This is a genomic window from Streptomyces sp. NPDC034111, assembly GCF_055575375.1.
The window spans coordinates 115,344-171,073 of sequence record NZ_JBVIST010000008.1; the positions used below are offsets into that span (position 1 = coordinate 115,344).

A 55,730-nucleotide genomic window follows, 5' to 3' on the forward strand; every position below is an offset into this window, starting at 1 on the left:
GTGGTTCCTCACCCTTATGAGCGGCGGCCGGATCACGCCCAACACCGGTGATCCGACCGCGTACGAGGGCGTGCAGAACTGCGGCCTTCCGCTCTACTGGCATCCGGACCAGCCGCTGCGCGATCAGGACAAGCGGCGCGGTCTGCCGCAGATACCCGGCTTTCTCGACGCCGCGATACGCCCCGTCACCAGTCCCGGGCTGCGCATTCCCTGGTACTCGACGCCCGGCAACCACGACGACCTGCCCGGCGGCTGCCTGACCCCGCACGACCCCGTACTGAGCGACTACATCGTCGGCGCACGCAAGCTGTTCTCCGTTCCGGACGCCGATGTGGCGGCCTTCGCCAAGGTGCTCAACACCGGTGACGATCCCAAGAGCACCGTGCTCAAGGAGATCCTGCGCCGCAACGCGGCCGGGGCGCGGACGGTGACCGCCGATGAACGGCGGCGGATGTTCACCCCGCACGAGTACCTACGCGCGCACCTCGACCCCGCCTTCGCCGGAGCGGGACCGGCCGGGCACGGGTACACCGAGAACCACCTGGACAGCGAGCGGATGTACTACACCTTCCCCGTCGCGGACGGTGTGCTCGGCATCAGCATCGACACCACCTACCGCAGCGGCCACTACGAGGGGTCCCTCGGCACCGAACAACTCCTGTGGCTGGAGCGCACGTTGAAGGCCCACAGCTCCCGCCACTACGACGCCGACGGCCGTCTCCTGCGCAACCCCGGCGCCGACGATGCGCACATCCTCGTCTTCAGCCACCACCACAGCCCCAGCATGACGCGGCGTCCGGACGCGGCCCGTACGGACGAGGTGCGGCACGACGGCGCCGAGGTCGTCGCGCTGCTGAGCCGGTTCCCGAACGTGGTGGCCTGGCTCAACGGACACAGCCACATCAACCGCATCACCCCGCACCCGCACCCCACCCCCGCCCGCTCCTTCTGGGAGGTCAACACCGCCTCCCATGTGGACTACCCCCAGCACGCCCGGCTCCTCGAACTGACCGACAACCACGACGGCACACTGTCCCTCTTCACCACCCTCATCGAATCCGCCGCCCCGCACCGGACGGACTTCAACGACCTGTCGGCGGTCGGCCTCGCCTCCCTCTACCGCGAGCTGTCCTACAACGCGCCCGGCCTCGCCGCCCGTATGCCGTCCGGCAGCGTTCACGAAGAAATGGCGGGCACACCGGCCGACCGCAACACCGAACTGCTCGTCCGGCGGGTGTGAGCCGGCCGGAACGGAGCTCTGCACGGCCGCCTGCGCAGGGCCTGGACGGACCGGGGTCGAGCACATACGGTTCGACTGAATGCAGGTACGCCGGTGAACGATGTTGCTCCTGGGGTGAAAGGTGGGAAAGAGACCGGGAGTGCGTGAAGTAACCGACCCCCTGCTGGATCTCGTCCGGCGGCATAGCGAGCCCGTGGTCGCGCAGACCCTGCGCTCGACGGTTGCCGCCGTGATCTCGTACGTCGTCGCCCTGATGCTGAGCAACGAGCCGGCGCCGCTGACCGCACCGCTGACCGCGCTGCTCGTCGTCCAGGTCACGCTCTATACGACCCTGACCACCAGCGTCCGCCGGGTGAACGCCGTCGTGGTGGGCGTGGTCATCGCGATCGGCTTCAGCTCCCTGGTGGGACTGACCTGGTGGAGCCTGGGGCTGATCATCCTGGCCTCGCTGGTGATCGGGCGTTTCGTCCGGGCCGGGGAGTTCGTCCCCGAGGTGGCGATCAGCGCCATGCTGGTGCTGGGGGTGACGACGACGCGGGTGGCCGCGACCGCCTGGGACCGGGTGCTGGAGACATTGATCGGGGCGGTCGTCGGGCTGCTGTTCAATGTGCTGTTCGTGCCGCCCCTTTGGGTGCAGCCCGCCAGTGAGGCCATCGAGGGGCTGGCGGGCCGGATGCACGGTCTGCTGCTCCGTCTCGGCGACGAGGTGCGCGGTCATACGCCCGTGGCGGAGGCCGCCGCCCGGTTGCACGAGGCCCGGCGGCTGGATCACGACATCGTGGAGGTGGACGCGGCGCTACAGCAGGCCGAGGACAGCCTCCGGCTCAACCCACGGGTCAAGGAAGGACTGCTCTCCCGCGTCGTACTGCGCACCGGTCTGGACACCCTGGAGATCTCCGCGGTGGTACTCCGTACGGTGTGCCGCACGCTGACCGATCTCGCCAAGGCGCGGACGGACGAGCCGTTGTTCACCGCGGACATCGCCACCGCGCTGCGGGAGCTGTTCCACCACATGGCCCGAGCGGTCGAGAGCTTTGCGGTGCTCATCACCACGCAGGTCAGCGCGAACGCGGAGGAGGCGGAGGACCGGCTGGTCAAGGAGCTGGCGGCCAGCCGCGCGAGCCGCGAGACGGTGGCGCATCTGCTGCTCAGCGGTGTGCAGGAGCATCCGCGCCAGTGGCAGCTGCACGGGGCGCTGCTGGCCGAGATCGACCGGATTCTGGACGAACTGGACGTGGAGAAACGCGCCGAGCGGCTGGTGGAGGAGCTGGACCGGCAGTCGCGCGAGCAGCGGGAGAAGTACCCGCTGGTGGACAAGCTCCGCGGCCGGCTCCGCCTCGGACGGCGGGAGGCCGCGGGAGGTTAGGGAGTGTCCCTTCTCGTCAGAGCCCGTCGGATGCCTGGTGCGTGCACGTCCCCACGCACCAGGCATCACGGATCCGGCCCGGACGGCCCCGTCAGGCCCGGCGGTTCAGCGCCCGGCGACCGCCTCGGCCAGGGCGAGGATCCGGCGGGCGTCCTCGACATGCAGGTTCTCGATCAGCCGGCCGTCGACGGTGACGACTCCGCGCCCCTCGCGGGTGGCCTCGTCGAACGCCTCGATGACCTTCCGTGAGCGGTCGATCTGCTCGGCCGACGGCGCGAACACCCGGTTGCACGGCTCGACCTGAGAGGGGTGGATGAGCGTCTTGCCGTCGAAGCCGAACTGCCGGCCCTGGACGCATTCGGCCTCGAAGCCCTCGGCGTTCTTCACATCGTTGTAGACGCCGTCCAGGATCGCCTTGCCGGCGTCACGGGCACCCAGCAGCGCCAGCGACAGCCCGGTCAGCAGCGGGGCACGGCCGGGGACGTGCTCCGCATGCAGCTCCTTCGCCAGGTCGTTGGTGCCCATCACCAGTACGGTGAGCCGTTCGCTGGCGGCGGCGACCGCCCGTGCGTCCAGCATCGCGCGCGGGGTCTCGACCATGGCCCAGATGGCCGTACGGTCGGGCGCACCGGCGGCCTCCAGCGCGCGCTCGACCTCCCGTACGGTGTCGGCGGAGTCCACCTTGGGCACGACGACCGCGTCCGGGCCGGCTTCGGCGGCGGCGCGCAGATCGTCGGCGTGCCAGGCGGTGCCCGGCCCGTTGACCCGGATCGTCACCTCGCGGTAGCCGTACTCCCCGGAGGCCGCGGCTGCCGCGACCCGCTTACGGGCGTCGGCCTTGGCGTCGGGGGCGACGGCGTCCTCCAGGTCGAGGATGAGCGCGTCGACGGGGAGGGACTTGGCCTTCTCCAGGGCGCGTTCGTTGGCGCCCGGCATGTAGAGCACGGAGCGGCGCGGCCGCAGGGTCGCGTCGGACATCGGTCTTACTCCTTCTCAGCAGCTGCGTAGGCGTCGCGAAGTTCGGGGTCGCGGGCGGCGAGCGCGTCCGCGAGCTGGGCGACCACCTGGCACTGCTTGTATGTGGCGTCGTCCTGCATCTTGCCGTCGATCATCACCGCGCCGGTGCCGTCACCCATGGCCTCGATGACCCTACGGGCCCAGGCGACGTCGGCGGGCGCGGGCGAGAAGACCTTCTTGGCGATCGCGATCTGCACCGGGTGCAGGCTCCAGGCGCCGACGCAGCCGAGCAGGAAGGCGTTGCGGAACTGGTCCTCGCAGGCGGTGGTGTCCTTGATGTCCCCGAACGGTCCGTAGTACGGCAGGATGCCGTGCGCCGCGCAGGCGTCGACCATCCGCGCGAGGGTGTAGTGCCACAGGTCCTGCTGGAAGGTGGCGCGCGGTGCGGTGCCGTCCGGGCCGTGCGGGTCCTCGCGGACCAGGTATCCGGGGTGGCCGCCGCCCACCCGGGTGGTCTTCATCCGGCGGCTGGCGGCCAGGTCGGCGGGGCCGAGCGAGATGCCCTGCATCCGGGGGCTGGCGCCGGCGATCTCCTCGACGTTGGCGACGCCGGTGGCGGTCTCCAGGATGGCGTGCACCAGGATCGGCCGCTGGACCTGCGCCTTCGCCTCCAGCTGGGCGAGCAGCCGGTCGACGTAGTGGATGTCCTCGGCGCCCTCCACCTTGGGCACCATGATCACGTCCAGCTTGTCGCCGATCTCGGTGACCAGCGTCAGCAGGTCGTCCAGCGCCCAGGGCGAGTCGAGGCTGTTGATCCGCGTCCACAGCTGCGTCTCGCCGAAGTCCGTGGTCTGGGCGATCCGCACCAGGCCCGACCGCGCGGCCTCCTTGCGGTCGGCCGCTACGGCGTCCTCCAGATTGCCGAGCAGTACGTCCACGGTGGGGGCGATGGCCGGCACCTTGGCCGCCATCTTCTCGTTGCCCGGGTCGAAGAAGTGGATCATCCGGGACGGCCGGAAAGGTACTTCACGCACGGGTGTCGGCGCACCGACGGCCAGCGGGCGGAAGAAGTCCTTCGGAGAGCGCATGCAGTCTCCCTGGTCGGATCGAGGGGTACGGGCACCGCCGGGTAGCGGGCGGCGCCATGCGGCCCTCACTTTAGGCCCGCAGGACGGTAACGCTACTGGTCAGTATGTGTGCTGTTGGTCACCGACGGCGACACCCGCCCTCGCTCGGGGGACGACACGGGAGACTCCGGCCGTGCGCTGCCGCCGCCTCCCCGCCGGAGCGGGCATGGTGGTGGGTGGTCCTCGCGGAGCCCTTCGCGGAGGAGAACCGGTCCACCGGTCAGTGAGGTGACGCGTTGTCAAGCAGTGCCGCCCCCGCCATGCCCCCCGGCCGACGGGCAGAGCCCTTGCAGCGGCTGCTGTTCGGCGGGGTGTACGGATCGGTCCTCGCCAGTACGCTGGCCTCCGCCCTGGGCCACGACGGCGAGGCGGCGGATCCCGGATATGACGCGGCGTGGGTGTTGGTGGCGTCCATGGCGTCGGCCGCGGCCCACGGATATGCGCACTCCATCGCGCACCGCACGGACGACAAGACGCACGTCACCGTGGGCGCCGTGAAGTCGATGCTGAACGAGTGGCCGCTGGTGGCCGCGGTGCTGCCGACGGCGGCCGCCCTGTTCGGCGCGTACATGCGGTGGTGGGGGGAGGACGGCGCGATCGACGTCGCGCTGATGATCAATACTGCGGCGCTGTTCGGCTGGGGTGTGTGGGCGGCCCGGGTGGCCGGGAAGAGGTGGGCGGCGGCGTGCCGGGTCGGCGCCGTGGACATGCTGCTCGGCCTGTTCATCATCCTCGCGAACGTCGTGAGCAAGTGACCGGGGACCTCGTCCGCGGTCATGGCTCGGTGAGGTGACGGGGCTCCTCAGGACCCACCCCGCGGGCGATCACCGCGCGGTGCGGCACACGTACGCTGCCGACCGGCGGTGTCATGAACAAGGACCCTATGGTTCGGAACGGCGTTCAGCAATACCGAACAAGCGGGTTGGAGCGCGAGAGCGGCAAGTACCAGTGGGGCCAGGCCTGGTGACCCTGGGCGAGCTGGAAGCGGCGCCCGTGTTCCACCGCAGCGGTGAGGGCTGAGGTCGTCCCTCCGGGCCGCTCAGCCTTCACCCGGAATTCATCAACTCTCCCTTCCCGGAGGCGCGTTCGCCCTCGGATCCGGTACCCGCGGGACCACTGTGCCGGAAGCTCTTGACGGGGCCGGGGTCGCTACGTTTTGCTTCCTGTGGCATTCGGTAATGCCGAACAGCTTTCGGTATTGCCTTGGCTAGTCGACTCGCCGCTCAACGCTGCGGGCACGGGGGACCGAAGGAGCACCTGCGATGCGCAAGCCTGCGGCAGGGACCGACAACGGCACGCGTCATGACGGCACATCAGCCGGAGCACTCCAGGCCCGCAAGGGCCGGGCGTCGTACCTGGGTCTGCGCGGCATCGGCCACCAGGACCCCGGTCCCACCTCGACCGCCGTCGCCTTCCGCGCGCTCGCCGAGCTGGCGGGCGCGGCAGCCCTCCCCTCCTCCTGACGTCGTAGCAACCCCTCGCGGAGCCCTGCATCACGGGGCGGTCCGGTGTGCCTTTCGCCCCTCCCGAACGAGAGATTGGATCCATGTGACCGCGCACTCCATCGACCATGTCGAGTTCTACGTGGGGGACGTCAACCAGGCGTCCCACTACTACTGCGGCACCTATGGCTTCCGCGTGGTGGCCGAGGCGGGCCCGCTCACCGGTCTCGCCGGTGCCCGCTCACTGGTGCTGGCGCACGGTGACGTCCGCCTGGTGCTGACCTCCGCGCTGCACGCCGACCACGCCGCCTCACACTTCGTGCGTAAGCACGGCGACGGCGTACGCGATGTGGCCCTGCGCTCGACCGATGCGGCCGGCGATTTCGCACGCGCGGTGGCCGCGGGCGCCGATCCCGTCGCGGAGCCCGAGTCGTTCGAGGACGGCGGCGGCCGGGTCGTACGGGCCACCATCGCGGCGACCAATGACCTGGTCCACAGCTTCGTACAGCGTGACGAGCCGTCAGGCCCCTTTCTGCCGGGGCGCTTTCTCACGGTCGCCGAGGACTCCGTGCCGGACGCCGGGCTGCTGCGAGCGGTCGATCATCTCGCGCTGTGCCTGCGTCCCGGGTCGCTGGACACCATGGTCGACTTCTACCGGCGGGCGCTGGGGCTGAAGCACACCTACGAGGAGTACATCCTCGTCGGCGGGCAGGCGATGGCGTCCAAGGTCGTGCAGGACGAGACCAGAGGGATCACCTTCACCATGGTGGAGCCCGACCCCGTCGGCGAACGCGGACAGCTCAACGACTTCCTCGACGGTTTCGACGGCCCCGGCGTCCAGCATGTCGCCTACGGCACCGACGACATCGTCCGGGCGGCACGCGAACTACGGTCCTCCGGCGTCCAGTTGCTCTCCACACCGTCCGGCTACTACGCCACGCTGGCCGAGCGCGGGATCGAGGTGGACATCGACCCCGCGGTGCTTCAAGAGCTGGGGCTGCTGGCCGACCGGGACGAGTGGGGTCAGCTGGTGCAGGTGTTCACCCGGTCCCCCTACGCCCGCCGGACGGTGTTCTTCGAGCTGATCCAGCGGCTCGACGCCCGCACCTTCGGCAGCGGCAACATCAAGGCGCTGTACGAGGCGGTGGAGCGGGAACGCGCCACCGGTGCGCAGAGCGCGGTACCGGTCGGCGCGGCAACGCGGGCCGCCGTATGACCGCGCCGAAGGGCCGGCCCGAGGCCCCGCCCGTCAATCGCCCGGAGCCGGAACTGCTGCTCTCACCTACGGACTACGCCGCCGCGGCCAAGTCCCAACTGGACCCGGCCGTATGGGACTTCATCGACGGTGGCAGCGGCGACGAGGTCTCGCTGCGCGGCGACCGTGCGGCGTACGACCACTACCGGCTGCGCCCCCGGGTGCTGGTCGACGTCTCCCACTGCGAGCTCGGCACCACGCTGCTCGGCCGGGACGTCTCCCTGCCCATCGGCATCGCGCCCATGGCGTACCACCGGCTGGTCGATGCGGAGGGCGAGACCGCCACCGTCCGGGCGGCCGGTGCACAGGGCGCGCTCACGATCACCAGTACGTTCGCCAGCAGGACGCTGGAGGAGACCGCCCGGGCCGCCGCCGGGCCGCTGTGGCTCCAGCTGTACGTGCTGCGCGACCGGAAGGTCACCGCGTCCCTGGTGCGGCGGGCCGAAGCGGCCGGCTACCGCGCGCTGGTGATCACGGTGGATGCCCCGCTGATGGCGCGCCGGGAGCGCGATCTGCGCAACGGCTTCCAGCTGCCGGCGCACATCCGGCCGGTCAATCTCGACGACGGCCACACAGGCGGGCTGCACACCGGCCGGGCCGGCCGCTCCACTCTGGCCGAGCACGCCGCCGCGCACCACGACGCAGCGTTCACCTGGGAGGACCTGGCCTGGCTGCGGTCGCTGACCAGCCTGCCGCTGGTCCTCAAGGGCGTACTGACCGCCGAGGACGCCCGGCAGGCGGCCGGTATGGGCGTCGAGGGCCTGATCGTTTCGACCCACGGAGGCCGTCAACTCGACGGTGCCGTCGCGGCGTTGGACGCACTGCCCGAAGTCGTCGCGGCAGTACCGGAGGAGTGTCAGGTGCTCGTCGACGGTGGCATCCGCCGCGGTACGGACGTGCTCAAGGCGCTGGCGCTGGGGGCGCGGGCGGCGCTGGTCGGCCGCCCCGTCCTGTGGGGTCTCGCCGTCGACGGTGCCGCCGGTGTCGAGCGGGTCCTCGGCACGCTGCGGGCGGAGCTGGCGGAGGCGATGGCGCTGACCGGCCGGCCCACTCTCGACGCCATCGGCCCGGACCTGCTGCACCCCTCCCCCGGCCTTGCCCACCCCACCACCACGCACGGATAAGGACACGGCATGACGACGTACGACGCCCCCCGCCCCCTGACCGCCGACGAGCAGGCCCTCTTGCCGACCGACGAGGAGGTGGAGTTCTATCAGGAGCACGGCTGGTACCTGTCGCAGAAGCTGCTGACCGACGAGGAGGTCGACCTGCTGAACTCCGCCGCCGACCGCTTCTACGGCGGCCACCGGGACCGCACCCTTCCCACCCGGCCGCCGCGCCTGGCCTACTGGGAACCCGAGCAGGGCGATGTGCACCGGCACAACGACTACATCTTCTACGAGGACGACACCATCCGCCGCATCCTGGCCAAACCGGTCATCGCGGCGGTCGCGGCCCGTATCGCGCAGACCAGCCAGATACGGCTGTGGAACAGCACGCTGATCCACAAGCCGCCGCGTGCGGACGACGCCCGGAACATCGTGCCCTGGCACTTCGACCGGCACTACTGGCAGACCTGCACCTCCGACGAGATGCTGACCGCCTTCATCCCCTTCCACGACTGCGACGAAGAGATGGGGACGATCACGATGGTCGACGGCAGCCACCGCTGGAAGGAGATCGGCACCAACGACTCCACCAGCCGGCACTTCGCCGAACGCGACCGGTCCGAGCTGGAGCAGATGCTCGCCGAGAACGCCGCCTACAACCAGGCGGAGGTGCGCAAGGTCCCGGTGAACATCCCCAAGGGACACCTCAGCTTCCACCACTGCCGCACCTACCACGGCAGCGGCTACAACGTCAGCGACCGCCCCCGCCGGGCCATCTCCCTGCATCTTCAGGACCGCACCAACCAGTGGCGGCCCTTCGGGCTGTCCTCGGGCGAGCGCGTCGTCTACAACAACGACGTCCTCGTACGCAAGGACGCACAGGGCAACCCCGACTACACCGACCCGGACTTCTGCCCCGTCCTGTGGGAGGACCCCCGGTGAGCGACGACTCCCCCACCATCGTGCTGCCGGCCACAGGGCTGCACGGTTCGCTCGGCGACCCGCTCATGGAGGTGATGAACTTCCTCAACGAGGTCACCTCCCGCTACCCGGAAGCGATCTCCTTCGGCCCTGGCCGCCCGTACGAAGGGCTCTTCGAGGTCGAGCGGATCGGCGACTACCTCGACGCCTACCAGCGGTACCTCACCGAGGAGCAGGGCCACACCCCGGACGAGGTCCGTACGCTGCTCTTCCAGTACGGGCGCACCAACGGCCAGATCCATGAGCTGGTCGCGCGTGCTCTGCACAACGACGAGGGCATCACGGCGGATCCGCAGTCGCTGGTGGTCACCGTCGGCTGCCAGGAGGGGATGTTCCTGGTCCTGCGGGCGCTGTTCGCCGACCCTTCGGACGTCCTGCTGGTCTCCTCGCCCTGCTACGTCGGCATCACGGGAGCGGCCCGGCTGCTGGACATCGAGACCGTGCACGTTCCCGAGGGCGAGCACGGCGCAGACCCGGACGCGGTGCGCCGGGCGGTCGAGCGGCTGCGCGCCGCCGGGAAGCGGCCCCGGGCCTTCTACGTGGTGCCGGACTTCTCCAACCCCACCGGCACCTGTCTGCCCACCACCGCCCGCCGCGGTCTGCTGGAGCTGGCCGAGCAGGAGGACCTGCTTCTTCTGGAGGACAACCCGTACGGGTTCTTCACCCGCGCCGGCAGCGGTCTGCCCACGCTCAAGGCGCTGGACGCCCGGGCGCGGGTGATCTACCTCGGCTCGTTCGCCAAGACCTGTTTCCCCGGTGCCCGGGTCGGCTATGTGGTCGCCGACCAGCTCGTCGAGGCGGCGGACGGCGGACGCGCCTTCCTGGCGGACGAACTGTCCAAGATCAAGGGCATGGTGACGGTGAACACCCCGGCACTGAGCCAGGCGGTCATCGGGGGCATGCTGCTCACCCACAACTTCCGGCTGCGGGAGGCCAACAAGCCGGCCGCCGACTTCTACCAGGAGAATCTGGCGGTGCTGCTCGACAGTCTGGACCGGCTGCTGCCGCCCGGCCGGCGCGCGGCGGCCGGAATCAGCTGGAATGCGCCGGCCGGCGGTTTCTTCCTCACCGTGACCCTGCCCGTTCCGGCGGACAATGCACTGCTGGAAGAGTCCGCCCGCGAGCACGGAGTGATCTGGACACCGATGAGCTACTTCTACCCCGACGGCGACGGCGGCCGTTGCCAACTACGCCTCTCCCTGAGCTATCTGACGCCCGAACAGGTTGCTGAGGGTGCCCGCCGGCTGGTGGGTCTGCTGGAGAGGAGCTGCGGATGAACGCCGTTCTGTACGTCGTGACGGTGCTGATCTGGGGCTCCACCTGGCTGGCCATCAAGGGCCAGCTGGGGGACGTGCACCCCACGGCCTCGATCGCCTACCGCTTCGCGCTGGCCGCGGTGATCCTGCTGGCGTGGGCCCGGCTGCGCGGGCTGCCGCTGCGCTATCCGCTGCGGACGCACGGCCAGTTCGTCCTCATGGGCGGGCTGATGTTCTCCACCAACTTCGTCTGCTTCTACTTCGCCGAACAGCATCTGACCACCGGTCTCGTCTCCATCATCTTCGCGATGTCCCTGCTGGTGAACATGGTCTTCGCCCGGCTCTTCTTCCGGCGCACGATCACCGCGAAGATGCTGACCGGCGGGGCGATCGGGCTGCTGGGGATCGTCACGGTGTTCTGGCCGGAGTTCCAGCACTTCGGCCTCTCCTCGGGGTCCGGCCAGGGCATCGTGCTCTCGGCCCTGGGCACCCTGGTCTTCTGCCTGGGCAATGTGGTCTCCGGCAAGACCCAGGCCGCGGGGATCCCGGTGATCCAGGGCACCGGTTACGCCATGGCCTACGGGGCGCTGCTGATGGCGCCGTTCGCCGCGGTCTTCGGTCAGGGTGCGCTGTTCCAGCCCACGCTGAAGTACACCGGCTCGCTGCTCTACCTCGCCGTCCTCGGCTCGGTCGTGGGCTTCGGCGCGTACCTCACCCTGCTCGGCCGGATCGGCGGTGAGCGCGCCGCCTATGCGATGGTGCTCTTCCCGATCGTGGCGCTGCTGCTGTCCACGGTGTTCGAGGAGTTCCGGTGGACGGCGCGGGATCTGGCGGGAGTCGTCCTGATCCTGATCGGCAACGCCGTGATGCTGACCTCTCCGGCGCTGCTACGGCGGCTGACCGGTAAGCCGGCCCCTGCGGAGCCGGAACCGGAGCCGGCGGCCCGGGCCGCGGCCGACCGGTAGCGCGCCGCCCACCCCCTGATGGCCGAGGAGCGCCACCTTGCATACCGCCGCAGTCGTCGGCACCGGTCTCATCGGTACCTCCATCGCCCTGGCCCTCACCGGCCGGGGCGTGACCACCCATCTCATCGACCAGGACCCGGACAGCGTGCGGATCGCCGCCGCGCGCGGTGCGGGCCTGCCCGGGCCACCGCCGGCACCGGTGGACATAGCGGTCCTCGCCGTCCCGCCCTCGCACACCGCCCGGGCCCTCGCGGACCATCAGAAGGCCGAACTGGCCCGGGCGTACACGGATGTGGCGAGCGTCAAGGCGCTGGTGCACGCCGAGTGCCTGGCCCTCGGATGTGACACCTCCAGTCTGGTGGGCGGGCATCCGCTGGCCGGCCGGGAACGCTCCGGGCCGCTGGCGGCCCGCGCGGATCTCTTCCAGGACCACCACTGGGTGCTCACCCCCACCCCGGAGACCGGCGAGCAGGCGCTCAACCGGGCCCTGGAACTCGTCTCACTGTGCGGCGCCGTGCCGGTGCTGCTGGATCCGCCGGACCATGACCGGGCGGTGGCACTGGTCTCCCATCTGCCGCATCTGATGGCGAGCCTCACCGCCGCCCGACTGCGGGAGGGCGCGGACCAGGAGGTACGGCTGGCCGGCCGTGGCATACGGGACGTCACCCGGGTCGCGGGCGGCGATGCCGCGCTGTGGGCGGACATCCTCGCCGCCAATGCCGCCGCCGTCGGCCCGCTGCTCGCCGAGCTCCGTACGGATCTGGAGACCGCGGCCGACGCGCTGGCCCGGCTGGCCGGGGACGATCCGGAGCCGCAGGGCGCGGCGTTGGCCGATCTGACCGCGGTGCTGCGCCGCGGTATCGAGGGCCGGGCCCGCATCGCGCCCGTACCCGGCGGGGCCTCGCCGCGTCCGCACACCCTGCTCTCGGTCGCCGTCGGTCCGGACCGGGACCGGGAACTGGAGCGGCTGCTCGGCGATATCGACGCGGCCCGCCTGGACCTGGAGGGCATGGTCCTTCCGGAGGCCACGGACTCCCCTGCGCCCTCGGACGTGCCGGCTGCCCATGGCGCGCCGGCCTCGGCGGACGGCTCGGTCGGCCTCGTGGTGGCTCCGGAGGCCGCCCGCCCGCTCGCCGCTGTACTGCGCGACCGGGGCTGGGCGGTGCGTTAGCGCCCGCCTCCCGTCGTACTCCTGCCTGTCTCGCACACCCCGCAATCCCGCAACCCCGCAAGGAGAATTCCCCATGCCGCACATCGCCGTCGACTACGACGCCACCCTGAAGGATGTCCTCGACCGCCGCCGCTTCGCCCGCGAACTGCATGCGCTGGCCGCGGAAACGGTCGAGGGCATCACCGTGGAGAGCTGCAAGACCCGTTTCCGGTGCGTCGAGGAGGCCGTCATCGCGCACGGTGAGCCCGGAGCGGCGCTGATCCATGTGGACTTCGCGATCCTGCCGGGCCGTACGACGGAGACCAAGGCCGCGCTGAGCCGGGTGGTCCTCGAACTGGTCCGCAGCCACACCGCGTCGGTGTCCGGTGCCGCGGTCCATGCCTCGGTGGACGTCCGCGACCTCGGGGCGGCGTACGCCAAGCATGTGGCGCCGGCGAGCGGCTGAGAAGGGCCCGTCAGGCGCAGCAGGTGGTCGGGGTGCTGCACGGTGCCGTCACTGACGCGAGAAAAGAGATTTCCGGCCGAAGATGAATCGCACCGCACCGCACCATCGCCTTCGGCGAAACGCGGACCAGGAGTCCACCCACCGTCCACCGCCCACATAAACTCCCCCCGTGTCCCCTTTCCGCCCTCTCGCCCTGGTCGCCGGTGCGCTGACCCTGGCGCTCACCACGTCCTGCTCCACCGCCGGTTCCCGGCAGGACGACGGCGGCCCGGTGCGGCCACCGGCCGCGAACGCGGTGTTCGACTACCAGCTCGGCGGTGCCTATCCGCCGCCCGGCGGGGTCCGGGCCGTCTCCCGCGACCGCACCGCCGAACCCGCGCCGGGCCGCTACAACATCTGTTATGTCAATGCCTTCCAGGCCCAGCCCGACGACACCGGCTTCTGGCGCGACCACCACCCCGAACTGCTTCTGCGGGACGCTCACGGCACGCCCGTCATCGACGAGGACTGGGACGAGCCCCTGCTCGATATCTCCACCGCCGCCAAACGCTCAGCGCTGATGCGCATCGTCGGGCCCTGGATCGACGGCTGCGCGTCAGCGGGTTATGACGCCGTGGAGCCCGACAACCTCGACTCCTACGAACGCTCCCACGGCAGACTCACCGCCCGGGACGCGGCCGCCTTCGCCCGGCTCCTGGCGCGCCGCGCCCATCAGCAACACCTGGCCATCGCCCAGAAGAACACCGCTGCTCTACTGCCCCAACGCAGCAGTATCGGTTTCGATTTCGCCGTCGTCGAAGAGTGCGCCCGCTACAAGGAATGCACCGATTTCGCGGACTCCTACCACAACAGAATTTTCGTCATCGAATACCGGAAGCAGGACTTCGCCGCAGCCTGCCGCAGCTGGGGCGAACGGCTGTCGATCACCTTGCGCGACCGCGAGGTGCGACCGGCCGGCACGGACGGCTACCTCGACGAGCACTGCTGAGCCGATGGCCTACGCCCGGTCGGCCCAGCGGCCGGATGCCTCACCCCCTCCGGAGACCGTTCGCGCGCGTCGCCCTGAGCGGCGGGCCTCCGCCGCGCCGCTCACACCGCGGTCGGATCACGCCGTCTCATGGGCGCCGTTGATCTTCTCGATCGCCTGCCGGGCCTGTTCCTGCGGGGAGCGGGCGGGCAACGGCGACACGGTCGTCGAGGTCACCGCGGGCTGTGCCCGTTCCTGCGCCACCGTCTTGTTATGAGGCGCGGACGGCCGGATGCGCAGCCGGTGGCTGGCCGCCTCGTCGAGGCTGACCGGGCGCTTGAACCGGGCGGCGAGCCGGGTGGCCTCCTGACCGAGCGCGGCGACGTCCTCCCATTGCAGGCGCACCACCAGCGCCAGCTCGGCATCGCCGTCCGGCATCGCCTGGATCTGCGGGGTTCCGGGTTGAGTCATGGGCCCTCCTCGCATCGTGGACGAACCCCCGGGGAGCGGGGGCGCGGCTACGAGGAGATACGGCCGGTCCCCCGCCGCCGTTCAAAGCAGAAACCTCTTCCTGTCCGAGGGAGTCACGACGCGAAACCATGCGCCCACCGAGGCTCCGGCGCGCCACTGGCTAATGCCAGGGGCGCATTCACATCGGTCCGTTCACGCCCTGCCGACCGCCGGACCCAGCCGTCACCATGGATCCAGCAGCCCACAACCGGCTTGGAGGCCGACTGATGGACGCAGGTCACCTCACCCGACTCAACGACGCCGACTATGAGCAACTCGTCCTCGACAACGCCCATCCGCCCGCCCGTGACCCGGACACCTGGGCGGCGCTCGTCGACCCCGTACTCATCGATCGCACCCGCGACGCCCTCAACACCCTCTTCCAGCGGAACTCCTCGGTGCTGCGCAAGCGACGTGAGGAGCGCGAACAGTTCCGCCTGGAGTGCTTCGCCCGGGGACAGGCCGGCAAGGAGGAGTGGTTCGCCTCGAAGCGGGAGTACGACGCCTGGCGGCACCGGGCGGCGAACTTCAGCCGGACGGTGCAGAACGCCCTGTCGGAGATCAACAAGGTGAAGAAGGAGATCAACCGCTCCATCAACCACCAGGTCGCACAGAATCACCGGGACCGGCTGCGCGACCTCGCGCTCGCGGTGCACAAGCACCAGGCGGCGCACGCCAGGAGCGGCAGCGTCGCCGAGCAGGCCGACTATGAACTGTGGCGCGCCCTGGACCGGATCACCGTCCCGATAGGGCCGACGAGTGAGCCGACGTCACTACGGACGATGCTCGACATCTACTGGACCGATGTGACACCGGTGGACGAGGCCGAGGAGCAGCGGGCCTGCTCGGAGCGGGCGATGCGCACGGCGCCGGCCGGGCAGGCCGCACGGTTCAGCGGGGTTCCCCGGGCCCGGCACCTGGACAACGGCAAGCACCTCGCCTGACCGGGTCCGGGCGCTACGCCACGGCGTGGAAGAGCGCTGCCGCTTCGCCCCGCGATCCGACGCCGAGTTTGGTGAGGATCTTGGCGACATGGAACTTCACGGTCGACTCGCTGATGTGCAGCTCCTGTGCGATCGCGCGGTTGCGGTGTCCGAGCGCGAGCCGGGCCAGCACCTCAAGCTCCCGTTCGCCGAGGGCGGTGAGCGGATCGGGGGCCGGATCCTGGGAGACCCGCAGCGGGATGGTCGCCGAGACCGTCGTGCCCCAGCCGGGTACGGCATCCACGTCCAGCCGCCCGTCGAGCACATCGAGCCGTTCCGCGACCGCGCCGGGCGCCAGGGCCTCGTGGGTGAGAGTGCCGGGCCCGTCGTCCCGTACGGTCGCGCGCAGTTCGTCGTCGGAGAGCTGCCAGCCGACGTGCACCCGGGTCACGGTCTCCTGCTCCAGCACCTTCAGCAGCACGGCCCGGACGATGACACGTGCGGTGTGCGCCACGTCCGCGGCCACCATCCGCGTCGAGGCGGGCGCGCCCAGCTCCAGTCGTACGGGGCTGTAACGCACCAGTGGCCGCAGCGAGTCGGCGAGCCGGGAGAAGGCCTGCCCGGCCGGCTCCTCGGCGATCTGCTGATCGCGCTCTGCCTCCGCGCGCAGCTCCACCAGGGCCGAGACCGCCAGTTCGGTGGCGGTGGCGCGGGCCGCCGCATCGTCCAGGGCGCGGCTGCGCAGTACACCCAGCAGCCCGGTGAGCGCCGCCGAGTAGGCCTCGCCCAGCTCCGCGATCACCCGCGCCCGGGTGCCGGCGGCGGTCCGCGAGCGCGCCAGCGCGCCGGGCAGGGCCTCCGCCGCCATCCGGTCGAAGTGGCTGGTCACCACGTCCCACAGTGCCTGCACAAGGCTGAGGACGTCCTCGTCGACGGGCGGGGCAGCCTCCCCCACACGGATCCCGGCCCCGTCCCCGGCCGCCCGCCGCTCACCCTGTCCCGTACCGCCTGGCCGTCCCTCGCGTACGAGCAGCAGAACGGCGCCGCGTGGTGTCGCATGGCTGGTCACGGCGAGTACGTCCCACTCGGCTCCGGCGAGGGTGAGCGTGCCCTGCCATGGACGGCCCGGGATGCCCGAGGCGAGCAGCGGTGCGAGGTCGGCGGTGGAGAGCCGGCCGGTGAGCTCCGGATCGCCGTGCGTCTTGAACGGTGAGTGCGCACAGTGCGTGGAGAGTTCGGCCACCGCGAGGTGCGGGACCGGCCCGGCCAGGACGGCGGAGAGCCGGGGCAGGATCTCGCCCAGCGGCTGGCGGATCACCTCGTATGCGGCGGTCAGGGCAGGTACGGCTGCGGGTCCGGTCAACTCCATGGGCAGCAGCGTAGCCAGGAGGGCGGGGCCGGGCGCTGGCCTTTTGGCCAGGCCGGACTGTCCGGATGGCGGGCGGCCGGTCCGTACCGGGGCGACAAGGCTGAAGGCGTTCCTTTCACTGCATTCAGCGGGGAGTTTTCTGTGCGAGCGATCATCTACAACGAATTCGGCGGCGCGGACGTGCTCGCTCTCGGGCAGGCCGAGAAGCCGGAGCCCGGTCCGGGGGAGGTGCGGGTGAGAGTCGTGACCGTCGGCGTCAATCCGCTGGATTACAAGCGGCGTTACGGGTGGGTGGAGCAGTTCTATCCGACCACGTTTCCCGCCGTGCCCGGTCTGGAGTGCGCCGGGATCGTGGATGCGCTCGGCGACGGGGTGAGCGATCTGCGCGTGGGGGACGAGGTGTTCGGCTGGACCAGGACCGGCGCCTACGCGGAGTACGCGCTCGCCGGTGACATCGCGCCCAAGCCCGCCGAGCTCTCCTTCGCGGCCGCGGCGACCCTGCCGGTCGCCGGTGAGACCGCGCAGCGCGTCCTCGACCAGCTGGCCGTGCGGCAGGGTGAGACCCTGCTGCTGCACGGTGCGGCCGGTGCGGTCGGCCAGGTCGCCGTGCAACTCGCGGTGGCCCTGGGGGTGACGGTGATCGGTACCGCCTCCCCGGCCAACCACGACTTCCTGCGCGCCCTGGGTACGGTCCCGGTGGCGTATGGAGCGGGGCTGGCCGACCGGGTCAGGGCGGCCGCCCCGCAGGGCGTGGACGCGGTCTTCGACGCGGCCGGCCACGATGCGCTGCCGGACTCGATCGCCCTGCGCGGTGGGACGACGGACCGCATCGTCACCATCGCCGACCACAACGCCGCCGAGCACGGTGTGCCGTTCTCCGCGGGCGGTACGCCGTCGGAGCAGGTCCGGGCGGGGCTGGCCCGGCACGCCCGGCTGGCCGTCGAGGGCAGGCTGACCGTACCGGTCGCCGGGACCTTCTCGCTCGCCGACGCCGCCAAGGCCCAGGAGTTGAGCGAGGCGGGGCATGTGCGCGGCAAGCTGATCATCGAGATCTGAGTCACGCTCCGGGTGACGAGCGGCCCGGGCCGGCCCTCAGGAGGGTCGGGCCGGGCCTTCCACAGTGACCGCCCGATCCCAGGGATTTCCCTAGTTTTCTGCACGCGGGGCAGGCCCCTCCGCCCCCTAACTGCCGCCCCGAACTCATTCCTCGATTTCGTCACTTGAGCAACATGCGTTGCTCAGATCGTCCGAAGCCTTTACTTTGAGCGCGCCTTGATCCGGCTCAACTCGCCGCGACCGCGGCGGGCTTCGGAAGGAAAACCCCCCATGTTCAGACGCACCTCGGTACGCCCCTCGGTACGTTCCTCCAGATCGTCCACCCATCGCGCAACCCGCCGAATATCCCTGCGCACGACCGTCTCCGCCGGTCTGGCCGTTGCCGCGCTGGGCACCACGGTCATCGCGGCCACGGCTTTCGGCGCGCCCGAGGCCCCTCCCTCGTCCGCGCACACGCAACGCACGCAGCAGGTCGAGTACTTCCCGAAGGCGGACGGTCAGCCCCGGCACATGACCGTCCCGGCTTCCAAGCCGCTCTCCCCGTCCCAGAAGTCGGCGATCGCGGCCGGCGGCGACGGCGATGTCACCACGATCGTGCAGAACGGTCCCGTCGGCAGCAAGCTCGACATCGTCTTCGTCGGTGACGGCTACACGGCCGATCAGCAGGAGGACTTCCACGCGGACGTCCGCGCCAAGTGGGCCAAGATCTCCGCCGTCGAGCCGTACGCCTCGTACAAGGGCCTGTTCAACGTCTGGGCGGTGGATGCCGTTTCGGATGAGTCGGGCGTCTCCGGTGACCCCACGAAGGACGTGGTCCGCCACACCGCCCTCAACTCGGCCTTCTTCTGCGAAGGCACCGAGCGGCTGCTCTGTGTCGACACCGGCAAGGTCGAGTCGTACGCCTCCAAGGCCCCGGCCGCCGATCTCGTCGTCATGCTCTCCAACTCCACCAAGTACGGCGGTGCGGGCTACAACGACGTCCACTCGCAGGTCGGTTACGACGGGATCGCCACCGCCTCCTCGGACAACGACCAGTCCGACCAGATAGCGGTGCACGAGACCGGTCACTCCCTCGGCAAGCTCGCCGACGAGTACGACTACGGCCAGTCCGGCACGTACTCCGGCCCCGAGCCCGAGCAGTCCAACCTCACCACGCTCTCGGCCGACCAGCTGTCCGCCCAGCAGAAGAAGTGGTACCGCTGGCTCGGCCAGGAGTCGCCGGACGGTGGCAAGGTCGGTGCGTTCGAGGGCGGCGGCTACTACCAGTTCGGGCTCAACCGCCCCACCGAGAACTCGATCATGCGGACGCTCGGCCGTGAGTTCAACCTCCCCGGCCGCGAGGCGATGATCGCGGGCTTCTACCGCTACGCCAGCGCGCTGAGCAGCCCGGTGGCCACCGACCGCCCCCTGACCCGCAGTGCCCGCATCCGGGTCAACGTGCCCGCATCCGCGCAGCTGAAGTGGTACGTCGACGGCCGTGAGCGCAAGGCCTGGCGCGGTAAGACCTCGGTTGTGCCGCGTACCCTCGGCGTTCCGGCCGACGGCCGTCGCCACACCATCACCGCCCGCGCCACCGACCGTACGGACGCGGTCCGCGACCCGGCGCTGCGCAAGCGGCTGTCGAAGTCGCTGAGCTGGCGGATCGGCTCCTAGGGACGATCCCCAAGGTGGTTGACGGTGCGGCCTCCTGAGGCCGCTGCCACCGCAAGGCGCCGAGCGGGTCCGGTTCACCGCCCGCCCGGCGCCGACCGTCGGCACCTCGCCGGCGGGCACCGGGTAGCCTCCGCACCGTGGTCCCTCGCCCGAGGGACAGCTGACGCGGGGAGAGGGGCCGCCATGTGCGCCGGCACGATGCACGCCGACGAGGTGGAGATCGATATATCCCTCGTCCGCCGGTTGCTCACCGCGCAGTTCCCGCACTGGGTGGACCTCCCTGTCACCCGGCTCGATTCCGCAGGTACCTCCAACGCCATGTACCGGCTCGGCGGGGACATGGTCGTACGTCTTCCCCGGATTCCGGGGGCCGCCGGCGACGTGGCGAAGGAGCACCGGTGGCTGCCACGGCTCGCCCCGCGGCTTCCGGCCGCCATCCCCGTACCGCTGGGCAAGGGGGCGCCCGCCGAGGGGTACCCGTTCCCCTGGTCCGTCTACGGCTGGCTGACGGGCGACAACCCGGCCCCCGGCCGGATCACCGAACCCGGCCCGCTGGCACAGGATCTGGCGGAGTTCGTCGACGCCCTGCACCGGATCGATCCGGCGGACGGGCCTCCCTCGTACCGCAGCGAACCTCTGGCGCTGCGCGATGACGCCACCCGTGAGGCGATCCGCGCACTGCGCGCCACCATCGACGGCGAGGCGGCGACGGCCGTATGGGACGCAGCGCTGCGGGCCCCCGGGCGGCGGGGCCCGGCGGTCTGGATCCATGCCGATCTCCAGCCCGGAAATCTGCTGGTCGCCGACGGACGGCTCAGCGCCGTCATCGACTTCGGCTGCCTGGGCGTCGGCGATCCGGCGGTCGATCTGATCGTGGCGTGGTACGTGCTGCCCGCCGAGGTGCGCGGGGATTTCCGTGCCGCCCTGGACGTGGATGACGCGGCCTGGACGCGTGGGCGCGGCTGGGCTCTGTCGGTTGCGCTCATGGAGCTCCGCTACTACCGGGACACGCATCCGGTGATGGCGGCCATCGCCCGCCATGTCGTCCAGGAACTCCTCGCCGATCAGGGGTCCGCTGCCGCGTGACAGGGCAGGGCAGGCGTGGACGGGGCCCGGCCCGCCAACGGGCGGTGAGCGGGAGACCCTGACGGCGGTCTTGGACTGGCACCGGGCGACGTTCGAGCAGTTCGCCGGTGAGGACCTGCCCTTGCTGTACTACTCCGACGACGATCCCGACCAGGACTTCGACGACCTGAGCGGGGACGTCGACGAGGCCTTCCCCGTGTGGCGGGCGGAGTGCGAACGGTCCCGGCGGATCACCTCGGCCGCCAAGTCCCTGGAGGAGACCGGGATCCGCAAGAGAACCGGTGAACCGGTGTCGCTGCGCACCATCCTGGTGGACATGATCGCCGAGTACGCCCGGCACAACGGCCATGCGGATCTGCTGCGTGAGCAGATCGACGGCTCCACGGCGCGGTGAGACGACCCGAAAGGGAGGTGTGACTCAGGTCACACGAGAGGGTGTCATATGGCGAAGGCCCCCTTTCCGTGTACGGAGCGAAGGGCCCGCAACGGGGCCCTGATCCTACGGGGAAAGGAAATCACGTGCGTAACAGGCGAATTCTGACCACCGCACTCGCCGCCGCGGCCCTCACGGTCGTGAGCCTGGGCAGCGCCGCTCAGGCCCATGCCGCCACGGGAGCCAAGGCCGCCGAACCGGCCACCGCGCAGCACCAGGTCAAGCCGATGGACGGTCCGCCCGGAACGGTCTGGACCGGCAAGAAGTTCTGGACCCTCAGCGGGTGCCAGGAGGCCGGCACCGACCTGGTCAGCAGCGGCAAGTGGGCCGACCCCTTCTGCGACGGCTCGGGGCTCCAGTGGGACCTGTGGGCCCGGCCGCTGTAAACCCTCGCGGCTGCCGGAACCGGCAGTAGCCGCAGTGAGCAATACCGGGTAGGACGGCCCGGCCCACGCAGATCCGCGGCTGCGTGGGCCGGGCCGCTGTCCGTCAGGCTTGCGCAGGCGACTCCTTCAGCAAGTGGCTCACGGTACGCACGAGGCGCTCCAACAGCGCTTCGTCGTACGGCAGGAACGGCAGCGGAACGGCTCGACCGCCCTGGGGCAGGCTGATGTCGACCGGATCGCCGTCGCGGGTGACCCGGCCGGTGGCCAGGTGCAGGGCGTACCCGTCGAGCCGCAGGTGCCGGTCGCCCACCTCGACACGGCCGGCGGCGAGGTGTTCGGCGAGGATGCGGCGCAGTGCCTCGCGCCGCATCCGCGTGGTCCGGCCGAGGGGCTGGTCGTAGAGCCGGTTCAGCTGCTGCCAGGTATCGCGGTCGTGGGCATGGGTGTCGCACCAGGCGAAGCTGCCGGCGCTGATGAGGAGGTCGACCGAGCGCAGCAGCTCCGACAGCCGGACGGCATCGACGGCGGCCAGCGGGAGGGGGGTGCCGTCGCCGCGCCGGAGGGTGACGTCCTGCGCCTCCGCCCATCCCGAAGCGCCCGGATACAGGCGTCCGGCGATGCCGAGGCGTGCCGTGATATCCCCCAGTGGCAGGGCGAGTTCTTCGTCGTCGATGTTCCATCCCTGGCGCACGGCCAGGCCGAGGACCGCTTCGACCCGGACCAGATGGCCATGGAACATGGCGGTGGAGTGCCCGGTCTCCGGCGGTCGGTAGTGCTCCCGGTAGGCCTGGCGGAAGGGCTGGCGCAACCGTAGCTCCGCGATCCGGTCGCGCCAGAAGCGTCGCTGGTCAGGGCTGGCGCGGGCCGGATGCCAGAGGCGGACGGCAGCGGACGGCGAGGCGGTGGCGGCGGCCTCGGGACCGTCCGCCGGGCCGGCGGCGGGCAGTATCGCCTGCCAGTCGCCGGGGGCGTGCTCCACCTCCCAGATGAGGCGACGGGTGGTCCCCCGGGCCACGGGGTGGGTGGCCAGGGCCTCGCGCCAGCGGTCGTACCGGTGGACGGTGCCCTGGAGGTACCCCCCTTCCAGCCCGCGCATCAGGGTCCGGAGCTGGGCCCGCGCCTTCCCCAACAGCTCGCGTGCGGCGGCGACTTGATCGGGGTGGTCACGGCGGGCGGCAGCCGGGAGGGACTTCAGGGCGCGGCCGTCGGCGCGTTCCCAGGCAAGGGTGGCGTCATCGGTGACCGTCAGCACGGCGGTGTACGTGCCGCAGGGGATGCGCCTGGTCCCGTCGGGGCCGATGCCGAGGTCCGGGAGGCGGAGCACGCCCTCGGGCCGCCGGCCGAGGCCACGTTCGGCGCGCCGCAGCAGGCGGTCGAGCTTCTTGGTGACACCGGCGTGCCGTACCACGCGCCGGGCTTCGCGCAGGGCGGCGACCGATTCCGGGGTGGGCCATGCCTCGACGGCTTGAGCCAGGCCGATGCAGGCGCTCTGCGACGGCAGGGTCTTGGCGGCGGTCGGGGCCACGGCGAGCCGGGGCAGCAGGACGGCGAAGAGGTCCCCGGCCCACGGCTCGTCGCGCCGCAGCGCCACCCAGGCGGCACGGTGCAGGGTGTCCGCGTCGGCCGTGGTGAAGGCCTTGTCGGCGGCGTACGGGACCGTCCCGGCATGGATGGCGGCGAGGTGGTCGGCGGCGGTACGCAGGGCGTGGTGGGCCAGTTCGGCGTGGAGCGCATCGGCCGACAGCTCCTCAAGGACGTCCGTCACCGGCGGCCAGTCGCCCGGCAGGTGGCCGTACTGCCGGCCCTCGGCGAACAGCGCCCGCTCGCGCGGTCCCGTGGCGAGGAGTACCTCGAGCTCCGCGAGCCGCAGCGGACTGTCGGCGTAGACGGTGCGCAGCTGGGCGGCGAGCGCCTGCTCGGTCTCCGGCCCGGCGAGTGCGGCGACTGCCAGGGCCGCGTCCGCGGTCCGGTCGGGCCGCTGTCGCGCGGCCTCCACCAGGACCGTCGCGTGCCCTGCCAGCGACGCTTCGTCCCACGGTTCGGTGCAGCGCAGCAATCCGCCGGCGGCGTAACGGACATCGGTGGGCCGGGGAGACTCGGCCAGCGCGGCATAGAGGTCCGTCAGCGTGCCGGCGGTGAAGGACGGCTGCACCTTTGCCCAGGTCACCTCGCGGGCGACGCGGCGGGCGTGCTCCGGGGCGCGCTCGTCGGCGAGGGTGCGGTACGCGGCCGGCAACAGCGCGCCCAGCTCCGGTGAGGTCAGCCGGGCGCAGACCGTCGAGACACCGCCGGACCAGTCGGCATCCTGCTGCGGCCCGGCCATCGCGGCCCGCAACTGCGCGGCGTGTGGTGACAGTTCGTCCATGCCTCAGAACGTAGCGGCAGGGTCTGACAATGCCCGACCGGTCCGTGCGGTGCCGCGTGCGGGAGGAGGGCCCGGCCCGCACTCCGGAAATTCGCTGTACGGCCGTCGGCCCTGCGTCTAACCTCGTGGCACATCAGCACTGATCGACATCGATCGGCGCTCATCGGCGTGTAGCTCAGCAGGAGAGCACCGGGCTCTGGACCCGGAGGGCGCGGGGGCAGAACCCGCCACGTCGGCCTATGAACGAGGACGCTGAACAGCAGCCCCAGTCCGGTACCGCGCCGTATGCCACGGGCCTCCCTTACGCCCTGGACCAGGCGGCCAAGGCCTTCCGCACCGCCCTGACCCATGAGGACGCCGCCACCCGCCGCCGCGCCGAGGACCGCGTCCGGCGCTGGCGCGAGGTGCTCGACGGCCTCAACGGCGGGTGGCTGAGGGTGGGTTCGCGTACCCCGGTGGCCGGACTTCCGGCCTGGGTGACGCCCGAGGTCGTCCGCGGCGGATTCGCGACCGGCGCGGCGAGCGCCGCCGGACCGCTCCAGCCGTACGAGCGGGACGCGGCGCGCCGGGCGGGGGTGCCGGCCGACCGCCGGGCCCTCTTCCTGAACTCCCTGACCGAGAGCGGACTCGCCGCCCTGTGGGCGCTGCTGGACAACGGGCGCTACGAGGCGACGGTGCCCGAGGAAGCCGCGCTGCTCACCGTGGCCTGGCTGGTGCGCGCCGGGCGGATCGCCGAGGCCGTGGAGCTCGTCGACGTACTGGAGCCGTTCGCCGACGAGCTGCGTTTCACCCCGCGGCCGTCCGCGGCGCCCGCGCCGGATGTGGCCACGGTGCACCGCCGGACGGTCGGCGACGCCGGCCGGACCCTGGCACGGCGGCGGCCCCATGCGGCCGTCGAGGCGCAGCGGGAGGCGCTCACGGTCTGGCAGCCGTTCGCCGATGAACTGCTTCTCCACTGGCTGGAGACCGCCGAGGACGGCCACGTTCTGGGACGCGTCCCGGAGGAGGGCTGGTACGAGCGCGGGGCCGCCCTCCTGGACCGCTATCGGCAGCTGGCCGCGGCCCACACCCGCTGCACCAAGCATCGCCACCCGAAGGAGAACCTGGGGATCCTGCGCGGTGCGCTGGCCGAGACCGTTGCCCGCCGTCCGCTCGATGCCTGTCGGCTGGGTCTGCTGCGGCATGCCGTCGCCTCGATGGTGCGGCGGCGCGGTCTGCCCGGCTCCGCGCAGCACGCGGCGCTGCGCGGGCGGCAGGCCACGCAGGCGGCGCTCCCCTCGCACCACGCGCTGGCGCAGCTGGTGCTGCGCCGCCTCGATGCGCTGCCCCAGGACCGGGGAGCGGCCGATGTCGCCTCGTTGGTCGTCGCGGTGACCGAGGAGGAGCACCGGGACACCGGTCTGCCCGTAGGAGCTGCGGTTCCGACGACGATCCGTCAGGTCGTGGAGGCCGCGCTCAGCGCTCCGGTCGGCCGGCTCGTCGAGCGGGGTGTGGTGCCGTCGGCCGAGGTCCTGGCCGAGCTGGTGCCGCAGCTGGTCGCCGCCACGACCGCGCAGGCCTACCCGGACGCGGCGCTGCGGACCTTGATGGCCGCGAACTACCGTGCGTTCCGCAACCGCCGTTCCCTGCTGCTGCTCGATCTGGCGCGGCAGGTACGGGTCGAGGAGCTGCCGTGGGTACGGGCGGTGGCCGTCCTGCGGGGCGACGACGCGGCCCGGGACGGTGCGCAGGCCACCCTGCGCCAGCTCGGTGAGCTGGCCGTACAGGGCTTCCCCAGCACGCTGCTGCCCAACCCGCTGGTCCGCGAACTCGATGTGCTCGCGAGCCAGGCGGATCTCGGCGCTCCCATGGTCGAGGAGCTCGCCGCGGACATCTTCATGGGGACCTTCACCCGGAAGTTCCTCACGGCCGCACGGATCGCCGGTGACCTGCTGGGCGGCACGCTCTACGAGCGCTACTACGGGATCGACTATGCGGCGATCCGCAATTTGGCGGTCGTCGAGACGAGCGACGCGCTGAACCGCGGCTACCGGCCGCGCACCTCCCCGGGTTTCGCGCGGCTGTGCATCGAGCGTGCGGGGGGCTCCGGGTACGGCTCGGTGGCGGCGAACGGCAAGGTGATCGAGCAGGCGCAGATCCTCACCACGCACAACCTGGCGACGCTGGTCCACCGGGTCGGTATCGCCCCGGCGCCCGGCTGGGCCGATCTGGCCCGCCGTTGCTTCCGTACGGTGTGCCGGCTGACGGCCCGGGTGCAGCACCAGCCGCGACCGCTGGCCACCATCAAGGACGCGGCGTACGCCTGGCGGCATCTGCTGTTCCATCTGTCGCTGTGCCCGTCGGACGAACAGGCCCGGGTACTCGCCTGGCTGGACGAGGAGACGGCCCGCCATCCGGCCCATGTCGCCGCCCGGCTTGCGCCCGCCCTGGAGGGGCTGCGGCTGGTCGCCGACGGCGGGAGCTTCGCCCCTGACGGGACGGCGCTGGACGGCAGGGCACGCCGCTTCCTCGGCTGGAGCACCGAAGCGCATTGGCTGCGGACGGTCCCGGAACCGGCCGCGCACCGCGCGTCGTCCGGGAGGGCATAGCGCCCGCTCCCCCTTGGCCGGCGCGGTCTCCTAGCTGCGGCTTCGCCGCTCCGGGGGACCTCCCGTCACCCCGGCACGGGCGGGGTCCGGGACGGGCCGTGTGCTACCCCCGGCCCACTCCTCGACGCTGTATGTGGTCGCCGCGGACGGCGGTACGCGCCGCCGCCGTGGTGGCCGTAGGCGCAGACGGGACGGCAACGGACGCCGCCCGTCTGCCCGTTGACGGAGACGTGAACGCACCAGCCGCGCCCCCGCAAAGACCGCCGCCGTGGCTGCCAGACAGCCCAGTTCGAGGACCGCGGCGTGGACCGGAGCGACGCTCGCGGCCCAGCCCGCACCACGCCGGTCTCCCTGGAAGACCACGCGGTTGACGCTCAGAAAGGCCAGATGTGTGCCGATCGCGGCCCACAGGGGCGCCCGTCCCGGCCCGGTCCGTGCGGCGACCAGGGTGAGGCCGAAGACCGAGAGCAGCACCAGATAGGCGAAGGGGTCCTGGCCCCCGGGAGCCAGGCCCATCGGTGGCGCCTCCACCCCCACCCCGTGCGCCACCCCGGCCTGCACCACGGTCGAGGCCGCCGGTACCAGCAGAAAGACCGTCGTCGTGCCCAGGGCCGCGCTCACCCCGCCGACCCGTTCCCGCAACGAGGTCCAGGCATAACCCCGCAGGGTGGTCTCTTCCGGCAGCGCCTCGAGCAGTACGGCCACCAAGGCGTTGCCCGCCAGGAACGACACCAGGGCCGCCGGATCGGGTTCCGACCAGCGGACCCAGCCGGCCACCGTGCCGCCGCCCAGCACGAGAGCGGCGCACAGCACGGTGACACCGACCCCGCGGACGAAGCCCTGCGCCGCCGAGGACGGCGGTCCAAGCCCCAGCGGAGGCAGGTTCGCCGAGCGCCGCCTCGCCCGTAGGCCCAGTACGACAGGCACGGCCAGGGCGCTCACCAGTACAGCGGGCAGTAGCCGTGCCGCATATCCGCCGACACCGAGCGCCCGGACCAGCGCCTCCCCCAGCGCATTCCCCGCCCCCAGCGCGACTGCCATCACCAGGCCGCCGAGCAGCGCCCTCCCCCCTGCCCGCCCGGCGCTACCGCGGTCCGGTGTGCCCGTGCCGTGCTTCATCGTCCTCAGCTCTCCTTCCTCGCGCTCGTCGGGACCTACGTGTTCCCGACGCACCGCGCAGGAAGCGGCAGCCCCCGGCGCACCACACGAACGACGCGGCAAACCCTCCTGCGGAACGACCTCATCCGACCGGGCCGTACATCCCTCGCCCGCCGCCCGCTCGTCCCTCGGTCGTCCCCGGGTCGTCCGAGCTGTGTACGCGGTCATGGCGGTGCGCCCGCGCCGGTGGAGCAGCGCACGCTCCGTGCGTAGACTCCTGAATCATGTCCATGCCATACCGCTCCGCGCCGGAACCGGCCCCCGGCGCATCCCCGTCCCCCGCCCCTCCCCCGCCTCCCGCGCCGGACGCCACCGTGGTGCGTACGGGGCGCCGCGGCGCGATGACCGCCCTCCCGATCTGTCTGATCCTGATCGCGCTGGGCGTGACCGGACTGGTCGGGCTGGTCATGGTGGCCACCGGCACGGCCAAGGGGGAGGTCAGCCCGCAGGGCGTGGCCGGTCTGGTGCTGATGCTGGTGTTCGGCGCGCTCGGTGTGCTCTTCGGCGTCCCGGTCTGGCACGGCAGGCGCGCGGCGATCGTCGTGGACCGCGCCGGTGTCTGGCTGGACAACGGCAGGGCGCGGCAGATCGTCCCCTGGCACGTACTGGCCGGCGTGGGTGTGCACTGGAGCCGGCTGGGGCGACGGGTCAAGCAGTACTCCGTCGAACTCTGCCCCAGCGGCCCGATCGACGACCGTGATCCGGTGCTCTGGGCCCTGGTGCGCGACGAGGACCCGATCGCCCCTGGTCTGCCGCGGCTTCGGTACCGGCTGCCGGTACCGCCGGGCAGCCAGAAGCAGGTGACGACGGCGATCCGGCAGTACGCCCCGCCCCATCTGTGGCTGGGCGAGGAACAACGCGCACCCGGCCACCTCGGCCGCCCGGACCCGAGCCGCCGCCCCCGGCGCTGAACTGTCCGCCGGGCCGGGAACTCACCAGGCTCTCGGCGCCGCGCTCACCCCAGCGCCCGGTCGAGGTTGAACGCCGCGCTGATGAGGGCGAGGTGGGTGAAGGCCTGGGGGAAGTTGCCGATCTGTTCGCCGGTGCGGCCGATTTCCTCGGCGTAGAGCCCGAGGTGGTTGCCGTACGTCAGCATCTTCTCGAACGCGAGCCGGGCCTCGTCCACCCGGCCGGCCCGCGAGAGCGCCTCGACATACCAGAACGAGCAGATCGAGAACGTGCCCTCCTCGCCCCGCAGTCCGTCCGGGCTGCTGCTCGGGTCATAGCGGTAGACCAGGGAGTCGGACACCAGTCCCTCGCCCAGCACATCAAGTGTGGAGAGCCATTTCGGGTCGGTGGGCGAGATGAATTTGGCCAGCGGCATCATCAGGACGGCGGCATCGAGGACATCATCGCCCTCGTGCTGGACGAACGCCTTCCGCTCCTTGGACCAGCCACGGTCCATGATCCGCCGGTAGATCGCATCGCGGGTCTGCGACCAGCGCAGCAGATCCGCCGGCAGGCCTCGGTGCATGGCGATCCGTATCGCCCGTTCGATCGCGACCCAGCACATCAGCTGTGAGTAGAGGAAATTCTGGATCTTTCCGCGGGTCTCCCAGATGCCTTCGTCCGGCTGGTCCCAGTTGCCGCAGACCCAGTCGACGAGGGTGCCGACGGTGTCCCAGTGGGCGCTGGAGAGCGGCTCTCCCCATTTGTCGTAGAGGTAGAGGGAGTCGATGAGGGCACCGTAGATGTCCAACTGGAGCTGGTTGACGGCGCTGTTGCCGATCCGGACGGGTGCCGAGCCCAAGTGGCCTTCCAGATGGGTCAGTTCTTCCTCGGGGAGTTCACTGCGGCCGTCGATGCCGTACATGATCTGCAACGGGCCGCCGGAGCCGTCCTTGAGGCAGATGTTCTCGGACAGGAAATGCACAAAGGCCTTGGCCTCGTCGGTGAATCCCAGCCGGAGCAACGCATAGATGCAGAATGCGGCGTCCCTCACCCATGCATAGCGATAGTCCCAGTTGCGCTCGCCACCGATCTGCTCGGGCAGGCTGGTCGTGGGCGCGGCCACGATGGCGCCGGTCGGCGCGTAGGTGAGGAGTTTGAGGATGAGCGCGGAGCGGTGCACCATTTCCCGCCAGCGTCCTCGGTAGCGGGACCGGGACAGCCATGAGCGCCAGTACCGCACCGTGGCTTCGAAGAGTTCCTCCGCCTCCAGCACCGCACAGGCGCGCGGCTCCACCCCGTCCCCGATCCGGTCCAGCGCGAAGACGGCCGCCTCACCCTCGTCCAGGGTGAAGGAGGAGCAGGCGTCCGGGCCGTCGATCTCGACCGGGGCGCTGGAGGTCAGTGCCAGCGAAAGCCCCGGGGAGTCGAAGACCGTGTGGCCCCGCAGGGTGCTCACGGTGTGCGTGCGCCGGCCGTAATCGAACCGGGGAGCCACCCGGACGCTGAACGGCAGCGAGCCGCGCACACAGATCACCCGGCGGATCAGCCGGTGGCGGTCCGCCTCGCGCGAGTCATCGACGATCGGCATGAAGTCCTGCACCTCGCCGACGCCGTTGTCCGCGAAGAACCTGGTGATCAGGATGTTGGTGTCGGGGAAGTAGAACTGCTTCGTCCGGGCGGGCACATCCGGGCCGAGCTCAAAGGCCCCGCCGCGGTCGGCGTCCAGGATCGCCGCGAAGACGCTGGGCGCGTCGAAGCGTGTGCAGCAGTACCAGTCGATGGTGCCGTTCGTGCCGACGAGTGCGGCCGTCCGCATGTCGCCGATCAGACCGTGCTCGGCGATCGGAAGGTAGCGGGGCGCATCCGCCTTGCTGGGGCGAAGGCTCTCGCAGACGGTCATACGACCTCCCCGGCACTGGGGCGCAGAAGCACTGGATTCAGGTTACCTCCGGGCCGTTCCGGGCAGCGAGCGACGACAGGGTGCGCGCCCAGGGAGGGCGGAGGGGCCCGTAACCGTCCGGACACCACGCGCGACCACGGTTGCGGCAATTCCCGCCCGGCCTCTCGCCAGGCACCTCCCCGCCGTAGGACCATGGCTCGCTCCCTTCTGGCACACCCCGCCCGTCGCCCGCCTGTCCCTTGCCGCTCGTTCCGTACGCCGCGCCCTCGGGAGGACCCGGACCATGAGCAGACCGTTTGCCGTACGCGGCCGCCTCACACTCCTGCTCACCACCCTGCTACTCGGACTGCCGCTCACCCTCCCGCCCGGACCGCTCGCGCACGCCGCGGGTGCCACGGACGCCCCCTCACCGGCGTTATCGGCCGACGCCTACTGGACCGCGCAGCGGATGCGGGCCGCCGAACCCGCGGTCGCCACCAAGGCGGCGCGGGCGACGGAGGCCAGGTCGGGCCCCGCCGCGGATCCCGCCCCGCCGAGCCACCCCTTCGACGGCCTGCCACAGGTCGGCACCTTCTTCTGGACGGACGGCAGCAGGACCGGCCGGTTCTGTGGCGGGACCGTCGTACGCAGCCCGCACCGCAACCTGGTGGTCAGCGCCGGGCACTGTCTGCGCTCCCCCGACCCGAAGCGCCATCTGTCCTTCGTGCCGCAGTACCACGACGGGCTGAAGCCGCACGGGATCTACCCCGTCGAGCTCATCTACCTCGACCAGCGCTACTACGACCTGGGGACGGCGGCGGGTGCCCGCTGGGACTACGCCGTCGTACGGCTCGGGGCGCGTACGGACGGCGCCGAGGCCGAGGAGGTGACCGGCGGCTTCGACCTCCTCCCCCACCCGGGCTACCGCCACCGGTCCGTACGGCTCATCGGCTACCCGGGCAACAGCGACACCACCCACCCCAAGCCGCTGGACTGCACCTCGTCCACGCACCGGTACACCAGCACCGATCCGGCCGCCCCCGGCGACTTCCTGGAAATCGCCTGCGCGGGCTACATCGGCGGCACCTCCGGCGGCCCGTTCCTGGTACGGGACCTGACCGGTTACGCCCTGATCGGGGTCATCGGCGGCTACCACACGGGCGGCGACTACCCCGACGTCTCCTACAGCTCGTACTTCACGCTCGACACACTGGCGCTCTACCTGCACGCCGTCCGCGGCGATACTCCCCCGGGGCCGCGCCACGGCCGGCCGTAAGGGCGCCACTTCCGCCGCGAGGTGACGCCTCATCACCGGCCCGTATTTCCGGGCATGGAGAAGAGCCCCTGTTAATGTCGGCGTCGGGGGAAGGCCGGTGGTCCACCAGGTCCGCAGTGGAAGGTGACGCGCATTGGTGCCGTCGTTTCTCGTCTCCGCACTGAACCGCCTCTTCAGAAATGAGGCCTGGCGCCGGTTTCATGCGCAAGCGGCGTTCCTGGTCACCGTGGTCATGGCCGCGGTGCTTCTCGGGGGTGCGGCGCTGGTCGTGGTCGCCGAATCGGGTGCGCCGCACGCCAATATCACGTCCTATCCGAAGGCGTTGTGGTGGTCGTTCGAAACGGCCACCACGGTGGGGTACGGAGACTTCTACCCGGTGACGCTGTGGGGGCGGATCATCGCCACCCTTTTGATGCTCTGCGCCATTACGGCCTTCGGTGTCATCACGGCCGCCCTCGCCACCTGGTTCGTCGGCCGTGCGGAGCGGGACGTGGCCCGCCTGGGCAAGGCGGTCGGGAATTACGCACGGGAGGATGTGGAGGCGTTCCGCTCGGAGCTGCACACGCTGCACGCGCGTTTCGACCACGTGGAGAACCTGATCAAGGACAGAGGCTCCCGCACGTCCTCATAACTGCCTTTTCGCGCCGCAGTCCGTCCGTCTAAGGTGGTGGCGTGATCGATTCCTCTGACGTCCGCCGCATCGCCCTCTCGCTACCGGAAACGGTGGAGAAGGAAGCCTGGGAGATGCCCACCTTCCGGGTCGCCGGGAAGATGTTCATCACGATCCCCGACGATGAGACATCCTTCGCCGTACGGTGCCCCATCCATGAGCGGCGGGAACTGATCGCAGCGGAACCGAAGAAGTTCTGGGTGCCGCCGCATGAGGCAAGCTCCTCATGGGTGCGGGTCCGGCTGGCGGAGCTGGAGGACATGGAGGAGTTGCGGGACATCCTCGTCGACTCCTGGAAGCAAGCCGCTCCGCCACGGCTGCTGGACGTCTTTCCCACGTAGGTTTTCCCACCCGGGAATTCCCACCCGAGATTCACCATCCAGGATTTCCGGCGTCGGAATTCCACGGCGGATGGGGAAACCGCCGGACGTCCTCAGCCGTGGTACCGGCGCCGCAGGTCGCTCCAGTCCAGGGCCTGGGAGGCCTTCAGCTGGGAATGCTCCGCGGCCTCGCGCGTCTCGGCGAGGACATCGCCGTGCTTCTTCACGAGCTCTTCGTAGATCGGCGTACGGCCGGATGTGTGCGTCGCGGTAGTCATGTCAATGGTCCCGTTCCCGTGAGTGTTCATGGCTGCGGCCCAGCAGATTTTGCCGCCCCGGGAAGAAGGGAGCACCTCAGTTGTCAGCTGAACTCTTGGTGCGCCAAGGGGGGTTGCCCCCACTCGTGCACCGCTCCCCCGTGCAGCCCGGACATCCTGTCATGCGCGTGCCGAGCACGCAAAAGATCACCCCGGAGCCTGAGACTCTTGCGGCCATTACGGATTATCGAGACCGTTCGGGGTCCGTTTAGGACCGTTGAAGACCGTTCAGGACCATTGCTGCACGTAGCAGTTATTGATGCCGTTCATGACCGTTGATGGCCTTCATGGACCTTGACGGCTTTGGTGAAGTTGCTTGGGTCGGTGGCGTGACGTCGGGCCGCAGCTCCTGCCGACTCGGCCCGTACGGACTGCCACCGACACCACGACTGGCCTAACCCTTTCGGTTCCCGGGGGACGTCTTCCACATCCCGGCGACTTCCTTGAAGGCGTCCCTGTGCGACACGTCCGGGTGGCGCGCTTTGAACTTGGGAAGTTCATCCTTCATGAATTGGTTGTAGGGGGACAGACTCTTGGCCCCGGAACGCTTCTGCGCCTTGCGCGTGGTCTCTTTAGGCATGATCGCTCGCATTCCTTCAGGTAGCGGTGGGCGATTGACGTCATCTGCTCGGGAAAGCCCCGAAGCCTGATGCCCACCGACGGACGCTGCCGATGACGTCAGCGGCCGTGAGCATCCCGGTCGTCTCCGAGAGCCCCGGCTGAGCGCTATCAGTACCACCGAGCGGAATACCTCACACCTCACTCACTCCGACCCAGGGGGTACGACGTCGGGACCGTCGCCGTCGGTTCCTCTGCGCGGCGGCTACCGGGGGTCAGTCGCCGCGCGCCTCCTCCCGTTGGCCCGGCATGGCGGTGAACTGCTGCGCTGCTCGGGGGACGGCGCGGCCTGGCGCCCGGGGGCGGGCGGCCGGCTGCCGATACTGGGGGAATGCCGGAATTCGCTGGGGCAGAGGTGCTGGTGGTGGGGGCCGGATGAGCGCGCGGGAGGTGGCCGTCACCGGATTGGGGCTGGTCACACCCGCCGGGGTGGGGGTGGCGGCCACCTGGCAAGGGGTGCTGGCGGGTGTCCCCACCGCGGAGTGTGATCCGGCGCTCGACGGTCTGCCGGTGCGGTTCTGTTGCCGTGTGCCCGGCTTCGACGCCGCGGAGCTCCTTGGCCGCCGGCTGTCCTGGCGTCTGGACCGGTGTGCGGCGATGGCTCTGGTGGCCGCCCGGGAAGCGGTGGCGGACGCCGGTCTCGGCGCGGAGCGCTGGGATCCCCTGCGGGTGGGTGTCGTCCTGGGCGTCGGTACGGCGAGCATGGAGCGTTACGAGGAGGAGTTCGCCAAGCTGACCGCGGGCCGGCCCACCGACATCTCGCCGCTGGCCATTCCGCGCAGTGTGCCGAACATGGTCGCCGGCGAAGTGGGGATGGATCTGCGTGTCCGCGGGCCGAATCTGACGGTCAGTACGGCGTGCGCCTCGGGTGCGACGGCGCTGGGAACGGCGCGGCAGCTGCTCCTTTCGGACGCCTGCGATGTCGTGATCGCGGGCGGCAGCGAATCGCTGTGCAGCCGCATTCCCGCGGTGTGCTTCCACCAGATGGGCGCACTCTCCGGCCGTCACGACGACCCGGCGGGTGCCTCCCGCCCCTTCGATGCGGACCGTGACGGATTCGTCCTGGCGGAGGGGGCCGGGGTGCTCGTACTGGAGCGGACGGAGCACGCACGGTCCCGCGGGGCCCGGGTCCGGTCCTATCTGGCGGGCTACGGGGCGTCGTGCGATGCGTACCACTTCACCGCGCCGCACCCGGAAGGGCGGGGGGCGGCCGAGGCCTTGACGGTGGCCCTGTCCGACGCCGGGATGGAGCCGGCGGACATCGGCCATGTCAATGCGCACGGCACCTCGACGGTGCTCAACGACCGGGCCGAGGCCTCGGCGTTGCGGCAGGTCTTCCGCCGGCCGCCGCCGGTGACCGCGGTGAAGGGGACGTTGGGGCATGCGGCCGGGGGCGCCGGGGCGATCGAGGCCGCCTGCACGGTGCTGACGCTGGAGCAGCAGAAGATCCCGCCCACGGCGAATCTGCGGTGTCTGGATCCGGAGATCGGCCTGGATGTGGTCAGCAAGGTGCCGCGGCCGGTGCGTATGACGGCGGCGGTCAGCAATGCCTTCGGCTTCGGGGGACAGAACGCGGTGCTGGTGTTCCGCTCGGCCCCATAAGGCGGAGCGGTGTCCTCCGTGGAGAGTTCACGCGAATGCCCGGCTTTCGTCTGTGCGCCGGTGCGCGCGTTCCCCGGCACTCCGACATACTGCAACGTACTGCGCATAAGTAGGAATATCGCCGGTTATCTGGGGGCTGGTGCGCGACTCGGCGGCGCTGCCGCGTCGTGGCCGGCCCGCCGTCGAAGGAGTGAGTCGTTGATCACGGTCACCGGTGCCACCGGCTTTCTCGGAGCGCATCTACTTGCCGGACTGCTGCGCAGGGACGACCGCCCGGTCTGCGCACTCGTCCGGAGCGATCCGGACGCCGCCCGGGAGCGCCTGCTGCGGGCGGTGCGCAGTACGGGTGCCCGGTGGGAGGAGGCCGACTTCCACCGTCGGGTGACGCCCGTACGGATCGAGCTGCCCGCCCCACGACTCGGTCTGTCCGCCGAGGAGCACGGGGCGCTGGCGCGGCGGACGCAGGAGGTGTGGCACTGCGCTGCCGACACCAGTCCGCTGGGGCACGAGACCGCGTTGCACCCGACCAATGTGGAGGGCACCGCGCGGATCCTGGAACTGCTCGATGCCGGTGAGCGCGATGCGCGGCTGTTCCACATCAGCACGGCGTTCGTGGCCGGGAAGCGCCTCGAGGGTGTGGTGCCCGAGGACGCGCTGGAGGAGCGGTACGGATTCGCCACCACGTACGAGGAGTCCAAGTACCGCGCCGAGGTGCTGGTACGCCGCTGGGCACAGGACCAGGGCCGGACGGCGGTGGTCTTCCGGCCGAGTCTGCTGGTGACGGACCGGCCCGCCGAACCGGGCGAGCCGCGCCACTGGCTGGCGGTCCAGGCCGCCCGGACCAGTCTCCTCGGCCGGCAGGATCATGTCCGCGCACTGCGGGCGGCCGGGCCGGAGTCCGGGGAGTTGGGTTCCCCGTATACGGCGCGGATGCCGGGGCGGCCCGATGCCGTGGTCAATCTGTTGCAGGTGGACTGGGCCGCGGCGGCGATGCTGCGGTGTGCGGCGCGCCCTGGGCCCCCGTTCGAGACCTTCCATGTGACGCACCCTCAGGACTGCTCGGTGCAGTGGCTGCTGCGTATCGCTCTGGAGTCGTGCGACTGGCTCGACGTCGAGTTCGACCCGGATCTCACCCCGGAGCGGATGCGGCCGCTGGAGCGGTCCCTGATGCGGCTGGCCGCCGGGCTGACACCGTACTGGTGGTCCCGGCGCCGCTACGACCGGGCCCGGCTGACGGCCGCGACGGCCGGCCTGGAGCCGCCGGCGGAATTGTCGGCGCAGTATGTGCGCACGGGCATGACCGTCCCCCTCTCCTCCACCACCCCCATGACAGCCACCTCTTCAGCCGGCTCCGCACCCGCCGGCTCTGCACGGAAGGGACCCGTGAGGACTCATGTCTGACCCCGTGTCCATGTCCGCTCCTGGACCCGATGACGCCTTCGATGCCTACGCCGCGATCTGTGCGGCCCTGACGGAGACGTTCGGTGTCGAGTCCGCCGAGCTGCGGCCCGGCGCCACCTTCCAAGAGCTCGACATCGACTCGCTCGCGCTTCTGGAGTTCGCCCTCGTGATGGGCGAACGCCTCGGCCTGAGCAGCGGCGATGCCGATCTGCGCCCGGCCATGACGCTCGCGGAGGCTGCCGGGTACGTCGAGGCGCTGCGGTCGGGGGCCGAGGTGACGGGCGGGGCCGGACAGCCGGTGGCGCGTACGTCGGCGCCGTAAGCGACAGCTGGTCGGCCTACCGGCCGACGGTCGGCAAGTCCTTCACCCCGTCCGACGTGGTCGAGGGCTCGCCCCGGAAGCGGTCCGCCACCACGGCGGGGCCGTTGGCCGCAGGTCTGCGGATACCCGCGGGGGCCCACCAGTTGGCGCGCCCGGCCAGCCGCATCACCGCCGGTACGAGCACCCCGCGCACCACCGTGGCATCGACGACCACGGCCAGCGCGAGGCCGAAACCCAGCTCCTTGAGCAGCAGCACGTCCGACGAGGCAAGCGCGCCCATGGCCACCGCCACGGCGAGCGCGGCCGCGCTGAACAGACGGCCGGTCCGGGCGATGCCGTGGACTACCGCGGACGTGTTGTCCCCGGTGGCCCGGTAGTGCTCCTGGATACGGGAGAGCAGAAACAGCTCGTAGTCCACGGAGAGGCCGAAGGCCACGCTGAAGAGCAGAAGCGGAATGGTCATGTCCAGGGTCCCGGTGACGGCGAATTCGCCCAGCAGCCACCGCAGATGACCGTCCTGGAAGACGAAGACGATGCCGCCCAGGGCCGCGGTCAGACTCAGTGCCGCCACGGCCAGGACCTTCAGTGGAATCAGCACGCTGCGGGTGAACAGGAACACCACCGTCATGGTCCCCACGGCGATCAGCGCGCCGGCCGACGGCAGTGCGCCTTTCAACGCCTCGCGTGCGTCGAGGACTTGTGCCGCCCAGCCGGCGATCTGCGCGGGGCCGGGGGACGGCAGGTCCCGGACCGCGCGAACCAGGCCGGCGGCCCGCCCCGACTGCGGGTCGGGCGTCATCGTGAGCGTCACGACCGTCCCCCGTGCCCCGCCCCGGGTACCGGCCGTCCGCGCACCGCGCACCCGTCTGCCGCCCTCGTACCGCCCCGTCACCGTGGCCACGCCCCGCACCCCGGTCAGCGCGGACAGCCTCCGCCCGTACGCATCCAGCGCCGCCCGGCCGACGACCGGATCGGCCCGGGGCAGCACCACCGCCAGCGCACCCTCCGGGGACGTCCCCCACTCCCGGTGGAGCAGTCCGGCGGTCGTACGGGCCTCGGCCTGCGTCGGCAGGATCCGCTCGTCGGCCAGCCCCAGCCGCCCGTGCCCGAAGGGCAGCACCAGCACCGCCAGCAGCACCAGGCAGCCCGTCCCCCACCACAGTGGGCGCCGGGTGACCGCCCGCGCCGCCGTGCGCCACAGCGGACTGTCCCCGCCGAGCGTCGGCGCCGGTACGCACCGCAGACGCCCGAGCGGATCCAGCGACTCCACCCGCGCGCCCCAGCCCGCCAGTACGGCAGGCAGCACGAGCACCGCCGTCAGCGCCGCCAGTACGACGACCGTCATCCCCGCGTACGCCATCGAGCGCAGGAAGGTGAAGGGGAACACCAGCAGCGCGGCGAGGGCGGCGGTCACCGTGCCCGCCGACACCGCGACCGTACGACCGGCAGTGCGCGCGCTGGCCTGCGCGGCCGCCGGCGGCGCCAGCCCGAGCGCCCGCTCCTCCCGGAACCGGGCCACGATGAACAGCGCGTAGTCCACCGCGAGGCCGAAACCCAGCGCACCGATGAGGTTCACGGCGAAGACGGAGACCTCCGTGACGGCGGTGAGCACCCGCAGCGCCGCCAGCGCACCCACCGCCGACACCCCGCCGACCAGCACCGGCAACAGCGCGGCCGCCAGTGACCGGAACGCCACGGCCAGGATCGCGAACGTCAGCGGGGCGGCGATCAGCTCGGCCCGTACCAGGTCGGTATGCGCCTGCTCGGTGGACTGGGCCATGCTCCACGCGGGCCCGGTGGCCCGGACCTCGAAGGGGCCGTCGCCCCGTTCCGTGTAGCGGGGCACCAGTCGCTCGGCCGTACGCGCCGTCTCGGTCTCGCTGCCGCGCAGATCGGCCAGTACGAGCGCGAAGCGGCCGTCGGGTGACCGCAGGGCCTCGTCCGGGTCCGCCGGGTCCGTCCAGTACGACCGCGCCCGCACCACACCCCGTTCGGCGGCCAGCCGCTCCGTCATACGACGTCCCGCCGCGCGCACCGCTGGGTCGTCCAGGGAGAGCCGGGCGGTCTCCGGCCGCAGTACCAGGACGAGTTCCGGTCGGTCGGCCCCGAAGCGGGCGGCCCACACCTCGGCCCGCGCCGAGGGCGTCCCCGACGCGGTAAATCCCCCCGACGAAAGCTGCTCACCCAGCCCGGAGGCCACCCAGCCGAACGCCACGCACAGAATTCCGGCCATGATCAGCACCCGCTTCGGAGCCCGCACCACCCACCAGACCCCGCCCCCGCGTCCCCGCCCCCGTCCGAGCCCCTGACCGTTCCCAGGAGGTCCGCCGCTGCTTCCGCCGCATTCCGTACGCGTCGCCGCCATGCCCCGATGTTCCAGCCGCCTTCCCTCCCACCTGAGGTGACGCGCCGTCAGCAGCAGGCTGGTGGAACGGATGGCGGAAACGCCGACGTGGGCCCCCGCTCCCCGTCCCGCGGTCGTACGGGACCTGGCAGACTCGCCCCTCGACACCGGCCGGTCAAGGGAGGCGACCTCGTGAGTGCAGCCCCGTACGTACGCTTTCAGGGCACCACCCGCAGCCCACGGGGCCACTTCCCCGGCATCTTCGCCCTGGCCAATGGCCTCGCACGGGACGGACGGCTCAATGACGAGCAGTACCGCTTCTGGCGCGCCGGCAATGACTGGTACGACGCCCACTACACCAATCCGTCCGACGTCGATCCCACCGTCTACGACCGCGAACTGAACCCGGGAGCGGTGGCGTGGTTCAAGTCCACCGCGGTGCATCTCCTCGAGCGCGTGGAGGGCTATCTGGACCTGCTCGCCGCGCACGCCGTGGACTGCGAACGGATCGAGTCCACCAACCCTGGGCGGATCATTTACGAGGACGAGGACCAGGTCGTGGTGGTGCCCTGGCAGCGCGACCGGTCCAGCGGGTGAACCACGTACCCCGTCATGCGCGGGGCGTCAGTGTGCGATGCCGTCGATCAGCTCACGCGCACCCTGGCGCAGCAGGGCCACGGCCACGGAGGTGCCGAGCGTTTCCGGGGTGAGCGGTCCGGCCCACTCGTGCGCGTTGAGTACGGTCTTGCCGTCCGGCGTGAACACGCAGGCGCGCAGGGAGAGTTCGCCGCGCCGGTCGGTCTTGGCGTAGCCGGCGATCGGGCTGTTGCAGTGGCCCTGGAGGACGTGCAGCAGCATCCGTTCGGCGGTGGTCTCCTGGTGCGTCCGCGGGTGCCCCAGTCCGCTGACCGCGTCGATGGTGTCGGTGTCGCCCTCGCGGCACTGGAGCGCCAGTACGCCCGCGCCGATCGGCGGGCACATCTCGTCGACGGACAGGATCTGGGTGATCACATCCGTACGGCCGATGCGCTCCAGCCCCGAGACGGCCAGCAGCAGCGCATCCGCCTCACCGGCCGCCAGCTTCTCCATGCGGCGGTTGGCGTTTCCGCGCATCGGCACACACTGGAGGTGCGGATGGGAGGCGGCCAGTTGGGCGATCCGGCGGACCGACGAGGTGCCGATCCGGGTTCCCGCGGGAAGTTCGTCGAGGGTGAGGCCACCCGGGTGGATCAACGCATCGCGGACGTCATCGCGCTCCAGGAAGGCGGCGAAGGTCGTACCGGCCGGCAGCGGGCGGTCGCCGGGGATGTCCTTGACGCAGTGCACCGCGAGGTCCGCCTCACCGGCGAGCAGGGCGGCGTCGACCTCCTTGGTGAACGCCCCCTTCCCCTCGACCTGGGACAGCGCACCCATCCAGCGGTCACCGGTCGTCTTGACCGGGATGACCTCCGTGGCGATGCCGGGGTGCAGCGCACCGAGTTCGGTGCGGACGCGCTCCACCTGGGCCAGGGCCATCGGCGAGTCGCGGGAGACGATGCGGATCAGTTCTGGGGCGGACATGCGCCCACGATAGACCGTCAGTTCCGCGGTGCTGACACCAGCAGGCCCGGCTGCTCCGGCTTTGCCTCGCCGGCGGTACGGTCCCGGCATGTACCGATCACGCGATACCGATGCCCCACCGTCCCCCGTCACCGCGGACGATCTCGACCGCGCCGTGCAGCTCGCCGTGGCAGTACTGCGCCAGGCACCCCCGGAGGCGTGGGAGGGCCGGGCCGGTTCGCTGGAGTGGGACTGCTGGGAGACCGTCGAGCACCTCAGTGACGACCTCTTCGCCTATGCGGTCCAACTTGGGCCCAGGAAGCCGCCGTTGGACAGGGAGGTGCCCTTCCTATGGGAGAGCCGGCGGCCCGGTGGACCGTCGAACGCGGTGCATGCCAACCGGGCTGCCGGGCCCGCCGGGCTCCTCCAGGTGCTGGAGGCATGCGGCGCGCTGCTCGTCGCGATGGTGCGTACGACGGCGCCGCAGGTCCGTGCCCACCATGTCTTCGGGGTGTCGGACGCGGAGGGATTCGCCGCGATGGGGGTCGTGGAGACGCTGGTGCACACGCACGATCTGGCGGAGGGGCTGGGCGTGAGCTGGGATCCGCCGGCGGAGCTGTGCGCCCGGGTGCTCGGCCGGCTCTTTCCTGACGTCCCCGAGGGCGCGGCGCCCTGGCCCACCTTGCTGTGGGCGACGGGGCGCGCGGCACTCCCGGGGCACCCGCGCCGCACCGGCTGGCGCTGGGACGCAACGGTCCGCCGATAGGCCAGCGCACTTGCGCCGACCGGGTGAGCAGGCCTCATGGACGCGGCGGCGCCTCCTCACAGCACCTAGGAGAAACGGGTAGCCGCGCGTCGGATTCCCTGGGCGAACATGACGGAGCCCGGGCCGGCGAGATGCCGGCCCGGGCTCTGTCCGGTTGCGCCTATCGGATTTCGAGGTGGGCCTCCGCGTGCGGACGACTCACTACTCAGGCGCGTCGGTACGAGTCGAGGTGGGCGAAGACCACGACGTTGTCGACGTAGTCCTTGACCTTCCTGTCGTACGCGCCGCCGCAGGTGATGATCCGGAGCTGGGCGGTGGGTACATCGGCATAGACCCGGTCGTTGGGGAAGTTCGCCTTGCTGAAGGTCTCGACGCTGTCGACCTTGAAAGTGGCGATCATGCCGTCCTCACGGGTGATGTTGACCGTGCTGCCGGGCTTGAGCGATTCGAGTTGCAGGAACACCGCCGGTCCGGTCTTGGTGTCGACATGCCCGGCGAGGATCGATGAGCCGCGCTCGCCGGGTGCCGGCCCGTCTTTGAACCAGCCGACCAGATTCTTGTCGTTGGCGGGCGGTGCATCGAGCTGTCCGCTCGGGCCGATTCCCAGTTCGGTGAACGGGGCGTCGACGGCGATCTCCGGAATCCTCAGCCGCTTGGGCATGGAGCGTGGCAGGGCCAGGCCCTGGGCGGCCGGGGAGGCGGAGGAGCCGCCCCTGGGGGTGGCGGAGGCGGCAACGGCAGGGTGGGACTGGGGCTGGGGGTCTGCCGAGGTGTCCACGGAGTTGTAGACGAGGAGGGAGCCCAGCAGAAACACTGCCGCGGACCACAACAGGCCGCGGCCGACGGGACGGGTTGCGGAAGCGGTCCGGGGCGGGTTCGGTTTCGGCTGGGGTGGCGACTGCTGGGCGGTCATGTGCGGGTGCCTTTCATGAACGGTGCGGCGACGAGGCGTGAGGGGGCGGCGGAACGCAACCGCCGCGGCCACCGTCCACGAGGAACGGTGGCCACGACGGCGCAGCGGCCTCCGTACGGTCAGCCGGGTCAGGCGACCGCAGAGCCCGAGGTGTTGCGACGGCGCAGCATGTACGCACCGGCGCCGAGGCCACCGAGCATCAGCACGGAGCCGGCGGCCAGGCCGCTGCCGGCCGCCATACCGCCACCACCGGTGTGGATGCCACCGTGCGGCTTGCGGTGGTCGCCGTAGCCGCCGTAGCCGCCGTGGTCGTAGTCACGGCCGTGGTCACGGCCACCGTCACGCCCGTGGTCGCGACCGCCGTCACGCCCGTGGTCGCGGCCACCGTCCCGGCCGTGGTCACGGCCACCGTCCCGGCCGTGGTCACGGCCGTGGTCGTCGCCGTAGCCGCCACCCTGGTCCCAGTCACCGACCACGGTCTTGGCCAGGAAGCCACCACCGGTGTGCACCCCACCGCTCGGCTTCCTGTGGTTGTCACGGCAACGGTCCCGGTCGCGGTCGCGGTCACGGTCCCGACCGTGGTCACGGTCCCGGTCACGGTCACGGCCGTTGTCGCGGCCACCGTCCCGGCCGCCGTCGCGGCCACCGTCCCGGCCGCCGTCGCGGCCACCGTCGCGGCCGCCGTCGCGGCCGCCGTCACGGCCACCGTCCCGGCCGTTGTCACGGTCCCGGCCGTTGCCGCGGTCGCGGTCACGGTCCCGGTCCCGGCCGTTGCCGCGGCCGTTGTCACGGTCGCGGTCACAGCGCCTGTTGTGGTCGTCGTTGCTGGAGGCAGTACCACTGTTCGCGGCAATGTCCTCCATGATCATGGCGTTTGCAGCGGGTGCGGAGATTGCGAGGGCCGCTGTGATGGCGGCCGATGCGAACAGGGTGCGAGCAGTGCGCATGGGGACATGTTCCTTTCGGCGCGACTGCGAAGGCTGACTCTTTGTCGGCACATCGGATCGCAGTAGCGACGTGATCACCGTCAGCCGAATCCTGACCTCGCACCACCGGAGAATGTCGCATTCGAGGTATCCCCTGCGCTCTTCGGGTGGCCGGAGGCAGCAGATTCACCCGTTGGACGGCGCGCGTCGTCGGCGTGTCGCGCAACGAGTGGGCTAGGGGGCTTCCATGACGCTCGACGGCGGCCGCCGGGAGGCCGATGGGAGCCATGCGATGGTTCAGCGCTCAACGAGCACGGTGGCGGCCGAATGTCCTGCGCGACCCAGCGATGCGGGTGTCCTGACCCAACGCCTCCATGTCCCAGCAGTGTTGATGCGGTGAGGCTTCCGGACGCACTGAACTGCCCTGTGCGCAGGGCACCTTCGCCCGCTCCTCTCCACCCCGCTTCTTCACGGCCGCCTCTCCGCCGCATCCTCCCCGCGGCAGCCTCGCCACTGTCCGCGGAACAGGGCACCGATCAACGCCCTTCTGCCGCGGTCCTGTTCGGCGGACAATCGGCAGCGCGCTGCGCGGTCCGTTCGGAATGGCCAGGACAGGCAGGCACATGGCGATTCGATACGTGGAGACGGAGTCAGTGGGCTCGTGTCACGGCGTGACGGCACCGGGCGCCGTCACCCGGACAGCGGAATTCGTACGGCCGACGGGGTGGGCCAAGGTGCGGCACGGCCTTTCATGGGGCTATCGGGCCGGCCACCGCGCGCTCAGGTGGAGCGGTCCCGGAGCGCCTCGTCGACGATGGCCTCCAGCCGGGCGTGGTGCGCGCCGCGCCAGTAGACCCGGCCACAGGCGGTGCACTGGGCGAAGACGTCGTACGTACGCTGGGTGCCGTGCTGAAGCTGCTCGCGGACCGAGTCCTTGTCGGCGTCCGCCAGCGGGCCGTTGCACGCCGTACAGCGTGTCCAGGGGGCAAGCGTGGGCGCGAAGCGCTCCAGTACGTCCCGGAGTTGGTCGTCGGGCCGGTCGCTGTAGATGAACGCGCCCGCCCAGATCTCCCGTCGGCGCAGTAGCCCCCGGTCCCGGGAGAGCAGCACCCGTCGTTCCCTCGCGGAGAGCTCGGCGAGCGCGGCGTCGCCGGGGTCCTCGTTGGTGTACGCGGCGTCGACGCCGAGCAGCCGCAGCCTTCGCGCGAGCGTGCCGAGGTGGACATCGAGCAGGAACCGCAGCGGCGCGCCGGGGACCCGCTGCGGGCGTTCGACGGCGTACACCTCGATGCGCTCGCCCGCGCCGGGAACGTGCGAGGCGGGAACCTCGGCGCCGTCCACGACCAGCCTTCCGACCTCGGTGAGCGGGACGCCGAGCGACTCGACGACATGGCCGAGCGTCGATGACCCGTCGGTCACCACCGGCACAGCACCGCCGGTGTGGCCCGCCGCGACAAAAACGTGCAGCTCAGGGGCGAAGCTGAAGTGGACCTGGGGACCGTTCACACCGTTCACGCCGCACAGCATGTCATCGGGCGGGCCCGGCCAGCCAGCGGATTCCCCTCGGTGGCCGGACAGCGCATTCCTGCCGGTCACAGGCCGGGTGGTGGGGCGGATCGCGGCCGAGGGGCGACCGGTCCGTGGGTGCCGGCGGCACCGGTCCTGCGACATACGGACCGCGGCCATCGGCTGCATACGGCCGTAGCGGCCGGCTACATACGGACCGTAGCGGTCCGCGTCCCGGATTGTGCACGGTGGAGCAGGCCCCGCTCCCCCGCCGCCCCTAGCCTCACTGCCACCACACGACCCACGTCTCCCGCATCCACATCGTCAGCACCCGCATCTTCAGCACCCACCACCTTCAGCATCACGCGCATCTCCCACCTCACGCGCGTCTCCCATGCCACGCGCGTCTTCCCATGTCACGCGCGTCTCCCATGCCACGCGCGTCTCCCGTGTCACCAACGAGGGGCGGTACCGGTGAACTGGCTCATCCACGACTACCGCGAGAAGGATCTCGCCGAGGTGGTCCACCTGATCGACTCCACCGCCGAGCTCGGGCAGGAGTCCGTGTTCTCGCTGGCCGAGTGCATCAGCGCACTGACCTCCCGGCAGCCCGCCGTGGTGGCCGTCCACCAGGGGACGCCCATCGGTACGGCGCTCGCGTGCGTGGCGGGTGAGCGGGGCTGGGTGATGCGGATCGCGATCTCCTCGGCCTGGCGCGGCCGGGGGCTGGCCAGCGCGCTCCTGGTGGAGCTGGAGCAACGGCTGGTCTCCGCCCGGGTGAGCCGTATCGCCTACGTACTCCCCGAGGAGGAGCTGCTCGGGGAGGGGCTGCTCAACGCGGGCTATACGCGCCAGCCCGCCGTGGCCTACTTCGAGAAGGTCGAGCCGCACCACGGGCCCGCGGCCGGCCTCCTGGAGGACCTTGGCGGCCGGTTTCTGCCGGCCGATCTGTGGGCCAAGGTGGCCGGCATGGAAGCGGAGAAGGACCTCATCGAGCGGCGGGTGATCCTGCCGCTCGCGGAGCCGGAGCGGGCCGCCCGGCACGGGGTACGGCCGCCGCGGGCGATCGCCCTGTTCGGTCCGCCGGGGACGGGAAAGACCACCTTCGCGCGCGGGATCGCCGCCAGGCTCGGCTGGCCGTTCGTCGAGCTGCTGCCGTCCCGGCTGGCCGATGAGGGCAATCTGGCGGCGGCCCTGCGCAGCGCGTTCGCCCGGATCGCGGAGCTGGAGCGGGTGCTCGTCTTCATCGACGAGGTCGAGGAGATCGCCCCGGTCCGCCATGAGCCCGCGCAGCCGGGCGGACTGCACGGTGTGACCAATGAGCTGCTGAAGCTGATACCCGGCTTCCGCGAGCGGGGCGAACGGTTGCTGGTGTGCGCGACCAACTCCATCCGCTCACTGGACCCGGCGTTCCTGCGTCCCGGTCGCTTCGACTATCTGATCCCGATCGGTACGCCGGACCCGGCGGCCCGTGCGGCGATCTGGTCCCGGTACACGGACGGCCGGGCCGAGGTGGATGTGGCGGCCCTGGTGGCGGCCAGCGAGCTCTTCACCCCGGCCGACATCGAGCATGCCGCCAGGGTGGCGGCCCAGGCCTCTTTCGAGCGCGACCTGGAGGCGGTCGGCGTGGGGGCGGGCGGGCGCGGGCGGCCCGGCGCGAGCACCGAGGACTACCTCGCCGCCCTCGCCCACTGCCGGCCGACCGTCACCCCAGCGATGATCGACGAGTTCAGCGCGGACATCACGACCCACGCCCGTTGCTGACGGCCGCGGCGGAGGCGTGACGGGCGCGGCGGAGGCTCGACGTGCGGGGCGGAGGCGTGACGTGCGGGGGCCGCCGGCCCGGCCGGACACCGCCTCAGCAACTCAGGTGGTCGCCAGGGACCGTACCCAGGATCTGCACAAAGCTCTGGTAGCTGTTGATCCGGCTCTGCACCTGCCCGGGGTTGCCGCCGTTGCATTCCAGGGAGCCGTTGATGCTGCGGATGGTCTCGCCGAAGCCGGCGCCGGTGACCATCGCGGTGTGCGGGCGTCATGGTGCCCGGCCCGGTCTGGGTGTTCCAGTACCAGAGCGCGGTCTTCCAGGCGACGGCGGCGTCCTGCTCCACCAGATAGGGGTTGTTCAACAGGTCGATGCCCAGCGCATCGCCGGCCGCCTTGTAGTTGAAGTTCCAGCTGAGCTGGATCGGCCCGCGCCCGTAGTAGGCGGCTTGTCCGGCGGGGCATCCGTAGGGCTGGGTGGCGTCACAGTAGTGGGGGTAGTTGCCGGTGTTCTGCTCCACCACGTGGACGAGACCGCCGGTCTCGTGGCTGACGTTCGCGAGGAAGGCCGCGGCCTCCTGGCGCTTGACGGTGTCGCTCCCGGTGGTGGCGAACTCCGGATACGCGCTGAGCGCCGCGGTCAGTCCGCTGTAGGTGTAGAACGGGTTCCGGTTCGGGAACATCTGGTTGAACTGCGCCTCGCTGACGACGAATTCCTCGGCCCGCGAACCGGCGCCGATTCGGCCCTCGGCACAGAAAGAAGCACACCTTGCGGTGGCCGCGGCCGGCGCCGCGGGCACGACGACGGCGAGGCCAATGGCGACGGCGGCGGCGCTCCGTAACGCGGCGATACGAGATCTCATACGGGACTCCTTCGCGCGAACCGCGGGCCTCCGGGCAAGGGGCGGTACGGCCGCTGTGGGGGGAATTGCCTTGGGTAACTGCCTTACGAGCTCGGCCCGTTGGGGTGCGGGGCGGGGCGAGCCAAAGCAGGTAGAAGCGACGGCGCGCTGCGGCGGCCAAGTTCAGGTCTAGACCAACTTCAGGTTATGGGCGGGGACTTGAGCATGTCCATACCAATGCGCCGATGGATCCCGCCACAACGGCTCCACCCCCCAGCGCCCCACCCCGGGCGGCCGCAAAATCGCGGGTGGGATCGTCGGCCCTGTGCGAGAGTGACGCGATGACGCGAACAATCGGACTGCTCGGCGGTATGAGCTGGGAGTCCACGGCCGAGTACTACCGACTGCTCAACGAGCTGACGCGCGAGCGGCTGGGCGGTCTGCACTCCGCGCGCTGCGTGCTCTACTCCGTGGACTTCGCAGAGATCGAACGGCTCCAGGTCGAAGGCCGCTGGGAGGAAGCCGCCGAGGTACTGGCCGATGCGGCCAAGGCACTGGAGTCGGCCGGCGCGGAGATGCTGCTGCTCTGCACGAACACCATGCACAAGGTGGCCGACGAGGTGGCCGCCGCCGTGACCGTCCCGCTGGTCCATCTCGCCGACACCACCGCGGACGCGGTACGCGCGAACGGCCTGCGCCGCATCGGGCTGCTGGGCACCGCCTTCACCATGGAACAGGACTTCTACCGCGGCCGCCTCGAAAGCCACGGGCTGGATGTACTGGTCCCGGACGACGCCGGGCGAAGCACCGTCCATCGGGTGATCTACGAGGAGCTGTGCCGCGGCATCGTCCGCGAGGAGTCCCGTGCGGCCTACAGGGCCGTCATCGCCGATCTCGTCGCGGCCGGCGCAGAGGGCATTGTGCTGGGCTGTACCGAAATCGAGCTGCTCATCGGCCCCGAGCACAGTCCGGTACCGGTCTTCCCGACCACCCGGCTGCACGCCGAAGCGGCCGTCGACCGCGCACTCTCCTACCCCCAATAGGCCGATCAGGAACGGCCAACTTGCCCAGCACCACAGATTTTTGGGTGGTGCGGGGGTTTGAAGTGACGGCAGGTACTCTGACGTGGTGTCGCGTAGCGAGTTGGAACGACTGGCCAGGATCCGGATGCAGGTCACCGGAGAGACTCTCGAACGCGCCATGGCCGTGCTCGCCGGACATACCACCACCGAGCCCGGGCCCGAGCCTGAACCGGAGCAGGGGTCCGAGACCGATAGCGAGGCCGAGGCTGAGGCCGACCGCGGAAGCGAAGGGGCCGGTGCGACGGACGGGAACGGCGCGGCCGCCGAGGGCAGCGACCCGGACAGTGGCGCCGACCCTTCCGCCGCCCCTTTCACCGGCCCTGCCGCTCGACGGAACCCTCGGTGCCGCTCCCACCTCCGCGGCCTCTGATCGGGGCCGGCGGCTGCGCTTCACCGCGGCGCGGACCAAGCACACATGGGCGTGAACCCAGCGCATATGGGCGCGGACGTAGCGTGATCGCACCACGTCGGAGGCCGCCGCGGCGTCAGGAGCGGAGGGCGGACGGCTCCGGCGGCGGGCTCACCCCCGGGTCAGCGGCCGTGCTTGCAGAGGCGCGCGGAGCATCTGGTGGCCCCCGCTCGCCAGCATGCGGACCTCGCCCCGTTCGCTGATCTCCGCGCGCACGATCCCCGACTCATCCTCGTAGATCGGATACCCGCCGGCGCCCGCGCGCTCGGTACGCCGGACGATCACCACGTCGTCCTCCACGGCAGGAGCTTGAAACACCAGCTCATAGCATTCCGGGTAGTCCATCGAGTCCTCCCGATACGGCTCGGCGCCCGGCAGATGCTTGCGGCACTCCCCCCGGCCGCCACTGCACACGCGCGCCGCTGCACCTCGGCCCTTCCATGGTCGCCCACGGCCGCCCGCTCCGCCTCAGGAGAGCGCGGCAGCGGCCGGTTCCCGGTCAGGTGAGCGCTCCCCCGGCTGCCCGAAAGGGACCGAGGCCCGCCCGTAGGGACCGTCGGCGGTGGTCCGTCCTGCGCGGCGCCGCCGTCCGTCCAGCCGCGGATCCGGGGCCGGGCCGGCGGCGAAAACCTGACATTTGTCATCCGGACTTGGGATCAAGGTCGTTCTCAGGGTTGACGGCCGGCTGCCGTGCCACCGCGAGAATCGGGACGTCAAGATCAACACCGGCCACAGGGCCTGAACTCACGGAGACAGCATGCCCGTTCCTCCTTCCCGGCACCGTCCGATGCGGCTGGCCGGGAGCGCCACCGCCGTCTTACTCGCACTGACGGTGCCGACCGCCGCCTTCGCCGCTACGCCGCCCACCACCCCCGGCCGAGCCCTCCCCACCGCCGCACACTCCCACCAGACAGAGCTCGGCCGGATGGTGCTCGACGGCCCGGCACTGGATCGTGCGGCTCTCGATCGCGCTGCTCTGGACCGGACGCTGAAGGCCTTCCATGACGCGGGGATGTACGGCGCCTACTCGGCGGTGCGGGACGGCGCGGAGGAGTGGCGGGGCGCAGCCGGCGTCGCCGATGTCGGCACCCAGCGCCCCACCACACCACAGATGCGGCACCGCATCGGCAGTATCACCAAGACCTTCACCTCGGTCGCCGTCCTGCAAGAGGTCGGCAAGGGGCGTATTGCGCTGGACGCGCCCATCGGCCGGTATCTGCCGGACCTCGTCCCCGGTGAGCGCGGCCGGGCCATCACGGTCCGAATGCTGCTCAACCACACCAGCGGAATCGGCGACTACGCGGGGGCGATCTTCGCGACGCCCGACAGCTTCGAAGGCAACCGCTTCCACCAGTTCGACCCCCGTGAGCTGGCCCGACTGGGCCTGAAGGCAAAGCCGTTGGGCAAGCCGGGCCAGGCTCATCACTACTCCAACACCAATTACGTGCTCGCGGGCCTCCTGCTGCGCAAGGTCACCGGTACCTCTCCGGAGGCGTACATCACCGAGCACGTCATCCGGAAGGCGGGGCTGCGGCACACCTACTTCCCGCGCTCGCCGCACATCACCGGCCCGCACGCCAAGATGTACGAGGCCGCATACGGCGGGTTCCAGCCGCCCCGCGACTTCAGCGTCTACAACATGTCCTGGGCGGGGACGGCCGGTTCGCTGATCTCGACGATGGCCGATCTCAATCACTTCTACCGGCAGCTGCTGGGCGGTGAACTGCTCGCCCCCGCGCAGTTGCGCCAGATGAAGACGACGGTGCCGATCGAAGGCAGCAGCGGTCTACGCTATGGCCTGGGCCTGCTCAAGAAGACGACGTCATGTGGGGAGCTCTGGGGGCACAACGGGCTGGTGCTCGGCGCCATGACCTGGTCGCTGTCGAGTGCGGACGGCCGGCGCCAGATATCCCTCGGTTTCAATTTGACGCGCTATCAGAAGCTGGACGGGCACAACGTCCCCCAGCCGGGCCCGATAGACGCCGCCTTGGAGGCGCATCTCGGTCAGGCGCTGTGCGGGACGCACCAGGGCCTGCGGCCGGGGCTCTCCGGCGCTCCGGGACGCTGAGTGGGCGGTGCCCCGCTCCCGCGCGCTGTCACGGGAGCGGGGCGGATCCGAGAAGCGCCAGCAGCTCGGATAGTTACGGAAACCACGGTAAGGGCCACCACTGACAACGGCGGGCCGGTGAAGACGACGGCCCGCTCATGGACCGCCTCGACCCACCACAATTCAGGCCGGTCAGCGGCGCATTCCTCACCCGATCGGGGTACGCGTCGGCGGCGGCAGGAGGGAGAGTGGGGGCATGAGACCTCGGTTTTCGCTCGCGACGGTGGTCGTGGACTGTCCGGATGCGCATGCCCTTGCCGCCTTCTACCGGCGGCTGCTGGGGTGGGAGGTGACGGCCGACGAACCGGACTGGGTACTGCTCCGCTGCCCGGAGGGAGGGACGGGGCTCGCGTTCCAGTCCGAGCCGGATTACCGGCCGCCGGTGTGGCCGGAACGGCCCGAGGAGCAGCAGAAGATGCTGCACCTCGACTTTCGGGTGGAGGACCTGGTCGAGGCCGAGGCGTACGCGGTGGCGAGCGGTGCCACGCGGGCTCAGTGCCAGCCGCAGGACGATGTGCGGGTGCTCTTCGATCCGGCGGGGCACCCGTTCTGCCTGTTCCTCCACTGAGGAGCCGCACGGCACACCGGCGATACGGCCTCCGCCCCGTCACCCCCGCCCCACGGGCCCCTGGTCACGCGCCACGGGCGAACGCGGAGCGTGTGGGACTGGACACATGCAGGCAGCGGAGCCGAGCCGGGGCACCGACGGTCGTTGCTGGTCAGGGAGTTGGGGCGGCCCCGGAAGCGCCGCCGGGGCGAGGGCGGCGGGGCGGGGGCGGCCACGCGTGGGGAGGCATTGTCAGTGTCTGCCCCTAGCATTGCTCATATGTCCCCAACTCCTTCTGCCCCTACGGGTGTGCCTTCTCCTGCTTCCGAGGCCAACGAATCGATTCGGCGATTTGTCCGCGCCCGTCGCGGTCTGGCCTGGACGGCGCAGGACATGGCGGAGTATGCGGCGCTGCTGGAGGTCTGGACACTCGCGGTGCGGTCCGAGATGACGGAGGTCGTCGAGGCGGCGTAGCCGGTCAGCCCGCGTACTTCACGACGATCTTCGTGTATGCGTAAGGCTCCTGGGACACCCCGCTGCAACTGTCGCCGTCGCTGCCTGCGCCGCACGGACGGTCGCGGTTGACCGACCAGAACGCGAAACGGGCCAGGTGGTGCTGCTGGGCGTAGGCCAGGATCGTACGGAAGTCGGCGAGGGTGACCGTCTCGTCGGCGTCATCGGTCCTGCCGTTCATGGACGAGACGCCGGTGTGCCGGGAGGCGTCCGCGTCGCCGTAGCCATAGGCGCTTTTGACGGCGGAGGTGAGGCCCTGCAAGGCGCTGACGGTGGCCTGGCCCATGGTGCCGCTGTGGCCGCCGAAGTCGAACGGCATGACCACCCAGCCGTCGTTGTCCAGGCGGGCCGCGGCGCCCTTCTTGATGAGGTCCTTGCCGTTGGCGTCGGGGCCGTTGGGGGTGGTGCCCATAGTGACGTACGTGAGCATGCCGGGGTTTCTGGTCTTGACGATCTTCAAGGCATCGATGACGCGCTTGCGGACCGTGGCCTGGGTGAACTCGGTGTTCTCGATGTCGATGTCGAGCGCCTTGAGGCGGTACGCGTCGATCACCTTCTGATAGGCGCCGGCGAGCGCGGAGGCGTTGCCGCACTTCTCACCGAGTTTGGCTCCGCTCCAGCCACCCACGGAGACGACCACATCGCCGCCCTTGGCCCGGATGGATCTGATGGCCGCCTCATCGCTGCCGCCGGTGAGCGCACGGTTGCCGTCCCACGTCGGATTGCAGCCGCCGTCGGAGAGGATGAAGGCCAGCGTGAAGGTCTTGGTACCGGTCGCCGCCATGACGTCGGTGGGCTGCTGGGGATTACCCCAGCCGAGGTATTCGTAGGGCGCGGCGGCCATCGGTACGGCCCGTCCGACCGCGGGCCGGTGCACGCCGGCCGGCGCCGTCGCGGGGAAGGCCCTCGGGGAGCCCATTGAGGAGGCCATCGGGGACTCCGCCGGTGACGCCGCCGCAGCGCTCGCTCCCACCACGGCGGTGGTCGCCAGGAGCACGGTGGACAGAGCGAGCGGCAGGGGGCGCGGACGGTGGGGCCGGCTGGTCATCGGATCACCGCTTTCTGGAGGGGAGGGGGTTTTCGGCGGGCGCGCTGCGCCGGGCGGGTCTGCGCGGGCGGCCGAGCCCGGTGGCGGACGGCTCGGGCGGGGCGTCCACCAGGTCGCGTACGAGGGCGTGGTGCGGGGACAGTCGGCAGGCCGGGTCGGTGGCCGTGGCGTCGCCGGTCAGCGCGAAGGCCTGGCAGCGGCAGCCGCCGAAGTCCTGGTCGCGCAGCGCACAGCTGCGGCAGGGGTCGCGCATCCACTCCAGGCCGCGGTACCGGGTGAAGGCCGGTGAGTGGTTCCAGATCCACTCCAGCGGGTGGTCGCGGACGCTGGGAGCGTTGAGGCCGGGAATCGAGGCGGCCGCCGGGCAGGGCAGGGCCGTACCGTCGGGGGCGAGGGTGAGGGAGACCGCGCCCCAGCCTCCCATGCAGGGCTTGGCCTTGCCGTCGAAGTAGTCGGGCACCACCCAGACCAGTTCGAGCGTGCCGGCCAGCTCCGCCCGGCGGCGGCGTACGGTCTGCTGGGCGCGGGCGAGCTGTGCGCGGGAGGGCAGCAGTGCGGCGCGGTTGTACAACGCCCAGCCGTAGAACTGGGTGTTGGCGAGTTCCAGCCGGTCCGCACCCCAGGCCGTCCCGAGATCGATCAGCTCGTCCAGCGCATCGAGGTTGTGGCGGTGCAGTACGACATTGAGGCCGAGCGGCAGGCCGGCGTCCCGGACCAGGTCGGCGGCCCGCGCCTTGTCGGCGAAGGAGCGGCGGCCGGCGATCCGGTCCGAAGCGCTCGGGTCGGCGTGCTGCACGGACAGTTGCACACTGCGCAGCCCGGCGTCGGCGAGCCGGCCCAGGCGCGCCCGGTCGAGGCCGACACCGCTGGTGACGAGCTGGGTGTGGATCCCGGCTCCGTCGGCCGCCGCGACGATCGCTTCGAGGTCGGAACGCAGCAACGGTTCACCACCCGAGAGATGGGCGCTCACCACACCGAGATCCGCGGCCTGCCGGAGCGCATCACTCCACTGCTCGGTCGTCAACTCGGATGCCCTGGCGGTCAGTTCCCGTGGATTGGAGCAATACGGGCAGTGCAGCGGACAGCCGTGGGTGAGTTCGGCGAGCAGGGCCCAGGGGCGGGGCGGCGGGGAGGGCGCCGCGGAGGCGGGCGATCCGGTCATCGCAGCCACCCCTGCTCCCGTATCCGTCCGAGGAACGCCGGCACGTCCTCCGCCACCGGGGCGTCCGGGTATCGGCGGGCCAGTTCGGCAACGATGTCGGACACCGCCCGCCGTCCGTCGCACAGCCGCAGCACATCGCCCGCGTTCCCCTCCAGCACCACGACCCGTTCGGGCAGCAGCAACAGATCGGTGTCGCGGATCGGGTCGTGGCGCAGGTGGACGGCGGGGGCGAGGGCCGGGCGCCAGTGCGTCATGGCCGCTCCCCTCGCTCGACGGCGTCCAGCAGCGCCCACAGCACCTGGCATTTGAAGGTGAGGGCGGCGACCGCCAGCTCCTGCTCGGTCTCCGTACGCGCCCACTCCAGTACCAGCGCCAGCGCCTCCTTGCTGTCGCGTCGCCCCTGGCTCTGCCGGCCGCGGAAGTAGCTGAGCCCGTCGGCTTCGATCCAGCGGTAGTGCTTCTCGAAGGCGTCGATCCGGGTGCGCATGATGTCCGGGGCGGACAGTTCGGTGAGCGAGGCCGCCACCGCCTCCAGCGGCGAGCGCAGCCGGCAGAAGTTGACGTAGCCGTCGACGGCAAGGCGTACGCCCGGCAGCACACCGGACTCGTCCAGCAGCAGCGACCGGTCGAGCCCGGCCGCCTCGCCGAGCCGCAGCCAGCGCTCGATCCCGCCCTCGCCGTCCTGCTGCCCGTCGTGGTCCTGGATCCGGCGCAGCCACATCCGGCGCAGTTCCGGGGTGCGCAGCTTCGCCAGGATCAGGGCGTCCTTGACGGGGATATGGCGCTGGTAGTGGAACCGGTTGCGGATCCATCGGCGCAGCTCCTCGGGCGTCAACTGCCCTTCGTGCATACGGATGTTGAACGGATGGCGGTCGTGGTAGCGGTCGCCTGCCACGGTCCGCAGCCGCTCCTCGAACGGTGTGCTCACAGTGCGATCTCCCGGTCTTCCGTGGCCACCGCGAGCCCCAGTTCAGCCAGCTGCCGGTGCTGTGGTGCGGCGGGGTCGACGAGCGGGTTGGTGTTGTTGAGGTGGGTGTAGAGGCAGCGGGCGGAGAGCGGCGCGAGCCGGTGGGCGGTGCCGTTGGGCCCGTCGATGGGCAGATGGCCCATGCCGGTGGCGGTGCGGGTGGAGAATCCGGAGCGGCGTGGTTCGTCGTCGTC

Annotated in this window: 52 protein-coding genes, 1 tRNA gene and 2 pseudogenes (2 of these 55 cut by a window edge); 34 read left to right on the forward strand and 21 right to left on the reverse strand. The window is 71.0% G+C overall.

Annotation, left to right across the window (positions count from 1 at the left end; genetic code table 11):
* Positions 1 to 1,240: the 3' portion of a TIGR03767 family metallophosphoesterase gene (locus ACZ55A_RS20460; protein ID WP_468841764.1), read on the forward strand. Its footprint begins 587 nt before the window's first position; the window shows 1,240 of its 1,827 coding nt (coding positions 588–1,827); the start codon falls outside the window, past its left edge; it ends in the stop codon at positions 1,238 to 1,240.
* 139 nt (positions 1,241 to 1,379) lie between these two features.
* A complete protein-coding gene (locus ACZ55A_RS20465) occupies positions 1,380 to 2,606 on the forward strand; it encodes an FUSC family protein (RefSeq protein WP_468841766.1) in 1,227 nt (408 codons plus the stop codon).
* A gap of 105 nt (positions 2,607 to 2,711) precedes the next feature.
* On the opposite strand, the gene ACZ55A_RS20470 is transcribed toward ACZ55A_RS20465, so the two are convergent.
* Together ACZ55A_RS20470 and ACZ55A_RS20475 are read right to left on the reverse strand one after the other, a co-directional pair.
* On the reverse strand, positions 2,712 to 3,584 hold the full coding sequence (locus tag ACZ55A_RS20470) for an HpcH/HpaI aldolase/citrate lyase family protein (protein WP_468841768.1): 873 nt from the start codon (positions 3,582 to 3,584) through the stop codon (positions 2,712 to 2,714).
* 5 nt (positions 3,585 to 3,589) lie between these two features.
* Entirely contained in the window at positions 3,590 to 4,651 is a 1,062-nt protein-coding gene (locus ACZ55A_RS20475) for an HpcH/HpaI aldolase/citrate lyase family protein (RefSeq protein WP_468841770.1), read from the reverse strand.
* A gap of 275 nt (positions 4,652 to 4,926) precedes the next feature.
* On the opposite strand from ACZ55A_RS20475, the gene ACZ55A_RS20480 reads away from it, so the two are divergent.
* From ACZ55A_RS20480 to ACZ55A_RS20525, 10 genes and pseudogenes are all read left to right on the forward strand, one after another.
* Entirely contained in the window at positions 4,927 to 5,445 is a 519-nt protein-coding gene (locus ACZ55A_RS20480; protein WP_468841775.1) for a hypothetical protein, read from the forward strand.
* 567 nt (positions 5,446 to 6,012) lie between these two features.
* Positions 6,013 to 6,153 (forward strand): annotated as a pseudogene (locus ACZ55A_RS20485) (DAK2 domain-containing protein); the annotation flags it as partial.
* A gap of 85 nt (positions 6,154 to 6,238) precedes the next feature.
* Positions 6,239 to 7,348 (forward strand): 4-hydroxyphenylpyruvate dioxygenase, encoded by a 1,110-nt coding sequence (hppD, locus tag ACZ55A_RS20490; RefSeq protein ID WP_468841778.1) that lies wholly within the window; start codon positions 6,239 to 6,241, stop codon positions 7,346 to 7,348.
* On the forward strand, positions 7,345 to 8,511 hold the full coding sequence (locus tag ACZ55A_RS20495; RefSeq protein ID WP_468841780.1) for an alpha-hydroxy acid oxidase: 1,167 nt from the start codon (positions 7,345 to 7,347) through the stop codon (positions 8,509 to 8,511). Before hppD ends, ACZ55A_RS20495 begins: the two co-directional genes overlap by 4 nt.
* Positions 8,512 to 8,520: 9 nt before the next feature.
* Entirely contained in the window at positions 8,521 to 9,438 is a 918-nt protein-coding gene (locus ACZ55A_RS20500; protein WP_468841782.1) for a phytanoyl-CoA dioxygenase family protein, read from the forward strand.
* On the forward strand, positions 9,435 to 10,754 hold the full coding sequence (locus tag ACZ55A_RS20505; RefSeq protein ID WP_468841784.1) for an aminotransferase-like domain-containing protein: 1,320 nt from the start codon (positions 9,435 to 9,437) through the stop codon (positions 10,752 to 10,754). Before ACZ55A_RS20500 ends, ACZ55A_RS20505 begins: the two co-directional genes overlap by 4 nt.
* The gene (locus ACZ55A_RS20510; RefSeq protein ID WP_468841786.1) at positions 10,751 to 11,698 is read left to right on the forward strand and encodes a DMT family transporter; all 948 of its coding nucleotides are present in this window, start codon (positions 10,751 to 10,753) and stop codon (positions 11,696 to 11,698) included. The genes ACZ55A_RS20505 and ACZ55A_RS20510 overlap by 4 nt, the downstream gene beginning before the upstream one ends.
* A 37-nt stretch (positions 11,699 to 11,735) precedes the next feature.
* Positions 11,736 to 12,869, forward strand: coding sequence for a prephenate dehydrogenase (locus ACZ55A_RS20515; RefSeq protein ID WP_468841787.1), 1,134 nt, complete (start codon positions 11,736 to 11,738; stop codon positions 12,867 to 12,869).
* A 73-nt stretch (positions 12,870 to 12,942) separates the two neighbouring features.
* Entirely contained in the window at positions 12,943 to 13,314 is a 372-nt protein-coding gene (locus ACZ55A_RS20520; protein WP_468841789.1) for a 5-carboxymethyl-2-hydroxymuconate Delta-isomerase, read from the forward strand.
* 169 nt (positions 13,315 to 13,483) lie between these two features.
* Entirely contained in the window at positions 13,484 to 14,302 is an 819-nt protein-coding gene (locus ACZ55A_RS20525; protein ID WP_468841791.1) for an endo alpha-1,4 polygalactosaminidase, read from the forward strand.
* A 117-nt stretch (positions 14,303 to 14,419) separates the two neighbouring features.
* On the opposite strand, the gene ACZ55A_RS20530 is transcribed toward ACZ55A_RS20525, so the two are convergent.
* Complete coding sequence (locus ACZ55A_RS20530) at positions 14,420 to 14,752, reverse strand: hypothetical protein (protein ID WP_468841793.1); 333 nt, start codon at positions 14,750 to 14,752, stop codon at positions 14,420 to 14,422.
* Between the two features lie 266 nt (positions 14,753 to 15,018).
* Here ACZ55A_RS20530 and ACZ55A_RS20535 point away from each other — a divergent pair, with 266 nt between their 5' ends.
* Positions 15,019 to 15,735, forward strand: a complete 717-nt coding sequence (locus tag ACZ55A_RS20535) for a hypothetical protein (RefSeq protein WP_468841795.1) — start codon at positions 15,019 to 15,021, stop codon at positions 15,733 to 15,735.
* Positions 15,736 to 15,748: 13 nt separating this feature from the next.
* On the opposite strand, the gene ACZ55A_RS20540 is transcribed toward ACZ55A_RS20535, so the two are convergent.
* Positions 15,749 to 17,083, reverse strand: a complete 1,335-nt coding sequence (locus tag ACZ55A_RS20540) for a helix-turn-helix transcriptional regulator (protein WP_468841797.1) — start codon at positions 17,081 to 17,083, stop codon at positions 15,749 to 15,751.
* Positions 17,084 to 17,224: 141 nt separating this feature from the next.
* Here ACZ55A_RS20540 and ACZ55A_RS20545 point away from each other — a divergent pair, with 141 nt between their 5' ends.
* From ACZ55A_RS20545 to ACZ55A_RS20565, 5 genes are all read left to right on the forward strand, one after another.
* The gene (locus ACZ55A_RS20545) at positions 17,225 to 18,139 is read left to right on the forward strand and encodes an NADP-dependent oxidoreductase (protein ID WP_468841799.1); all 915 of its coding nucleotides are present in this window, start codon (positions 17,225 to 17,227) and stop codon (positions 18,137 to 18,139) included.
* Positions 18,140 to 18,409: 270 nt separating this feature from the next.
* Positions 18,410 to 19,792, forward strand: coding sequence for a M64 family metallopeptidase (locus ACZ55A_RS20550; protein ID WP_468841801.1), 1,383 nt, complete (start codon positions 18,410 to 18,412; stop codon positions 19,790 to 19,792).
* Positions 19,793 to 19,975: 183 nt separating this feature from the next.
* Positions 19,976 to 20,878 carry an aminoglycoside phosphotransferase family protein gene (locus ACZ55A_RS20555; RefSeq protein ID WP_468841803.1) on the forward strand — a complete coding sequence of 301 codons (903 nt, stop codon included), beginning with the start codon at positions 19,976 to 19,978 and terminating at the stop codon, positions 20,876 to 20,878.
* Positions 20,832 to 21,272: a mycothiol transferase gene (locus tag ACZ55A_RS20560; protein ID WP_468841805.1), complete on the forward strand. Its 441-nt coding sequence runs from the start codon at positions 20,832 to 20,834 to the stop codon at positions 21,270 to 21,272. Before ACZ55A_RS20555 ends, ACZ55A_RS20560 begins: the two co-directional genes overlap by 47 nt.
* Positions 21,273 to 21,397: 125 nt before the next feature.
* Positions 21,398 to 21,697, forward strand: coding sequence for a hypothetical protein (locus ACZ55A_RS20565; protein ID WP_468841807.1), 300 nt, complete (start codon positions 21,398 to 21,400; stop codon positions 21,695 to 21,697).
* A gap of 103 nt (positions 21,698 to 21,800) precedes the next feature.
* Here ACZ55A_RS20565 and ACZ55A_RS20570 read toward each other — a convergent pair whose 3' ends face one another.
* On the reverse strand, positions 21,801 to 24,062 hold the full coding sequence (locus ACZ55A_RS20570; RefSeq protein ID WP_468841809.1) for a DUF4132 domain-containing protein: 2,262 nt from the start codon (positions 24,060 to 24,062) through the stop codon (positions 21,801 to 21,803).
* 164 nt (positions 24,063 to 24,226) lie between these two features.
* On the opposite strand from ACZ55A_RS20570, the gene ACZ55A_RS20575 reads away from it, so the two are divergent.
* A tRNA-Gln gene (locus ACZ55A_RS20575) sits at positions 24,227 to 24,298 on the forward strand.
* Between the two features lie 3 nt (positions 24,299 to 24,301).
* Positions 24,302 to 26,650, forward strand: a complete 2,349-nt coding sequence (locus tag ACZ55A_RS20580) for a hypothetical protein (RefSeq protein WP_468841811.1) — start codon at positions 24,302 to 24,304, stop codon at positions 26,648 to 26,650.
* 30 nt (positions 26,651 to 26,680) lie between these two features.
* Here ACZ55A_RS20580 and ACZ55A_RS20585 read toward each other — a convergent pair whose 3' ends face one another.
* Entirely contained in the window at positions 26,681 to 27,769 is a 1,089-nt protein-coding gene (locus tag ACZ55A_RS20585; RefSeq protein ID WP_468841813.1) for a CPBP family intramembrane glutamic endopeptidase, read from the reverse strand.
* A 263-nt stretch (positions 27,770 to 28,032) separates the two neighbouring features.
* Here ACZ55A_RS20585 and ACZ55A_RS20590 point away from each other — a divergent pair, with 263 nt between their 5' ends.
* The gene (locus ACZ55A_RS20590) at positions 28,033 to 28,719 is read left to right on the forward strand and encodes a hypothetical protein (protein WP_468841815.1); all 687 of its coding nucleotides are present in this window, start codon (positions 28,033 to 28,035) and stop codon (positions 28,717 to 28,719) included.
* Between the two features lie 44 nt (positions 28,720 to 28,763).
* Here the strand turns inward: ACZ55A_RS20590 and ACZ55A_RS20595 are convergent, their stop codons facing one another.
* The gene (locus ACZ55A_RS20595; protein WP_468841817.1) at positions 28,764 to 30,599 is read right to left on the reverse strand and encodes a glycoside hydrolase family 15 protein; all 1,836 of its coding nucleotides are present in this window, start codon (positions 30,597 to 30,599) and stop codon (positions 28,764 to 28,766) included.
* 283 nt (positions 30,600 to 30,882) lie between these two features.
* Here ACZ55A_RS20595 and ACZ55A_RS20600 point away from each other — a divergent pair, with 283 nt between their 5' ends.
* From ACZ55A_RS20600 to ACZ55A_RS20610, 3 genes are all read left to right on the forward strand, one after another.
* Complete coding sequence (locus ACZ55A_RS20600) at positions 30,883 to 31,854, forward strand: trypsin-like serine peptidase (protein ID WP_468841819.1); 972 nt, start codon at positions 30,883 to 30,885, stop codon at positions 31,852 to 31,854.
* A gap of 136 nt (positions 31,855 to 31,990) precedes the next feature.
* Positions 31,991 to 32,485, forward strand: a complete 495-nt coding sequence (locus ACZ55A_RS20605; RefSeq protein ID WP_468841821.1) for a potassium channel family protein — start codon at positions 31,991 to 31,993, stop codon at positions 32,483 to 32,485.
* A gap of 41 nt (positions 32,486 to 32,526) precedes the next feature.
* On the forward strand, positions 32,527 to 32,865 hold the full coding sequence (locus tag ACZ55A_RS20610) for an MmcQ/YjbR family DNA-binding protein (RefSeq protein ID WP_468841823.1): 339 nt from the start codon (positions 32,527 to 32,529) through the stop codon (positions 32,863 to 32,865).
* Between the two features lie 92 nt (positions 32,866 to 32,957).
* Here the strand turns inward: ACZ55A_RS20610 and ACZ55A_RS20615 are convergent, their stop codons facing one another.
* Positions 32,958 to 33,122 carry a hypothetical protein gene (locus ACZ55A_RS20615; RefSeq protein WP_468841825.1) on the reverse strand — a complete coding sequence of 55 codons (165 nt, stop codon included), beginning with the start codon at positions 33,120 to 33,122 and terminating at the stop codon, positions 32,958 to 32,960.
* A gap of 433 nt (positions 33,123 to 33,555) precedes the next feature.
* On the reverse strand, positions 33,556 to 33,753 hold the full coding sequence (locus tag ACZ55A_RS20620; RefSeq protein WP_468841827.1) for a hypothetical protein: 198 nt from the start codon (positions 33,751 to 33,753) through the stop codon (positions 33,556 to 33,558).
* 401 nt (positions 33,754 to 34,154) lie between these two features.
* Here ACZ55A_RS20620 and ACZ55A_RS20625 point away from each other — a divergent pair, with 401 nt between their 5' ends.
* The 3 genes from ACZ55A_RS20625 to ACZ55A_RS20635 all read left to right on the forward strand — a co-directional run bounded on the left by ACZ55A_RS20625 (position 34,155) and on the right by ACZ55A_RS20635 (position 37,104).
* Positions 34,155 to 35,381 carry a beta-ketoacyl-[acyl-carrier-protein] synthase family protein gene (locus ACZ55A_RS20625; protein WP_468841829.1) on the forward strand — a complete coding sequence of 409 codons (1,227 nt, stop codon included), beginning with the start codon at positions 34,155 to 34,157 and terminating at the stop codon, positions 35,379 to 35,381.
* A gap of 198 nt (positions 35,382 to 35,579) precedes the next feature.
* The gene (locus ACZ55A_RS20630; RefSeq protein ID WP_468841831.1) at positions 35,580 to 36,782 is read left to right on the forward strand and encodes an SDR family oxidoreductase; all 1,203 of its coding nucleotides are present in this window, start codon (positions 35,580 to 35,582) and stop codon (positions 36,780 to 36,782) included.
* Positions 36,783 to 36,792: 10 nt separating this feature from the next.
* Positions 36,793 to 37,104: an acyl carrier protein gene (locus tag ACZ55A_RS20635; protein ID WP_468841833.1), complete on the forward strand. Its 312-nt coding sequence runs from the start codon at positions 36,793 to 36,795 to the stop codon at positions 37,102 to 37,104.
* A gap of 16 nt (positions 37,105 to 37,120) precedes the next feature.
* On the opposite strand, the gene ACZ55A_RS20640 is transcribed toward ACZ55A_RS20635, so the two are convergent.
* Positions 37,121 to 39,337 (reverse strand): MMPL family transporter, encoded by a 2,217-nt coding sequence (locus tag ACZ55A_RS20640; protein WP_468841835.1) that lies wholly within the window; start codon positions 39,335 to 39,337, stop codon positions 37,121 to 37,123.
* Between the two features lie 303 nt (positions 39,338 to 39,640).
* Between ACZ55A_RS20640 and ACZ55A_RS20645 the strand changes: the two genes are divergently transcribed.
* A complete protein-coding gene (locus ACZ55A_RS20645; RefSeq protein ID WP_468841837.1) occupies positions 39,641 to 40,045 on the forward strand; it encodes a hypothetical protein in 405 nt (134 codons plus the stop codon).
* 27 nt (positions 40,046 to 40,072) lie between these two features.
* On the opposite strand, the gene hemC is transcribed toward ACZ55A_RS20645, so the two are convergent.
* Positions 40,073 to 41,008: a hydroxymethylbilane synthase gene (gene hemC, locus ACZ55A_RS20650; protein WP_468841839.1), complete on the reverse strand. Its 936-nt coding sequence runs from the start codon at positions 41,006 to 41,008 to the stop codon at positions 40,073 to 40,075.
* A gap of 88 nt (positions 41,009 to 41,096) precedes the next feature.
* Between hemC and ACZ55A_RS20655 the strand changes: the two genes are divergently transcribed.
* On the forward strand, positions 41,097 to 41,753 hold the full coding sequence (locus tag ACZ55A_RS20655; RefSeq protein WP_468841841.1) for a DinB family protein: 657 nt from the start codon (positions 41,097 to 41,099) through the stop codon (positions 41,751 to 41,753).
* Between the two features lie 205 nt (positions 41,754 to 41,958).
* On the opposite strand, the gene ACZ55A_RS20660 is transcribed toward ACZ55A_RS20655, so the two are convergent.
* The 3 genes from ACZ55A_RS20660 to ACZ55A_RS20670 form a co-directional block, all read right to left on the reverse strand.
* Entirely contained in the window at positions 41,959 to 42,666 is a 708-nt protein-coding gene (locus ACZ55A_RS20660) for a class F sortase (protein ID WP_468841843.1), read from the reverse strand.
* A gap of 128 nt (positions 42,667 to 42,794) precedes the next feature.
* The gene (locus tag ACZ55A_RS20665; RefSeq protein WP_468841845.1) at positions 42,795 to 43,613 is read right to left on the reverse strand and encodes a hypothetical protein; all 819 of its coding nucleotides are present in this window, start codon (positions 43,611 to 43,613) and stop codon (positions 42,795 to 42,797) included.
* Between the two features lie 759 nt (positions 43,614 to 44,372).
* Positions 44,373 to 45,119, reverse strand: a complete 747-nt coding sequence (locus tag ACZ55A_RS20670; protein WP_468842072.1) for a Mut7-C RNAse domain-containing protein — start codon at positions 45,117 to 45,119, stop codon at positions 44,373 to 44,375.
* A gap of 453 nt (positions 45,120 to 45,572) precedes the next feature.
* Between ACZ55A_RS20670 and ACZ55A_RS20675 the strand changes: the two genes are divergently transcribed.
* Positions 45,573 to 46,862 carry an ATP-binding protein gene (locus ACZ55A_RS20675; protein ID WP_468841847.1) on the forward strand — a complete coding sequence of 430 codons (1,290 nt, stop codon included), beginning with the start codon at positions 45,573 to 45,575 and terminating at the stop codon, positions 46,860 to 46,862.
* A 94-nt stretch (positions 46,863 to 46,956) separates the two neighbouring features.
* Here ACZ55A_RS20675 and ACZ55A_RS20680 read toward each other — a convergent pair.
* Positions 46,957 to 47,722: pseudogene (locus ACZ55A_RS20680) on the reverse strand (chitinase).
* Positions 47,723 to 48,042: 320 nt separating this feature from the next.
* On the opposite strand from ACZ55A_RS20680, the gene ACZ55A_RS20685 reads away from it, so the two are divergent.
* Entirely contained in the window at positions 48,043 to 48,744 is a 702-nt protein-coding gene (locus ACZ55A_RS20685; RefSeq protein ID WP_468841849.1) for an aspartate/glutamate racemase family protein, read from the forward strand.
* A 559-nt stretch (positions 48,745 to 49,303) separates the two neighbouring features.
* On the opposite strand, the gene ACZ55A_RS20690 is transcribed toward ACZ55A_RS20685, so the two are convergent.
* Positions 49,304 to 49,537: a DUF6296 family protein gene (locus ACZ55A_RS20690; RefSeq protein ID WP_468841851.1), complete on the reverse strand. Its 234-nt coding sequence runs from the start codon at positions 49,535 to 49,537 to the stop codon at positions 49,304 to 49,306.
* A 412-nt stretch (positions 49,538 to 49,949) separates the two neighbouring features.
* Here ACZ55A_RS20690 and ACZ55A_RS20695 point away from each other — a divergent pair, with 412 nt between their 5' ends.
* The 3 genes from ACZ55A_RS20695 (at position 49,950) to ACZ55A_RS20705 (ending at position 52,320) form a co-directional block, all read left to right on the forward strand.
* Complete coding sequence (locus ACZ55A_RS20695) at positions 49,950 to 51,260, forward strand: serine hydrolase domain-containing protein (protein ID WP_468841853.1); 1,311 nt, start codon at positions 49,950 to 49,952, stop codon at positions 51,258 to 51,260.
* Positions 51,261 to 51,495: 235 nt separating this feature from the next.
* On the forward strand, positions 51,496 to 51,867 hold the full coding sequence (locus ACZ55A_RS20700; RefSeq protein ID WP_468841855.1) for a VOC family protein: 372 nt from the start codon (positions 51,496 to 51,498) through the stop codon (positions 51,865 to 51,867).
* A gap of 288 nt (positions 51,868 to 52,155) precedes the next feature.
* On the forward strand, positions 52,156 to 52,320 hold the full coding sequence (locus ACZ55A_RS20705; protein WP_468841857.1) for a hypothetical protein: 165 nt from the start codon (positions 52,156 to 52,158) through the stop codon (positions 52,318 to 52,320).
* Positions 52,321 to 52,324: 4 nt separating this feature from the next.
* On the opposite strand, the gene ACZ55A_RS20710 is transcribed toward ACZ55A_RS20705, so the two are convergent.
* The 5 genes in view from ACZ55A_RS20710 to pqqB are tightly spaced (at most 4 nt apart) and all read right to left on the reverse strand, a layout consistent with a single transcriptional unit that may run on beyond the window.
* Positions 52,325 to 53,407, reverse strand: coding sequence for a chitinase (locus ACZ55A_RS20710; protein ID WP_468841859.1), 1,083 nt, complete (start codon positions 53,405 to 53,407; stop codon positions 52,325 to 52,327).
* Between the two features lie 4 nt (positions 53,408 to 53,411).
* Positions 53,412 to 54,569 (reverse strand): pyrroloquinoline quinone biosynthesis protein PqqE, encoded by a 1,158-nt coding sequence (gene pqqE / locus ACZ55A_RS20715; RefSeq protein WP_468841860.1) that lies wholly within the window; start codon positions 54,567 to 54,569, stop codon positions 53,412 to 53,414.
* Positions 54,566 to 54,823, reverse strand: coding sequence for a pyrroloquinoline quinone biosynthesis peptide chaperone PqqD (pqqD, locus tag ACZ55A_RS20720; RefSeq protein ID WP_468841862.1), 258 nt, complete (start codon positions 54,821 to 54,823; stop codon positions 54,566 to 54,568). Before pqqD ends, pqqE begins: the two co-directional genes overlap by 4 nt.
* The gene (pqqC, locus tag ACZ55A_RS20725) at positions 54,820 to 55,497 is read right to left on the reverse strand and encodes a pyrroloquinoline-quinone synthase PqqC (RefSeq protein ID WP_468841864.1); all 678 of its coding nucleotides are present in this window, start codon (positions 55,495 to 55,497) and stop codon (positions 54,820 to 54,822) included. The genes pqqD and pqqC overlap by 4 nt, the downstream gene beginning before the upstream one ends.
* Positions 55,494 to 55,730, reverse strand: the end of a protein-coding gene (gene pqqB / locus ACZ55A_RS20730) for a pyrroloquinoline quinone biosynthesis protein PqqB (RefSeq protein ID WP_468841866.1). It continues 696 nt past the right edge of the window; 237 of the gene's 933 nt are visible here — the last part of the coding sequence; the start codon falls outside the window, past its right edge; its stop codon occupies positions 55,494 to 55,496. The genes pqqC and pqqB overlap by 4 nt, the downstream gene beginning before the upstream one ends.

Excerpts from the sequence above, each read along its gene's own strand:
- ACZ55A_RS20470 (WP_468841768.1), bottom strand. The coding sequence starts at position 3,584 with ATGTCCGACGCGACCCTGCGGCCGCGCCGCTCCGTGCTCTACATGCCG.
- ACZ55A_RS20475 (WP_468841770.1), bottom strand. The coding sequence starts at position 4,651 with ATGCGCTCTCCGAAGGACTTCTTCCGCCCGCTGGCCGTCGGTGCGCCG.
- ACZ55A_RS20495 (WP_468841780.1), top strand. The coding sequence starts at position 7,345 with ATGACCGCGCCGAAGGGCCGGCCCGAGGCCCCGCCCGTCAATCGCCCG.
- ACZ55A_RS20500 (WP_468841782.1), top strand. The coding sequence starts at position 8,521 with ATGACGACGTACGACGCCCCCCGCCCCCTGACCGCCGACGAGCAGGCC.
- ACZ55A_RS20510 (WP_468841786.1), top strand. The coding sequence starts at position 10,751 with ATGAACGCCGTTCTGTACGTCGTGACGGTGCTGATCTGGGGCTCCACC.
- ACZ55A_RS20520 (WP_468841789.1), top strand. The coding sequence starts at position 12,943 with ATGCCGCACATCGCCGTCGACTACGACGCCACCCTGAAGGATGTCCTC.
- ACZ55A_RS20530 (WP_468841793.1), bottom strand. The coding sequence starts at position 14,752 with ATGACTCAACCCGGAACCCCGCAGATCCAGGCGATGCCGGACGGCGAT.
- ACZ55A_RS20535 (WP_468841795.1), top strand. The coding sequence starts at position 15,019 with ATGGACGCAGGTCACCTCACCCGACTCAACGACGCCGACTATGAGCAA.
- ACZ55A_RS20540 (WP_468841797.1), bottom strand. The coding sequence starts at position 17,083 with ATGGAGTTGACCGGACCCGCAGCCGTACCTGCCCTGACCGCCGCATAC.
- ACZ55A_RS20550 (WP_468841801.1), top strand. The coding sequence starts at position 18,410 with ATGTTCAGACGCACCTCGGTACGCCCCTCGGTACGTTCCTCCAGATCG.
- ACZ55A_RS20555 (WP_468841803.1), top strand. The coding sequence starts at position 19,976 with ATGTGCGCCGGCACGATGCACGCCGACGAGGTGGAGATCGATATATCC.
- ACZ55A_RS20560 (WP_468841805.1), top strand. The coding sequence starts at position 20,832 with ATGTCGTCCAGGAACTCCTCGCCGATCAGGGGTCCGCTGCCGCGTGAC.
- ACZ55A_RS20570 (WP_468841809.1), bottom strand. The coding sequence starts at position 24,062 with ATGGACGAACTGTCACCACACGCCGCGCAGTTGCGGGCCGCGATGGCC.
- ACZ55A_RS20580 (WP_468841811.1), top strand. The coding sequence starts at position 24,302 with ATGAACGAGGACGCTGAACAGCAGCCCCAGTCCGGTACCGCGCCGTAT.
- ACZ55A_RS20585 (WP_468841813.1), bottom strand. The coding sequence starts at position 27,769 with ATGAAGCACGGCACGGGCACACCGGACCGCGGTAGCGCCGGGCGGGCA.
- ACZ55A_RS20590 (WP_468841815.1), top strand. The coding sequence starts at position 28,033 with ATGTCCATGCCATACCGCTCCGCGCCGGAACCGGCCCCCGGCGCATCC.
- ACZ55A_RS20595 (WP_468841817.1), bottom strand. The coding sequence starts at position 30,599 with ATGACCGTCTGCGAGAGCCTTCGCCCCAGCAAGGCGGATGCGCCCCGC.
- ACZ55A_RS20600 (WP_468841819.1), top strand. The coding sequence starts at position 30,883 with ATGAGCAGACCGTTTGCCGTACGCGGCCGCCTCACACTCCTGCTCACC.
- ACZ55A_RS20615 (WP_468841825.1), bottom strand. The coding sequence starts at position 33,122 with ATGACTACCGCGACGCACACATCCGGCCGTACGCCGATCTACGAAGAG.
- ACZ55A_RS20620 (WP_468841827.1), bottom strand. The coding sequence starts at position 33,753 with ATGCGAGCGATCATGCCTAAAGAGACCACGCGCAAGGCGCAGAAGCGT.
- ACZ55A_RS20625 (WP_468841829.1), top strand. The coding sequence starts at position 34,155 with ATGAGCGCGCGGGAGGTGGCCGTCACCGGATTGGGGCTGGTCACACCC.
- ACZ55A_RS20635 (WP_468841833.1), top strand. The coding sequence starts at position 36,793 with ATGTCCGCTCCTGGACCCGATGACGCCTTCGATGCCTACGCCGCGATC.
- ACZ55A_RS20640 (WP_468841835.1), bottom strand. The coding sequence starts at position 39,337 with ATGGCCGGAATTCTGTGCGTGGCGTTCGGCTGGGTGGCCTCCGGGCTG.
- hemC (WP_468841839.1), bottom strand. The coding sequence starts at position 41,008 with ATGTCCGCCCCAGAACTGATCCGCATCGTCTCCCGCGACTCGCCGATG.
- ACZ55A_RS20655 (WP_468841841.1), top strand. The coding sequence starts at position 41,097 with ATGTACCGATCACGCGATACCGATGCCCCACCGTCCCCCGTCACCGCG.
- ACZ55A_RS20660 (WP_468841843.1), bottom strand. The coding sequence starts at position 42,666 with ATGACCGCCCAGCAGTCGCCACCCCAGCCGAAACCGAACCCGCCCCGG.
- ACZ55A_RS20665 (WP_468841845.1), bottom strand. The coding sequence starts at position 43,613 with ATGCGCACTGCTCGCACCCTGTTCGCATCGGCCGCCATCACAGCGGCC.
- ACZ55A_RS20670 (WP_468842072.1), bottom strand. The coding sequence starts at position 45,119 with ATGCTGTGCGGCGTGAACGGTGTGAACGGTCCCCAGGTCCACTTCAGC.
- ACZ55A_RS20685 (WP_468841849.1), top strand. The coding sequence starts at position 48,043 with ATGACGCGAACAATCGGACTGCTCGGCGGTATGAGCTGGGAGTCCACG.
- ACZ55A_RS20690 (WP_468841851.1), bottom strand. The coding sequence starts at position 49,537 with ATGGACTACCCGGAATGCTATGAGCTGGTGTTTCAAGCTCCTGCCGTG.
- ACZ55A_RS20695 (WP_468841853.1), top strand. The coding sequence starts at position 49,950 with ATGCCCGTTCCTCCTTCCCGGCACCGTCCGATGCGGCTGGCCGGGAGC.
- ACZ55A_RS20700 (WP_468841855.1), top strand. The coding sequence starts at position 51,496 with ATGAGACCTCGGTTTTCGCTCGCGACGGTGGTCGTGGACTGTCCGGAT.
- ACZ55A_RS20710 (WP_468841859.1), bottom strand. The coding sequence starts at position 53,407 with ATGACCAGCCGGCCCCACCGTCCGCGCCCCCTGCCGCTCGCTCTGTCC.
- pqqE (WP_468841860.1), bottom strand. The coding sequence starts at position 54,569 with ATGACCGGATCGCCCGCCTCCGCGGCGCCCTCCCCGCCGCCCCGCCCC.
- pqqD (WP_468841862.1), bottom strand. The coding sequence starts at position 54,823 with ATGACGCACTGGCGCCCGGCCCTCGCCCCCGCCGTCCACCTGCGCCAC.